We start from the raw sequence: 57,671 nt of genomic DNA on the forward strand, positions 1-57,671 counted from the left end.
TAGTAGCCAGCACCAACGACCCATGGGTTTCGTTGGAAAGGGCTGCCTATTTTGCAGAGTGCTGGGGAAGTGATTTTATTAATATTGGCGAAGCAGGCCATATAAACGCTGAGGCAGGGTTTTATAAGTGGCAGCAAGGACTGGATGTTTTAAGTCAGCTGGATTAAGTTTTTACACCAGTATTTTGCTGCAATAATAACAGAACGCACAAGAGTGCGACGCAAGTACAGCACGATGTATGCACTATTGCCGGGTTAAAAAATATTTTTAACCACTCCTAAACCAGGTGTTGGGTTAATATGCATACAGCCATTTTTAAGTATAAAACCACCTGCAAAAAGTGTTTCGGCAATGTCGAAACTTCCATCTAAATCAAGATAGCGGGTGTTGGGGCTACTAAATGCCGCATGCAAGGCTGCTGTTATACTTACCAGGCTTTCATCATTACAACCCCAGAACAAATGAATACCGGCTTGTTGCGCTGTTGCTGCAATGGCTTTTGCCGCCAATATGCCGCCACATTTCATTAATTTAATGTTATACACTCCATAAGGCTGTGGCGATTGTGCCAGCTGAATGGCAGATGCCTGATTAATCAGCGATTCATCCGCCACCAATTTGTTCCTTACTGCTAATGGTAACATCGCTAACTGGTGGTCGTTACTAACAGGCATGGGTTGCTCAATTAATTCAATGGGCAAATGGCTGGTGGCTTTTACAAATTGCTGCAACTGGCTTATTGTATAACCCTGATTTGCGTCTACACGTAAAACAACCGCCCCATGTAATGCCTCGGCTATTTTGCTTACCCTTTCAATATCTGCTTCAACTGAAATACCGGTTTTTAATTTTAGTATGGTAAAACCCGCTGCCACACAGGCTTTAGCCTCTTCCAACATTTCGGCTGTTTCTTTTATTCCAATAGTAACCGAGGTGGGTATCGACTTGTGCAATTGCCCGTAAAGTTGCACCACAGGTATATTGCTATACTGGGCAAAAGCATCGTGCAATGCTATATCAATTGCCGCCAGCGTTCCAGGCAACTGTGAAAAATAGCTGGCAGCATTTTGAATCAATTGATGATAGGCCTCAATATTTTGGCCAATCAGTGTTTGTACATAATCAGATTGCAGGTGTTGCAAGGTATCGGCAGGTGTTTCGCCAACCACATCTTCAAAAGGATTGGCCGCACCATACCCAACCATGCCATTTGCCAGTGTAATTTCTAAAAATACAATCCCCGTATCAGTAAATGTTTTATAGGCAATAGTGTATGGCTTTATTAAAGGCAATTGCAGCAAATAAGCTTGTACGGCTGTAATTTTCATACGGCTTTATATTATTGTTTGAATAAAGGGTATTAGTTTGTCAACCCCTTGTTGTAATGGCAATAAAACCGGAATACCAAGTTCTTTTTCATATTGTAGTTGAAAGGCTATTGCTTCCTCAGTAGTACAATGCTCAGTATTTAATGCCAGTGCAATTACTTCCGCACCGTATTGCCGAATAAGTGCTATTTCGCTTGCCACAGACGGAATGGCACCCCATGCCGGTATATGATCATAATGTTCGCGTTTGGGCGCATGCACCAATATCACCCGCCTGGCATTACCCGATACCAGCATTTCTGAACCACAAGGTCCGCTGGGGTTACGCAATGCCGCCTGCCCTTCAATAAAAATAACGGCGGCATTTGTTTCGCGGTAACAACTTACAATGGCGTGTTCTAACTCGCCTGAAATAAAGTCGTTTAATGTTGAATCAAAAATAAACCCATAACGGCCGCCCTGCAACCAACCTGTTTGCCCGGTATAAATCATTTGGGCGTTAATATTATGCGCGGCACAAGCTTGTTGCAATAATCGGCAGGTAGTTCGTTTACCCAATGCGCAATCGGTACCAATTACTGCAATTATCGGGGCTTTTACCGTAAATATATCGCCTGTCCAAAAATGCAAATCCTTACGTTGTTTGGGTTTGCGAACATCAATTAATTCCACCCCATTGGCCAGGGCCTGCGCTGCCAGTGCAGGTTTTTCACTCAAATAATCATGTAAACCATTTACAATATGCATTCCTGCTTTTATACAGGTTTCAATAATGGGAATAAATCTATCGGGTAAAATACCGCCTACTGTTGCAATACCAATGATGGCATAGCTTATATCATTAATTTGAGCAAGTGCTTCCTGCACACTGGCGTATATGGGAATATTACGGTGTATGCCATCCAGTACTTCTCCGGCATCTTTGCCAGCATGGCGTTCATCAATAACGGCAGCAATGGTGTAGCGGTCGGTAGCACGAATAAGCCCGTGGGCCGTTTTAGCGTCTGATTCATGCAAAATACCATCGGTTAACACAATGGCTTTAGGTAAAATATGGTTAATCATGATAAAGGTTTTTAGCCGGGCATGAAGATACGATTTGCAGCTTTACTTGCGTCGCACTCTTGTACGGCAGAATTACTATTGGCAGTTGATTAAACACTATTTGCAAACGTATAAAAGCTCATTCATTGCCATCAGCACAAGTGTGCGACGCAAGGGAAGATGCTATAAATATATTGCCGGGCTCAAAAAAAAGATAATTGAATTACCGGAAAGCATGCTTCAAATAACCTGTACTATCCACTTCATAGTCGTCTTTATCGCAACAGGGTTAAGGATCCGCTAATTAATTTGCCTATATTTTTTCTATCAATAATATAATAATAAATACCTACCGGTACCGGCTGCCCTTTATAGCGGCCATCCCAGGGTGTGCTATATCCATCAGAATGGAAAACGGGTTGCCCATAGCGGTTAAATACCGACACCGTGCAGGCAGGATATAAATCCAGATAACGAATCAACCAGGTATCGTTAATACCATCTCCATTTGGGCTAAATGCATTGGGTACAACCGGGTTGGGTAATACTTTTACCAAAATGATATCATTGCTGCTGCAATTACCTATACCCGTTGCCGTAAAAAAATACCGCGTATCTGCCACCGGGTTTACCGTGGGCTGCAATAATGTATTATCATCCATGTATTGGTAGGGTAACCATTTGTATTGCAAATTTTCTCCGCTGGCTGTAGCTGGTATGGTTACACGTCCTCCCACCAGGATAGTTATATCCGGTCCGGCATTAATTTGTGGATTGGGAGAAACAATAATGGTTTGGGTAGCCGAATCAACACAACCATCCAATGTGGTAAAACTATAAGTTATAGGAATACTTCCTACTCCGGATTGCTTTGAATTAAACAACCCACTGGCACTTACACCGGCTCCGGTATACATAAAACTTCCGGGGTTACCCGGTTGTGCAAAAGCCTGTGTAATCTGGCGCGGCAAGGTATCGTAACAAATACCGGGTATTGCGGTAAATTCCACCGCCGGACTGGCATGTATGGTAATGGTTTGTACCGCTTCATCAAAGCAGGTAATGCCCGAATAGGCAATATACCTGATGGTATATTGTTTAAATAGTGGCTGTTGAAAATTAGAATAGGCATGATTGTACAACTTGCCCGGCTGTGGACTTTCATCAATGGTACTGTCTGCAGTGTTGCCGGTATCGTCCCAAAATATTACCACTTTGGTTATATTACCAAAATCAACCGTTGCATTATTCTTTATGGCCACCAATTGATTACTACATAACAGGGATGCATTTTGCACCTGGAAAGCCGCATTAGGTACTGCCCCATTTACCGTAAATATTTTGGAGGTGCTATCCTTACACCCATAGGCCGAGGTAACGGTTAAGCCAACGGTATAATTTCCCTGTGCCGAATAGCTATGATCGGGGTTTTGAAGTACTGATGTGTTGGCATTACCTGTGCCTGCATTTGCATCGCCAAAGTTCCAGTTATAACTAAAGGGGTATTGCGTTAAATCGCCGGTATAGGAACTGTCTTTAAAATGTGCAATGGCATCGTTAAGACAAATTTCGGGATTGATAAAATTAACCTTTGGGTTGGGTTGTACTTTTATTACTACACTATCTGTTGATGCACAACCGGGTTTTGTGGCAAATGAAGTATTTACATAATATTTTTGGTATGCAGGGGTTAATCCATCATTACGCAGTGTTACTATTGGGTTGGAGATATTTGTATTATTAAGTCCATCTACAGGCAACCAATCATATGCATAATTAGGATTGGCAACAGTACCCAATTCAAATTGCTGTCCCACGCAGCCACTTAAACTATCTGTAGCTGCGGCAACAGAGGGTGGCATATCCGTATAAATAATCACATTTTTAATACTGTGGTTATCATTAGAACCGCCTGTGCTGGCTGTAAAACCCAGATACCCTTTAAAGTTAAATTGCTGAAAACCGGTTAAGTATAATTGATCGTTTACCGATACGCTTATATTTCCGGCATCATAACTAACTTTTACATGGTTATACTTATTTGAGCGAAGAAAGGACAAACTGTTATCGGCATTATCTTTTGTAGGTTGCAAAAGACATTCGCCGGGTTCGCCATTTAAACCGGCGTATCCAATACCCCAACGTATTTCAATCTTAGGTACCAGGTCGTGATTTTGCGGAAATTGCAGGCAGTTGTTCCAGGTATCAAAACAAATTTTAAGTCCATTAGCGGTGCCGGGTATGCCCAACCCGCCACCAATTACATAACCGGAAGGAGGTACATCTAAAAAGCAAAATGCAATACCGTCTGCACCGGTGCCATCAAACATACGCATGTCAAATTCTGCCGTCCATTTACTACATAGCGATAAATTAATGGGTTGATTATAAAATATAGCCCCGCTGCTGCTGTTTGTAGCAGCACATAATAATAGTTCACTAAAATCATTGCTGGTAATATTGGCTTTTTTAGCGGCGCCCTGCAGGTTCCAGCCATTGGTGTTTAGGGGGGCGCCTGTTAATTGCGCAAAAACATAGGTTTGCGCACTTACCAAAACAGGCAACAAAAAAAGAACCATCGTTCCTAAAAAAAGTTTCATCCAGCTACGCATCATAGAACCTGAAAATTATCAACTTTACACGAATAACCATTGCTTTGCCGATACTTTAATGCTGCCATAGCTATTTTTAACAATAAAAGCCAGTATTTACCCGGCACCTGAACAACCATTTTACTTTACTTGCGTCGCACTCTTGTACGTTTGGATTAATGGCCAGCAAACAGCCAATCGCATAAAAAGTGTTTCTGCTAATGAGCATTCAACCTGCATTTTCCTGCAGATGCCATGAAAGAAGAACCCTGAACCGAGCGTGGCAAGTAAAGCTGCTGTATAATCTTTAGCCGATTTAATAAAAATTCTTTTACCCATTTTCTATACTTTATACAAATGCAAAAACAGATAAGTACCTGACAACGCCTTTAATGAATAAAACACCCCTTTTCTTGCAAAATCCATGGTTGCTGGTTTGTTAAAGTTTTGTTTTAGTTCCCCTAAGCGCTCCCATATTTTACCTGAACCCTAAACCAAAAAAGTGCCTTTTTGAACATTTTTACCACTCGTACCAAGTATAATAACACTTAAAAAAATTAACAAAAAAATGGTACATATATAAACAATTTGTCATCTACGAAAATATTAGTAGATAAGTGTAACATTTGCACAATTACATCGTTAGATACCAAATATTTTATATATCATGAAACCAATTGCTGCTTTATCTACGTTCTTTTTGTTGTTTGCCATGTTAGGTAATGCGCAAACTAAAACCTATAAATCTATAGATGCAAAACGCACTGCCGCGCCTGTAAAAATTGACGGCATCCTAAATGAAGCAGCCTGGAAAGATGCTGCTCTATTAACAGACTATGTAGAGTTTAGGCCAAAAATTGGTGCCTTGGAAACACCAGCTACCAAAACTACCACCTACCTTATGTATAGCGATAATGGTATTTATTTTGGAGGTTTTTGCGGCGAAAGCACCAAAGACAGTATTGCCACAGAACTTAGTGGCCGCGATGGTTTTGGCACCAACGATTATATAGGGCTGATATTTGATACCTACAACGATAAATTAAATGGCTTTGAATATTTTGTTACACCGCTTGGTGAACAATGGGATGCAAAAATGAACCCGCCCAGCCAGGATGGCAATATGGAAGATTTTAGCTGGAATGCAGTATGGGAAAGCGGCACTGTTATTACTGACAGCGGATGGAGTTTTGAAATGTTTATCCCTTTTTCGGCTATTAGGTTTGGCAAAAAAGAAGTACAGGATTGGGGCGTAAATATAACCCGCCGCCGCCGCAAAACAGAACAACAAAACACTTGGAACCCGATAGACCCAAATGTAAATGGCTTTCTTACACAAGAAGGTGTATGGAAAGGCATTTCGAATATTAAACCACCATTAAGACTGCAATTCTCGCCCTATTTCTCCGTTTACGCCAATCATTTTCCGGTAAATAAAGCGGGTGAAAAAAACTGGACCAGCCAGGTAAATGGTGGGCTTGATGTAAAATATGGCATTAACCAGGCTTTTACCCTGGATGCTACGCTAATACCCGATTTTGGTCAGGTACAAAGTGATAACCAGGTGCTAAACCTAACACCGTTTGAAGTAAAATTTAATGAGAACAGGAATTTCTTTACAGAAGGTACCGAGCTTTTTAGCAAAGGCAATCTTTTTTACTCACGCAGAATTGGAGGCTCTCCTATTCACTTATACGATGTATACAATCAGGCAGATAGTAATGAAACTATTATAAATAACCCAACTGAATCAAAGTTGGTGAATGCCACCAAAATATCGGGGCGTATGCAAAACGGGCTGGGCATTGGCTTTTTAAATGCGGTAACCAAAGCCCAGTATGCCACTTTTGAAAATACTGCTACAAAAGGTGAAAGAAAAGTGCTTACTGATCCATTAACCAACTACAATGTGCTGGTGCTTGATAAAACCATGAAATACAACTCCAGTATATCATTAATTAACACTAACGTGTGGCGCCAGGGCCCTGATTATGATGCCAACGTAACGGCAGGTTTATTTGAACTAAATAACAAAAAAAATACCTGGAACCTTGGTGGCAAACTGGCTGCCAGCAACCGCTTTAATTATTTACCCGATAACAAAACGCAAACCGGTTTTAGCCACGAACTGCATTTTGGCAAAACCAGTGGCCGCTTTAATTTTAATGTTTCTCAGGAAAGAACTGATACAAAATACAGCAGCGATGATATGGGCTATTTTACCAATAATAATTTTTTAACCCATAGCGGCTGGGCTGGTTATAGCTGGACAGAACCCAAAAATTGGTACAATCGTATTTTCTTAAACTTTAATGGTAGTTATAGTGCCCTCTCTAAAAAAATAGCGCCTATTGAGGATAAATACCAATCTGCCCGTTTAAACACAAATATTAATATTCAAAGCAAAAAATTATGGTGGATAGGCAGCCATTTAGATTATAGTTTCAGGCAAAACGATTTCTACGAACCACGCAACGAAGGTTGGTATTTTAAACGTGGGGCAAGTGTAGGCATTGGCTCCTGGTTTCAAAGTAACGACAGTAAAAAATATTCGTATTCTACCGAAGTTTTTATGCGTTCAAGTATTAATTTTTATAACTCTTTTGCGTTGGATGTTACCGCTATGCACAGCATGCGTTTCAATAATAAATTATCATTATCGCAAAGCATTAGTTTGCAGCCAAGGTTTAACAATATGGGCTATACTTATGTAGAAGGCAGCAGCAATATAAATTTTGCCAAAAGAAAGGTAAATACCATTGAACATACCCTTAGCGCTAAGTATAATTTTACCAATAAAATGGGTATTACTTTCAGGGCAAGGCATTACCTGAGTAACGTTAACAACAAAGAGTTTTATATTTTACAACAGGATGGCCAATTGCTGGCTAACACTGGCTTTAAACCCGAAGTAAACCAGAGTGTTAACTTCTTTAATATAGATATGGTTTATACCTGGCAATTTGCGCCCGGCAGCTTTATAAATATTGTTTGGAAAGATGCCAGTCAGGTTTTTAGTAATAAAGTAGATAATCAATATTTTAAAAACCTGGGTAGTGCTATCGATCAGGATAACAACAATAATTTCTCCTTAAAAGTTATTTATTTTCTTGATTACCTAACACTAAAAAACCGTATTAACACCGCACATAAAAGTTAGTATATAAATAATACACCATCTACTTTTTATTTGCCCGGCCCCGCTGAAACAGCGGGGTTTTTCATGTCGTCCTGCTTGCGTCGCACACTTGTACTTTCTGATTAAAGGGCAGCAAAACAGCCATTAACCAATGCAGCCAAAAACAATTTCAACATACCTCAAATTACAATCGTATTTCCGCATAAGATGCCATGAAAGAAGAACCATGAACCGAGCGTGGCAAATAAAGCCGCTCGTTGAACAAACGCCGGTAACATAAAAAATTATGGTACTACAGTGAGCACTTTCTTTAGCCTTATATCACGTGATGAAGCGCCAATCATAATACTAAAATTACCCGGCTCCACTACCGTTTGCATGTCTTTGTTTAACATACTTAATAATGCAGGATTTATGGTGAACGACACGGTAGTTGTTGCACCCGGCGCTAAATGTATTCGTTGAAAACCCTTGAGTTCCATTACGGGTCTTGCAACAGAAGAAAGCATATCTTTTATGTAGAGTTGTACCACTTCGTCGCCTTCAAACTTGCCGGTGTTTGTTACGCTGCAAGTGGCTATTACCGCATCTTGTGTAGCGATAGTATCTTTTTCAAAATGTAAATTGGCATAGGTAAACTGTGTGTAACTTAGTCCATACCCAAAAGGGAACAAAGGCAATCCGGATAAGTTATAATAATCATCTCCCCTGCCGGTACTTTTATGGTTATATACCAAGGGCAATTGCGCTTCATTTACCGGGAAAGTAATGGGCAATCTGCCTGCTGGATTATACTTACCCAAAAGCACATCGGCCACCGCATAGCCCCCTTGTTCGCCGGGGTACCAAACATCAATAACACCCTGTACTTTATCTAACCAGTTTTGCATGGTAATGGCACTGCCACCAACCAATACCACCACTACAGGTTTTCCTGTAGCAGCTATGGCTTTAATCAACGCTTCCTGGTGACCGGGAAGGGAAAGCATCGCCCTATCCTGAAATTCACCTTCATGTATACCTACGGCTACAACAGCAATATCAGCCTGTTTTGCTGTATTTACCGCTTCCTGTATTTGTTGCTGCCAGTTATTATTTGCACCCACCGTCCATATAAGTTTAATATGGGCATTACCTACCGGTTCAAAAAATTCCACGCGAATAGAATAGCTTTTACCTTTTTCAAAATAATAATCGGTAAGTAAAGTATGATAGCTGTTTTTTTGCCAGTTATCAATTAGCAGTTTTTCGTTTATATACAATCTAAAACCATCACTTCCATCAAGGCCAATTTTATAGGCGCCTGATACCGGAGATTGAATTTCACCTACCCAACGGGCAGAATAAAAATCCATTTTTATCGCAGGGCTAGGCGTAGATAATGTCCACGAAAAATCTACCTGATTATCTATCCGGGTAATAGCTGGCGTGCCACTTATATCAATATTATTAAAATAGGTACCCAATAAACCCTGCTGTTGCTGGTAGTGCAAACAGTTGGCTGGTACAACCACCCAATCGTTACTTAACACGGTAGCCCCTTTTGCATACAATATTTTTTTATTGGCCGCCCTTTGTTGTAAACCCTGCAGTATACTAATACTACCATTGCCTTTGCCACTATAACCGCCAAGCCGCGCAGTACCTGCATCTTCGCCAATAACTGCAATGGTTTTTATATTGCTTTTAAACGGCAATACCTGTTTACTGTTTTTCAATAACACAATTGATTCCTGCGCAGCTTTAAGGGCCAATGCTTTATGGGGTGCATTTTGGTTCAATGCTTTTATCAGTGTATCGGGAGTAAAGGGATTTTCAAACAAACCCAGTTCAAATTTGGCTTGCAGTACTCTTGCTACGGCTTCATTAATACGAGCGGTATCTGTTTCTCCATTTAAAAATGGAGGAATAAATAGTTTATGGTGCTGATAATCTGTTTGAAAAATAACATCAAGTCCATTATTGATGGCATTTTTTCCCGCTTCTGCATAATCTTTTGCAGTATTATGTAACACCACAGCACCGCCAACAGCATTGGCATCAGAAATTACAAAACCTGTAAAGCCCCATTTCTTTTTAAGCTCATCTCTTAACAACCAGCTATTGGCAGAACAGGAAATACCATCCAGGGAATTATAGGCTGTCATTACTGAACGCGAACCGCCCCTTTCTATACAGGCTTTAAATGGTGCCAGGTATATTTCCTCCAATAAACGGTCGTTCCAGTGAATGGGATAACTATCCCGGCCCCCATCGCCAACATTGGCAATAAAATGTTTGGGTGTGGTAATAATATCCATTTTCTCAAATGCACTTACAAAAGCCACACCCATTTCACTGGTTAAAAAAGGGTCTTCGCCATAGGTTTCCTCCGTACGGCCCCACCGTACATCACTGGCAATATTTACTACCGGCGTTAAAATATCCCTTATTCCTCTGGCCCTGGTTTCTGTGGCAATGGCATTGGCTACATTGTGCATCAGCGTAGTATCCCAGGTGGCGGCGAGTGCAATTGCCTGTGGAAAGGCAGTAGCCCCATCCCTAACCAAACCATGCAATGCTTCATCAAAAGGAATAATAGGTATTCCCAGACGGCTTTTTTCTACAAAATAGTGTTGAATGGCATTTATCTTGGCCAATAAGGTTAACCCGCTTTCTGAAGTATTATAATTGAGCAACTGACCGCCGGCATCACCTTTGGAAGCTGCACTTACCTGAAAACCAAAAATGCCATGGGAGTATTGACTGTCGGGCACATTGTCTAAATCGCCAGGTATCATAAACAATTGCCAGAATTTCTCTTCTGGTGTCATGCGGGAAAGCAAATCTTTTACCCTTTCAGCAATGGGTAATGCCGGATTTTTATATGGCATTATTTGCTGTGCGGGCAGTTGCAGCAAAACAAAAGATAGAAATACGGTAAGTACAATATATTTTTTCATACAATGCTATATTTTCAATCAGCTATTTGCAATGCTAATGGGGTTATTGCAGATAAAAGCATATGCTGTTTGCATTGCAAATATTAGCCTAACAATGGGATAAATTGATGCAATTACAGATATTTTTTGTGATTACATTGCGCATGGTAAACGGCGGCAATTATTAGCCTGCATTTTTGGGATTTTACTTTTGCTGATAGTTTTACCCAAGTACAAGTGTGCGACGCAAGTAAAACTGAGTCCTTTATAATAGCCGGGCTCATAAAAAAAATACCATGAAATATTTAGCATGTATTGGCATTAGCTTCTTTTTTTCTGTTGCTGTAATGGCACAAACAAAACATGTTTTTAGTTTAAACAGTACCGACTTTTTACTGGATGGGAAGCCATTGCAAATGATTAGTGGCGAAATGCATCCGGCCCGTATACCAAGAGAATATTGGCGTAACAGAATACAAATGGCAAAAGCCATGGGCTGTAATACCATTGCGGTATATGTGTTTTGGAACTATCAGGAAACTACACCCGGCCAATGGGATTTTAGGAGCGGCAATAAGGATATTGCTGCTTTTATAAAAATGTGCAAAGAAGAAGGTATGTGGGTATTATTACGTCCCGGCCCATATGTTTGTGCCGAATGGGATTTTGGCGGCCTTCCCGCTTACCTGTTAAAAACACCCGATATAAAAATACGTTGCCTTGACCCTACTTATATGCAAGCAGTTGGCAGGTATATTAGCCGGCTGTCAAAAGAAATTGCCCCATTACAATGTACCAATGGAGGACCTATTTTAATGGTGCAAATAGAAAATGAATATGGCAGTTATGCCAATGATAAAAATTATTTACTGGCATTAAAAAAGCTGTGGCTGCAAAATGGCATTACCGTGCCATTTTATACAGCAGATGGACCCACCGATTATATGCTGGAAGCCGGTAATATTGAATATGCTGCCATTGGCCTGGACAGCGGCGGAAGCGATGCCGATTTTGAGACTGCCCACCGTAACAATAGCAAAGTGCCTTCTTTTAGCAGCGAAACCTATCCGGGCTGGCTTACCCATTTTAAAGAAGCCTGGCAAAAACCCGATACTACCGATTTACTACGCGAAGTAAAATACCTGTTGGAAAATAAAAAATCGTTTAACCTGTATGTAATACATGGCGGCACCAATTTTGGCTTCACCGCCGGCGCCAATGCATTTACACCCACACAATACCAACCCGATGTTACCAGTTACGATTACGACGCCCCAATTAATGAACAAGGCCAGCCAACCCCAAAATATTTTGCCTTACGCAGGCTAATTAGTCAATATGTTCACTATACTATACCACCGGTGCCTGCTGGCATAAATGCTATTACAATTCCAGCATTTCAAATGGAGCCCTTTACTTCTATATGGCAGCAATTGCCTGCCGGCATTGCTTCTCCGCAACCAAGGCCAATGGAATATTTTAACCAATCGAATGGATTAATTGTATACCGAACCACGTTAATTGGCCATCATTCAGGGAAACTTACTATTACAGAGCCACACGATTATGCCATTGTTTTATTAAATGGCAAATTGGTGGATACTATTTTTAGAGATGGCGGAAAATGGACCATTGAATTACCTAAAACGGACACTAAAAATCCGGTGTTAGATATATTGGTAGAAAGTATGGGCCACATTAATTTTGCCCAGTATATGATAGACCGTAAAGGCATTACTGACAGGGTAACTTTAAACGGAATGACCTTAATGAACTGGCAAATATTTCCTTTGCCCATGCAAAATAATTTTGTGCAGCAATTACAGCCAACCTCCAACGGCGACTTGCACGATGGTGTATTTTTTAAAGGAAATATTACTATTAACAATCCGGCAGACACTTATCTGGACATGAGTAAATTTAAAAAGGGAATGCTATGGGTAAATGGCCATAACTTAGGCCGGTATTGGAATACAGGCCCTCAGTTCAAATTATTTTGCCCCGGTGTTTGGTTGAAAAAAGGAAATAACCAGGTAATTGTTTTCGATTTTCACCAACAGCAGGCAACAACTATTAAAGGAGAGAAAACTTTAGAATAAAATAGGTATGTTACGGGCTGCATAGCATATGGCATCGCCGCTTGCGTCGCAGTACGTTCATCGTTCCACTTTTATGGCACCAAAAAATAAATTACACATGAAGCTAATAGCCAGTAACCTTATTGCAGTAATGATTACCATGTGTTGCTTTGCCCAGCAACACAATTTTAATAATAATTATATTACACCAACAGACACCCTGGTGCAACAAAAAATTGAGCAATGGCAAGACCTGAAGTTTGGCCTGTTTATGCATTGGGGCACCTACAGCCAATGGGGTGTTGTAGAAAGCTGGAGCATTTGCCCCGAAGATGAAGGCTGGACCCAACGCAAAGGCCCCTATGCCAGCAGTTACAATACTTATGTAAAAGCCTACGAAAACCTGCAAACCACTTTTAACCCAACCCAGTTTAACCCAGAAAAATGGGCGGCAGCCGCTAAAAATGCGGGAATGAAATATGTGGTATTTACCACAAAACACCATGACGGGTTTTGCATGTTCGATACCAAACAAACAGATTATAAAATTACCTCTTCCAATACACCATTCGCTGCCAATCCGAGAAGCAATGTGGCAAAAGAAATATTCGACGCCTTTAGGAAAGATGGATTTATGACAGGCGCCTATTTTTCAAAACCAGATTGGCATAGTCCGGATTATTGGTGGCCTTATTTTCCACCAAAGGACAGGAATGTAAATTATGACCCCAAAAAATACCCCGAACGCTGGAATGCATTTAAAGATTATACCTATAACCAAATACAGGAATTGATGACAGGCTACGGCAAAATGGATTTGCTTTGGCTGGATGGCGGCTGGGTAAGGCCTTTATCAAGTGTTGACACTACTGTAGAATGGCAACGCGGTATAAAAGATGATCAGGATATTGATATGGCCCGTATTGCAAAAATGAGCAGAACTTATCAACCCGGCTTAATGGTGGTAGACCGAACAGTAAGTGGAGAATTTGAGAACTATGTTACCCCCGAACAAACCATCCCCAATGAACCACTTCCCTATCCGTGGGAAAGTTGCATTACCATGGGTAATTCGTGGAGTTATGTACCAAACGACACCTATAAAAGCGCCAATGATTTGGTGCATATGCTGGTAAAAATTGTATCGAGAGGAGGCAACTTTTTATTAAATATTGGCCCATCGCCCAATGGCGATTTTAGCGATACCGCTTATAACCGTTTAGCAGCCTTAGGTAGCTGGATGAACGTACACGGCGAAGCTATTTATGGCACCATTCCAATGGCGCCATACGAAAAAGACAATGTAGTTTACCTGCAATCGAAAGATAAAAAAACGGTGTATGTATATGTATTAAGCAACAATAAAGAAACTGTTGAATTGCCCGCTACCATTAGCTTATCTCAGATTAATATTACCCAAAAAAGTAAAATTATTTACCTGGATGCACCCAAAGAAAAAATTGGCATGCAACAAAAAAACAATCAATTAACGCTTACAATACCGGCCGGTTTACAACAAAAAAGCGGGGCTATATATGCCGCTACTTTTAAAATAATATTGTAGCCCCCATTTGCGGTTTTGGCCGATTGCTATTCTAGCGTACAAGAGTGCGACGCAAGTAAAGCCATATTAATTTGCTGTTGCCGGGTTAATAAAATACCTAAGCATAGGCCTCCGTTTTTTTACGGTATTCTTTTGGCGAAAGACCTGTTGTTTTTTTAAATATTTTATTAAAATTAGACAAGGTTTTATAGCCGCATTGAAAGGCAATTTCGGATATATTGAAATTCATTTCCAGCAAAAATTTACAGGCTTGTGAAATGCGAACTTCATTTAAATACTCTACAAAGTGTTTGTTGGTGCGCTGTTTAAACAACCGGCAAAAGGCATTGGGCGTAAGATTGGCAATTTTGGCAATCTCATCCAACGAAATATTCTTGTTATAATGGGTGGTTATGTATTTGTATACATCAGCCAAACGGTCGTTTTTACTATGTAAGCTGGTGCATGAATAAGTTTCGCTGGTAATACATTCAATATCTTTAGAAACGGCCATAATATTCATCACTTCCATAAGGCCAATCAGGCGGTCAAGGTCTTTTTTCTTGGTGAGTTTTTCCAGTTTATCGGCAATTTTTTCTCGGGTTTTTCCATTAATTTTTAAACCGCGGCCGGCACGGTTAAACAGGTCGTTAATTTTTGTACTCTCGTTTAATGCATAAAAATTATTTGAAAAAACTTCTTTATTAAAATAAAGCACAATGGCTTTCGCATTTAAATGTGGAAAGCCCTTGTAATACAACTCATCGTTTAGCCAAACATGCGGCAGGTTGGCCCCAACAAAAACCATGTCGCCTTCTTCAAAAGAGTCTATTTTATCGCCAATAATGCGTTTACCATTTCCTTCTTTTACATATACCAGTTCCAACTCGGGATGGTAATGAAACGGGGCTTTAAAATGTGGTTCATCCCTTTCAATCACAGCAACATAACTCTGTACCAGGTGTGTAATTTCTGTTTTAAGCGCTTTCATTATTAATACATAAAATGGTTAAAAAATATATAAGTTAAACAAGGGATAGCATTTTATCTCTTACCAGTAAACAGGCACCCAATAAGCCAGCCCTTCCTGGAATATCTGATACCATAATTTGTGTATCTGAACTTACCAGACTTAAAGAATATTGAAAAACTGCCGACTGCACAGGTAACAAAAACGGGTTGCCAATAGCACTTAAAATACCACTCAGCACAATGGTATCAGGGTTAAACATATTAATGGCAAAAGCTAATCCTTTACCAAGGTTATACCCAATTTCATTAAGCCCTTCAATAGCCAGATTATCTCCATTTTTTACGGCTTCAATAATATCTTCAAGTTCCAAAAATCCTTTTGCAGCCAACTTTTCTTTTAATACACTATTGCTGCCATTTTGCATACGCTCTATTATAAACTCAATAAGATAAATGCCAGAACACTCGGTTTGTAAACAACCTTTCTTTCCGCATACACAAATACGTTCATTGGTAAACATGGGTATATGGCCAATTTCACCCGCATAACCCGATGCACCATATACCGCTTTGCCATTAATAAAAATGCCCGACCCAATACCATAATCAAGATTTATAACAATGGCATTATTGGAAATAATTTTCTTTCCAAAAAAGTATTCGCCATAGGCAATTGTGCGGCTGTCATTATCTATATAAACCGGCAACCCAATGGCTGTTTCCAGTATATTTTTTACGGGTGCATCTTTAAAATGGTAAATGGTGAGTATCTGTCCCTTTTTAACATTAATACGGCCGGCAATACTTAGGCCCATACCAATAATTCTATCCTTACCTATTTTCGAGTTGTTAATAAATGTATTTATCTCATTTATAATGGCATCTAAAGATTCCTGCGGATCAAGAAAGGGGAAAAAAATATCGGTAGCTTCTTCCACAATGGTTTTATTAAAAGCCATCAAACCAATATTAATCTTATATCTTTTTATTTCCACGCCTAAAAAATAGCATCCATCGGGGCTTAATCCATAAATAGTAGCCCTTCTTCCAACACCTTCAGTTTTTTGGCCAAAATCCCTAACCAAACCTTCCTCCACCAGGTTCATGGTAAGCTCTGTAGTTTTTGGAATACTAATATTCAGTAAATCAGCCATTTCAGGAATCGTGCATTCCATTTGTGCACTAAAATGACCAATCATTTTTCTCTTATACTCATATTCTTTATAAGCAATTCCAGTAAGTTCACCATTATCGGCCTGCGCAAAAACTGAGTATTTCATTGCTATTCTCTCGTTATTGGTAATAATTATTTTATAAACACTAATTAATTAGCAATTTATTTATTAATTATATACCTCATTGTAATTTTATTCAATTTTCAGATAAAAAATTTATTAAAATTTAAAAACTCAATCATTTGGGCGTGCCCTTCGGGCCGGGCTATCCGCTGCAAGTCCTCGCTGCTCGTACCTCGCGGCTCCGGGCTTTCCGCTACTATCCCTCACGCAAACAGCCATGCCAACATCAAATTTTTTACTAGAGAAAAAAAACGACTCTTCATACTATCCCGGCTCAAACAAATACATGTTAGTATAATTAATTAACTTGCGCCCCAATCATTCATGCTTAAACACATTCTATGAACTTTGGATATTTTAACTACCCGTTACCGGCTAATGAACCCGTATTACAGTATGCACCGGGTTCACCTGAAAAAATTGCACTAAAAAAAGCTCTTGCAGCCGCCAAAAAAAAGCCAATTGATGTACCCATGTACATAGGCAGTAAAACAGTAAAAACGGGTAAAAAAATAGCCATGCGCCCCCCACACGAAAAAGCACATATACTGGGCTATTTTAATATGGGCGACGAACAGCATGTTAAACAAGCCATAGATGCAGCATTAAAAGCAAAAGAAAGCTGGGCCAATATGCCCTGGGAAGACAGGGCTCATATATTTTTAAAGGCCGCTGATTTGTTAGCCACAAAATACCGTGGTGCCATTAATGCCTGCACCATGCTGGGGCAAAGCAAAAATGCTTACCAGGCCGAGATAGACAGTGCCTGCGAGTTGATTGATTTCTTGCGTTTTAATGTTCATTTCCTCAGCGAAATATATAGGCAACAGCCCGTTTCAGCGCCCGGTATCCATAACCGTATGGAATGGAGACCGCTGGAAGGGTTTGTATTAGCCATTACCCCGTTCAACTTTACAGCCATCGCCGGCAACTTACCAACCTCAGCAGCCATGTGTGGCAATGTGGTAGTATGGAAACCAGCAAACTCCCAGGTATACGCCGCTCAAATGATCATGCGCATATTACAGGAAGCAGGCTTACCCGATGGCGTAATCAACCTTATATATGTAGATGGTCCAAAATTGGGTAAAATATGTTTTACGCATCCTGATTTTGCAGGTGTGCACTTTACTGGTTCAACAGGTGTATTCAATAGTATGTGGGCTACCATTGGCAAAAATATGGGCACATACAAATCTTATCCCCGCATTGTTGGAGAAACAGGAGGTAAGGATTTTGTTATGATACATAAAAGCGCCGACGTTGATGTAGCAGTAACTGCACTTGCCCGTGGTGCTTTTGAATACCAGGGGCAAAAATGTTCAGCTGCTTCAAGGGCATATATTCCCAGCAACCTGGCTCCAGCCATTAAAACAAAACTAATCGCGGCATTACAAACCATGAATATGGGTTCCGTTGAAGATTTTACCAATTTTATCAATGCTGTAATAGATGAAAAAAGCTTCGATAAAATTGCAGCCTATATTGACGAAGCCAAAAAAGACCGTAAAGCTACCATCATCGCCGGTGGTAATTACGATAAAACCATTGGCTATTTTATCGAGCCAACTGTTATTGAGGCCAAAGACCCCAAATACGTTACAATGTGCGAGGAAATTTTTGGCCCCGTACTCACCATTTATGTTTACGACGCCGATGCCTTTGAGGAAACAATGGCAGTGTTAGATGCAACTTCCCCATACGCTTTAACAGGTTGCATATTGGCACAAGACAGGGATGCGGTCGTATTGGCAACCGCCAAACTACGCAATGCCGCTGGTAATTTTTATATAAACGACAAACCAACAGGTGCCGTAGTCGGTCAGCAGCCATTTGGCGGTGCCAGAGCAAGTGGCACCAACGATAAAGCCGGCAGTATGATTAATTTATACCGTTGGTTAAGTGCCCGTACTATCAAAGAAACATTTAATCCGCCTACTGATTACAGGTACGCATTTTTACAGGAAAGCTAATTCCAGACAATATATCAAACAAAAACGCCCTGCAGAAACAGGGCGTTTTCTATTTAGTGTTGAAATTATTTTTTGGTACCAGGCTTTACAGCTGCCATTAAACCCATTTGCGTCGCACTCTGCGGGGTTCTGTTCGCTAATCAGCAAACAATAACTGTATAGCATTAAGCATACACCCGTAAAGAACTACCAGTAAGTGTGGTGTTAAATTGCTTAAGGTTTTTATTGGCTGGGCCAACCATTACCGCTCCGGTATTACAAAACTCCGATCCATGTGCTCCACAATAAAAACTATTAGTGGCGCTTTCGTAGGTTACGGTAATACCTTCATGGGTACATGCCTGCGAAACAGCAATGTAATCGCTGGTTAGGGTTTTTGCAATAATTATTCCGTTACTGTAAATAAATCCGCCGGGCGTACTTAATGCGGCACTGCTGGCAGCATTCAAATCAACGGTAAAATCTGTGGAGCTAACTGGTGTACCCGACTCCTTTGAACATCCACCCAAACAGCTAAATACAATTAAACTGGCTGCACCAAAACCTACCTGAGCAAGAAATTCTTTTCTGTCCATAAATTAATGCGTTTGATAAAAATAACTATCTTTTGAATAAAAGCCTTACCTGTATAAAATCAAAATTTGTAAAATTTATTTTATGCCTTTATTGCTTTAACAGCATATTATCCAAAACAAATCTTAAAGCCCAAAAGCATTATTTGCATATTTCACAAGTGTAATCCCCTGCTGGATGCTTTTTTTAAGCATCATAAAACGAATATGTTGAAACATAAAATCTAAAGGCCAACACCAAAACTCAAAGCATTCTACAAAAGCCTTCAACATAAAAACGAATATCCGATATTTGCTGTTAACACATGATTTCTCCACAAACCATACAGCAAATTACCAGCCGCATAGATATTCTTGATGTAATTGGCGAATACATTAAACTTAAAAAGCGGGGCGCCAATTACCTCGGCTTATGCCCATTTCATGGGGAAAAAAGCCCCTCGTTTACCGTTTCACCGGCTAAAGAAATATATAAGTGCTTTGGTTGCGGCCGCAGTGGCAATACCATTACATTTTTAATGGAGCATGAGAAATTCAGCTATGTAGAAGCACTACGCTGGCTGGCCAACCGTTACAACGTAGAAATTGAAGAAACTCAGGTAAGTGACGAGGTTAGACAACAATTATTAAGTGCCGATAGCCTGTATATAGTTAACAGCTTTGCCCAAAAATTCTTTGCCACACAGCTATTCGAAACAGAAGAAGGCACCCAAATTGCTGAAAGCTATTTAACTGAACGTGGTTTTAGCAAAGAAACCCTGCAAAAATTTCAGGTAGGTTATAATCCGCAAGCCAGAAGCACTTTGGCGCAGGCTGCATTAAACCAGCAGTATAGTCAGGATGTGCTTTTAAAATCCGGTCTGGTTACATTGCGAAACGATGAGTTGGTAGATAATTATCGCGGCCGTATTATTTTCCCTATCCATAATAATAGCGGCAAAATTATTGGTTTTGGCGCCCGGGTTATTGGCAAAGCCGACAAAGCACCCAAATACATAAATACCCCCGAAAATGAAATTTATGTAAAAAGTAAAATTTTATACGGTTTATATTTTGCCAGATTGGCCATAGACAAAGCTGATGAATGTTTACTGGTGGAAGGTTATACAGATGTTGTTTCTCTGGCACAGGCCGGCGTAGAAAATGTAGTGGCTAGTGGCGGCACATCGCTTACGGTTGACCAGCTACGACTGATTAAAAAATATACAAATAACCTAACTATTATATACGATGGCGATGCCGCAGGTATTAAAGCGGCTTTGCGTGGCCTTGATATGGCCCTGGAAGAAAGCCTGAATGTAAAATTGGTGTTGATACCTGACAAAGAAGACCCCGATAGTTATGTTCGCTTGGTTGGTGCTACAGCTTTTAAGGATTTTGTTGCCGATAACAAGAAAGATTTTATCCTTTTTCAGCTGGAAGTAATGCTAAAAGAAGCTGGCAATGATATTACCAAAAAGAACGATGTGGTAAACCATATTGCCGAAACCATTAGCAAAATAAATAAAGCCGAAGACTTTAGTAAACAGCAGGAATATATACGCCAGTGCGCAGGTATGCTAAAGCTGGATGAAGGTGGCCTTACCAACCTGGTAAATAAATTTATTCGCGAAAAAATTACCAAAGAAGAAAAAAGAACACCTGGCAGGGAAGCCGGTTTTCTGGAATCGCTGAATGCCGATAAAAACGAAGCTGCCGCCGATAATGCCATCAATCTAATGATGGAAGATGAGTACCAGGAACGCGAAGTGGTAAAACGTTTAATTGAATATGGCAACCAGTTATTAAGCGAAGATAAATATATTGCCGACGCTATTTTTGAAGTACTGGAAGAGTTTCACCTGAATAATAAAGAGCTGGAAAAAATTACTGAAGCCTACCAGCAAATGTTACGCGAAAATGGATTTATAGATACCCGCACTTTCTTATACAGCACCAATCCGGATATGAATGCATTTGTAGCCGGACTGCTTAATTTTCCCTACGAATTACACGACTGGGGCCGTAAGATAGATGGCTATAAACTAAAGCTTGACAGCGATATTCAAAATGTAATTTTAAGTGCTTTAAATATTTATAAACTTCGTAAAATAAAACGCATGTATATGGAGCTGGAAGAAGACCTGCGCAAAGAAAAAGAAGCCGATAAATACAATGTGCTTATAAAAATGTATACCAATTTAAAAGAAATAGAACGTACCATTACCACCGAAATGAAAACCGTTTATCTTAAATAAAGTTATGAGCCCAGCGATATAACAAGCATCAGCTTTACTTGCGTCGCACACTTGTACATTCGCCTAAAATGCTGCTTTAATTAAATACTTAAACCTGCCTTTATTGCTGCCATACCTGAGGAACCTAGAAGTGAGGTATTTGCGTGTCTAATCAGCAAATAAAAAACAAGCGGCGATGCCCATGTTTATTTAGCTTGAATACAACAATAAATTACTTAGCAAAAAATTGAAGCTTTCATGATATAGCAGTTAATTTTTCACAAATGCATTGGCCTTATTATTCATAACCAGCCAATACATGCCGTTACGCAGGTTATTTACATTTACCTTAAATAAACTGGCATTGGGCGGCGTTATACCATTGATAAGAATATGACCAGATTGATCCACAACGGTATAGGGTTGGTTTTGTGCAGATGGCTTATCGATAGTAACCTGTAAACTATTTACTACGGGGTTTGGGTAAAGATTTACTTTGGGCATATTGTTTATGGGCAGCCTTCCTATTTCTAAGGGACTTTTTTTTGGCGTGATGGCTGTGTCTTTAAAAAGCCCTTTTACTTTTACAATTGTATTTCCGTTTACGATGGTATATAAACAGTTATTAAATTCATATGCATTGGTATAATCAATTTTTAAAAATCGGGCAACATCTGTAGGCAAAGTTGCAGTGGTATTGATAGCTATACGGCCATCGTGCAATTGCATAGAAAATTGTATTGGACTGCCAAGTGTATATTGTTTTACCAGTTGATGAGTTTTTATATTGGCTTTATAAATTTGGGTACCACTTACTCCAACCAGAGTATCACCTGTAATATAAATTTTACCATAGGCGGTTAAACCAAGATCCATACTATCTTCCATGGTATTGTTGGATGGATTATATAAATACAGTAATGGCCTGCCTCCAAAATTGTTATTGGTAGCCATGATGTATTTGGTACCATAAGCTGCAATACTGGATACTGAAAGTCTGTCAATTTTATGATAGTCGTAGCCATAAATACTGTCTTTCTTAATATCGTAAGTACCAATACTACAAGTGTTGCCAATTCTTATAACATCCCCGGCGCAAATAATTCTGTTATTAATGGTATCTATTTCCATTTTAGAAGCGTGGTGAAAACCTGCTTCGGTTTCACTTTTAAAATAACCTTCTACTTTTGGGTTTGCGGTGGTGCTTACTGCATCAATTACCTGATCGCCATTAAACTGTTGCATAGTCCATGGTTGGTTTTTATTCCATTTAAGCAAGGCGCCGCTGGGGTAATTTCCAAAATAAAAAATACTATCATTATATTGCTTGCCAGAGTATACATTAAAACCTGTATTACCCAATAAATAGCTGGTATCTTTTGTACCATTGTACCAATACCAGTTACCATAATAATCGCCCACATAACCAAAGCCAGTGGTATCGGTTTTATCAAAAAACATAAAACGGATATTATTTTGCATGCGGCCGGTATTAATAAGTGTGTTATGATAGGCACTATTATTAATGCTATAGGTTAGTTCTGAAGTAGTTGGATTAAAATAGCTGTTTACTGTGGGCTGGCTTGGACTATTGTTTACTTCGGAATAAGCAACCAATGGGCTATTATTTGTACCTTTTATAGCTTTTCCGTTTACCAATAAGTAAGACCCGGAAAGTGTATCTGTATTAAAGCTCAATACAATGGCATCTTTACGGATACCGTAATTAAAACGGGTATTATTGGGTATTGAGAACAGTTTAATTTTATAATCATCTGCTTTTCGGATGGCCCACAAATCAATTGAATTTTTCTGACCCACCTGGGCATATACCCAGGATGAATCGCCCATGATAGAAAGTACGTAATCGTTATTTTGATCGATTGGTGGATGTTGAAGAAAATTGCCGGTTTCAGGGTCATATTCACTCCAGTATGTGCTACCGCTACTTCCACCAAAATAAACATGTTTATCCCGGCCAAGGGAAAGGCTATAAGCTAAGGTTCCTGAATTCAGAAATCCATTACCAAGGTTTTCGAATTGGATGCTGTCTTTAAGATTAAACCGGTAAATTTTTCTGTTATTGCTATTCAGGCCAAGATAAAAAGCACCTGTGCTATCAAAGGAATAAGACCAATATACACTTGCATTACTAATTGTACCAGTTATAGTTTTGTAAATGGTGGTATTGGTAGTTAAATCAATTCTAACCATTTCTATTGGTAAAGCTTTGCCTGTGGCATCGTATTTATTGTTTAAGCCTGCTGCCCAAACATGGCCATTGGTGGCTGTACCCATAAATGGAAGAGAAATATAGGTATTAGAAAAGGCTTTAGCTTTAGCGATAGTATCTACCTGCTGGCCATTTGCTATCAAGGCAAATGTGAAGGTTAGGGTTAATAGGTATGTTTGAAGCCGTTTCATTTTGGGCCAGGGTTTGTACTATTTGCATCTACTTATTCGCCAGGAAAAGTGAGAAGGCAATAGTGATTTAGTTTTCCTCGGGTAATACTTTAATAATGTAAAGTTCAGTATTAAAAAATGGGTAGAACCTGATTATAATACATGTTTACAGTAGCTGCAACGCTATATTGGATGTAGAAATATTACTACATGAATTAATACAGGTAAATTGCAGTAGTACATAGCAGAAATAGCATAAATAAGAATAATTGGTTCAAGGCTAATAGGTGATAAAGTATATTAATTACAAAAGAAATTTTAGCTTTATGTGGTTTAACAGGCTATTTTTCTTATGCTATTGTTTACTTATGTAGGCCTTTTTAAGAAAAGCAGTTTTATTAATTTAGTTTTTACTTCAACCCGTTATAATTGAAAACAAGTAATAAACTAACCGATGTATGGACAAAAAAACAGAGATTGAAAACCCCAAAAGGGAGCATTTAGATGATGGAGGGTATAAATATGAGGCATTTTTTAGCTATGCAACAATTGGGATAGTGGTTGCCAACGCCAAAGGCGAGATTATTGATTTTAATAAATATGCTGAAACCCAGTTTGGCTATGAAAAGAATGAGGTTTTAGGGAAAACAGTTGAAATATTATTACCGGGCTCTATTCATGACAGGCATGTAAAGCATAGACATCAGTTTAATAAGGCCCCTCAAAACAGGTCCATGGGGGCAGGCAGGGATTTACACGCAAGAAAAAAAGATGGAACAGATTTTCCGGTGGAGGTTAGTTTAAGCCATTATAATGTTCGAAATGAATCGTATGTAATTGCATTTATTATTGACATATCGATAAGGAAGAGTAATGAAAAACTGGTTTTGGAGCAAAAGTCAGCTTTAGAAAAAATTACTACTGAAGTTCAGATATTGAACACAGAACTGGAGCAAAAAGTACAGGAAAGAACCATGATGTTAAAGGAAACTTTGGCAGAATTGGAAAAATCAAGAGAAGAGTTGAGTGAAACGCTGGAAAAAGAAAAAGAATTGGGAGATTTAAAAAGCCGTTTTGTTACCATGGCTTCACACGAATTTAGAACACCTTTGAGCACCATACTTACCTCTTTATCACTTATTGGGAAATATATTACAACTGAAGATCAGGATAAAAGAATGAAGCATATTGTTCGCAGTAAGGAGGCCGTGAGTAATATGAAAAATATTCTGGAAGACTTTTTATCACTGGGGAAACTGGAGGAGGGAAAAATTCATGCACAATTTGCATTAATGAATTTGAAAGAATTTTTTGAAACAACCATTGAAGATGTAAACAGCCTGTTGAAAATAGGCCAACACATTAGTTATCTGCATGAGGGAGATACGACAATTTACCTGGATAATAATTTGCTAAAAAATATTATCATCAATCTTATATCAAATGCTATTAAGTTCTCACCCGAGCATTCAACTATATTTGTTAGCAGTTATGTAACAGAAAATCATATAAAAATCACTGTAAAAGACCAGGGTATTGGAATATCTGAAGAAGATCTGCAGCATTTGTTTGAAAGGTTCTTTAGGGCCAAAAATGCACAGAATATACAGGGTACAGGTTTGGGATTACATATTATTTCTAAATACCTTGAATTACTGGACGGAACCATTAACCTGAACAGTGAATTGGGGAAAGGCACAGAATTTTTTATTGATTTTGAAAGAAAATATTCAATATAACCGAATATGTTGGTTTTGACCGTGAATGAATGGACTATATTGATAAATAAAACGCAAATTTCAAAACGACCTATTCCGTTTTATGGGTAATTCCTTTTGCTGAAAAGAATTGGTGAAGCACAAGAGTGCGACGCAAGTAATGCTGAGATTTGGTTTTAGCCCGGCTAAAAATGTATTTTTAAATATTGTGAATTTTGGCTTTATTTGATATTGAGACTGTAAATAAAATTATATGAAACAAATTTTGGTAATTGAGGATAATAAAGAGGTTAGGGAAAATACAGCCGAAATACTTGAATTGGCCAATTATACTGTTTGGAGTGCCCCAAATGGAAAAATTGGGGTGGAACTTGCCTTGAAGAACAAACCCGACCTGATTATTTGCGATATTATGATGCCCGAATTGGATGGTTATGGTGTGTTACATTTATTGAGCAGAAATTCTGAAACATCGTCTATACCCTTTATTTTTCTTACCGCAAAAACCGAAATGAAAGATTTTAGAAAAGGTATGGAAATGGGTGCCGATGATTATATTACGAAACCTTTTGATGATGTACAGCTACTGAGTGCTGTTGAATTGAGGTTTAAAAAAGTAGATACACTTAAAGCAAATTTTGCCTCGGGGGCGGCTGGTTTAAATACTTTTATAGGTAATGCAGCCAGTGCAGCTAATTTGCAGCTTACCTCTCAGGACAGAGAAGTTGTTAGCTTTAAAAAGAAGCAAATGGTGTATACGGAAGGCAAAAGACCTTATGTGGTATACTACGTTGTTTCCGGGAAAATTAAAACATATAAGGTAAACGAATTTGGTAAAGAGCTTATCACCAGCATACATACTACCGGCGATTTTATTGGGTATACTACGGTACTGGAGGAAGCAATATATTCTGATTCGGCCGAGGTTTTGGAGGATGCCGAACTAATGTCTATACCCAAGGCTGATTTTTTACAATTAATTAATACAGATCCTCAGGTATCAAAGATGTTTATTAAAATGCTGGCCAAAAATGTATTGGAAAACGAAGAAAAACTGATGGCTATTGCTTACCATTCGCTTCGCAAAAAAGTTGCCATGGGTATTTTACAGGTGCTTGAAAAATTCAGAATAACTGCCGATAATAAAGCTGAATTGGATATTTCCCGTCAAAACCTTTCGCAGGTAATTGGAATTGCTACAGAATCTTTAATAAGAACCCTTAGCGATTTTAAAGCTGAAAAGTTGATTGATATAAAAGAAGGTAAAATTGTAGTATTAGAAGAAGATAAACTTAAAAACCTTTTGTACTAGCAGCATTATTTTTAATGGTTTAACCTATGGTTTATTAAGGCTAAATAGCATTAAACTGCTTGCCGGCCATATTTTGTTTCACCAATGTCCAGTTATCGGTTAATGTAGTTTCTATCCAAAGATTGTTAGATTTACGTAATACCTTGGTAGGCAGATTAAAAAGGGCAGTTAGCTGCTGAACCAGTTCTGCAACTGTGGTTTCTTCATAAATTTCAATAAAAAAATCTCCTTGTACCTTTTGTAATTGGCTTAGTTTTTTATTTGTGGTAATAGATTTAATGCCACCATTACTGGAAGCAACCTGATGTACCATGTTCTCAATTTTGAGGTAAGGGAATACCTTGTTAAATTCAAGCTGAACTTCTTCAAAAGTGTTCCATGCTTCAATTCTAAGAAGTAGCCCTGATTTATTTACATAAGAATACATATTCATTTTTTTAGAATCGTCACTATCAATTTTGCCTACCACAGCTTTTAATTTAATAGTACCTAAATAATTCGAAATACCCTAACCGAAAAAAGCCTTCCTCTTCCTTTAATCCTGATTGCATTGCTGCAATTTTTAAGATGCCTGTTTAATCCACTACTGAACTATAAACAAACTTATTATACAAAAAATGTATTGAACATGACGAAAATCAATTTTTTCTTTGAGTATTATCAAGATTGCCATTTTTAACTGATTTATTTGAAAAAAAATAACATATTAATTATTTTTTAATTTCGGGTAATTCTAAAAACAAACAAACAATACGATATATGTAGTTATACCCAATTTGCCTTAATTTATTTTCGTAGCAACATTTTGCCTTTTCATCTATAATTTTTAAAACAAAACTTATTTTATTTAATTTAGAAAAAAATTACACTCATGTTTACAACCAACAAAAACAAAGTAACTGTACTGCTATGCTTAACGGCATTCGTTGCGTTTGGGCTTACTGCCTATACACCGGGCGCAACTGGTGGACCCGAGGAATATAAGAACCTTCAGGTATTACCAAAAGATATTACCCACGAACAATTAGACAAAGTAATGCACAACTTTAACGATGCATTAGGCGTTAAATGTGCGTACTGCCATGTACACACAGGCGAAGACTGGAGACAAGGCTGGGATTTTGCAAAAGACGATAAAGATCAAAAACAAATAGCACGTCATATGCTTAGAATGACAATGGGTATTAATGCCACCTATTTTAACTGGGAAAAATCTAACATGCCAGATACCATTAGGGTTGTTACCTGTAACACCTGTCACAGAGGTATTGAGCACCCCGATGCAAAAGGCATTGCAGATCAAATGGCCAATGGCGGTATGAAACAAGCACCTCCTCCACCCCCACCACCCGCAAACAAGCAATAAAAAATAATTTTAAAAAAAGAGGTTCATTAAACATGAACCTCTTTTTTTATGTAACCGACTGTATAACAATGAGCATCATCGCATGTTTTGTATTTGCTGCTTCGTCGCTCAAATACCTTATTTCCAGATTCCTCATTTACGGCAGCAATAAACAGTAAAAATATATGATATTAAAAGGAATGAAGCCACCTAATCAGTACCCACAAGTGTGCGACGCAAGTAAAGCCCCATGCTTAATCTGCAGCCCGGCACACAATGACATTTAATTTCTTTGCAGCTTACATTATTCATTGCATTTTAGTGCCTTGCTTGGCGTAATTTTATACAGCTATGCAACTATTAACACCACAACAAATACATGATTGGGATGCGTACACCATTGCCCATGAACCTATAAATTCATTTAATTTAATGGAACGTGCAGCAGGCAAATGCACCGCCTTTTTACTTGAAAAAAAACTTTTGCAACACCCCATTAGTATTTTCTGCGGTAAGGGAAATAATGGCGGAGACGGATTGGCAATTGCCCGACAATTAATTGAATCGGGTTATAATCCGGCAGTATATATTCTTGAATTGGGCGCTATGGGCACGGCGGATTTTCAACAGAATTTACATATACTGCATACGCTAACAAAAGATATTCATTTTATACAATCGGTAGATTTTTTTCCGGTACTGCCATCCAATCACATAATTATTGATGCCTTGTATGGCAGTGGGTTAAACAGGCCCCTGGAACAGCTGAGTGCAATGTTGGTTAATCATATAAACAATGCACATGCAACTGTTATAGCAATTGATGTGCCCAGCGGATTGTTTATAGATAAAAGTGCCAGCGGCTACCCTATTATTAAGGCCGCAATTACATTAACATTTCAGGTAATAAAACTGTGCTTTTTACTGGCTGAAAATGCCCCATTTTTTGGTGAAGTTCATGTGCTCGAAATTGGGCTGGATGCTAATTATCTGGCTACTATTCAAACCAAATACACCATTTTATCCAGGTCTTTTATCAACTTAATTTATAAAAAAAGAAATGCCTTTGCACATAAGGGTTCTAATGGCCATTGCCTATTGCTGGCTGGCAGTTTTGGCAAAACGGGAGCCGCTATATTGGCAGCTAAAGCTTGTTTAAGAACAGGCACAGGATTGCTAACCGTTGGTTTAACGCAGGAAAATATACCCATTATGCAAACCGTAGTTCCCGAAGCCATGTGTATTAATAGAGAACAGGCGTTTGACACGACTATCTATACAACAATTGCCATTGGTCCGGGGCTGGGCATTAACGAGGCAAACACACAATTAATGATGTCGGTTTTACAGGCATTTCGGGCACCAATTGTATTGGATGCAGACGCCATTACTATTATTGCAAACTATCCTGTACTTAAAAATTTTATACCAAAAGGCGCTATATTAACCCCGCATCCCAAAGAATTTGACCGGTTGTTTGGCAAAACAGGCAATGATGTTGAACGAATAGAAAAAGCCATTTTAAATGCTGCTAACCTGCAATGCTATATAATTCTAAAAGGCCATCACACTTTTATTGCATGCCCCGATGGAAGCGGGTATTTTAATAATACCGGTAATGCCGGACTGGCCAAAGGCGGTAGCGGCGATGTGCTTACCGGTATGCTGGCAGCATTACTGGCACAGGGTTACACCCCTTTACATGCTGCATTATTTGGGGTTTATTTACATGGATTAGCTGCCGACACTGCACTTGCTTCCCAATCTATGGAAAGCATGATAGCTACTGACCTAATTGAACATATAAGTACCGCCTATTATGAAATAAATAATGCTATCTAAAAGGGCCACTTTTTGTGTAAACGGCTTTGGCAATTGCCCTTTTTGCCAAAAAATATGGGCTTGCTACTTGCTTTTGATGTTATACATGTAGGTTTTACATTTTGTAGCCCGGCGATGGCTCAGATTATCCGCTTTACTTGCGTCGCACACTTGTACTGTAGTAAATATGGGCAACTTTCAACAGCCAGCCCTAAAACAGCGCTTCAAAAAACTTACCGTTCTCACAGCTTTAACATTTTGGTTATTATACCCTATATTTGTTACCATCATAAACTAAAACTAATAGATTGCTTATGGATTCTTTATTCTATGCTGTGCCGGCCATGGGTATTGTCGGACTATTGTACACGTTCATTAAGTCTAAGTGGGTATCACGTCAGGATGCGGGTGAGAAAAAAATGACGGATATAAGCGACCACATTGCAGAAGGTGCTATGGCTTTTTTAAAGGAAGAGTGGAAAATTCTTGGCTATTTTGTTGCCATTGCATCAGTATTATTGGCTGTAATGGCTAACAGCAATCCAGATAGTCACTGGAGTATTGCCATTGCATTTATTATTGGTGCTGTATTTAGTGCTACTGCTGGTTATATTGGTATGCATGTAGCTACAAAAGCCAATGTGCGCACAGCACAGGCTGCAAGAACCAGCCTTTCCAAAGCGCTAAATGTTTCCTTCACCGGTGGTTCTGTAATGGGCCTTGGTGTTGCAGGTTTGGCTGTTTTGGGTTTGGGTTCTTTATTCCTGGTATTAAAACAGGTATTTGCTCCAGGCGCAGGTGCCAATTCAGAAGAAATGCTTAGAACCATTGAAGTGCTTACCGGTTTTTCATTGGGTGCAGAAAGCATTGCCTTGTTTGCCCGTGTAGGTGGAGGTATTTATACCAAAGCTGCCGACGTAGGTGCTGACCTTGTTGGTAAAGTAGAAGCAGGTATTCCGGAAGATGATCCACGTAACCCAGCTACCATCGCAGATAATGTGGGCGATAACGTAGGTGACGTGGCTGGTATGGGTGCCGATTTGTTTGGTTCTTATGTTGCTACCGTTTTGGCAACGATGGTTTTAGGACAGGAAACTATTTCCAACGATAATTTTGGAGGTTTTGGCCCAATTTTATTACCAATGTTAATTGCAGGTACCGGTATCATCTTTTCAATAATAGGTACATTATTCGTAAAAATAAGTGAGAATGCCGGCATTAATACCCAGGCAGTACAAAGAGCATTAAATATGGGTAACTATAGCTCTATGGTACTTGCAGGTATAGCAAGTATTTTCCTGGTAAATTATATTTTACCTGAAACAATGAGCCTTCGCGGACTGGAGTTTACCAAGTGGGGTGTTTTAGGTGCCATTGCAGTTGGTTTGGTAGTAGGTACTTTAATGAGTATGATTACTGAATATTACACAGCTATGGGTAAACGCCCGGTATTGAGTATTATCCGTCAAAGTGCTACAGGCCATGGTACCAATGTTATTGGTGGGTTGGCGGTAGGTATGGAATCTACTTGTTTACCAATTCTGGTTTTAGCCAGTGGTATTTATGGTTCTTACCATTTCGCAGGTTTATACGGTGTGGCTATTGCCGCAGCTGGTATGATGGCTACCACTGCTATGCAATTAGCTATTGATGCCTTTGGACCAATTGCTGATAATGCGGGTGGTATTGCAGAAATGAGTGAATTACCTCCTGATGTTCGTGAAAAAACTGACGTATTGGATGCTGTTGGTAATACCACAGCTGCTACCGGTAAAGGTTTTGCCATTGCTTCTGCAGCTTTAACTGCTTTGGCTTTATTTGCAGCCTTTGTTGGTGTTGCAGGTATTACTGGTATTGACATTTATAAAGCAGATGTACTGGCTTCTTTATTTATAGGCGCCATGATTCCTTTTATATTCTCCTCTTTAGCCATTCGTGCAGTAGGTGAAGCGGCTATGGCCATGGTAGAAGAAGTTCGTCGTCAGTTTCACACCATTCCAGGTATTATGGAAGGTACAGGAAAGCCTGAATACGATAAATGCGTTGCCATCTCAACAGATGCTTCTTTGAAGAAAATGGTTGCTCCTGGTGCCATTGCAATTGTTGCACCGTTGGTAATTGGTTTCCTTTTAGGCCCTGAAGCACTGGGTGGATTTTTAGCTGGTGCTACTGTTAGTGGTGTACTTATGGGTATGTTCCAAAACAACGCCGGCGGTGCCTGGGATAATGCTAAAAAAAGCTTTGAAAAAGGTGTAGAGATAAACGGACAGATTTATAAAAAGAAAAGTGAACCACATAAAGCTGCCGTAACTGGTGATACCGTTGGTGATCCTTTTAAAGATACATCTGGCCCATCAATGAACATTCTTATCAAGTTAATGTCTATTGTTTCATTGGTTATTGCGCCAACTTTGGCCCATGTGTTTCATACCAAAGATGGTGCTGCAGCCGTTAACCAGAAAAAAATGGAAATTCATGTTACTGCAACTGCCGATAAGGCAAACAGCAACACGGTGAACATGAATATTACCAGCGATGATACCAAATTAAATGGTTTGATTGCTGCATTAAAAGCCGATGGTGTTATTGCCAATAGCGGCAACTTGTCTATCAATGTGAACGATGGCAAATTAACTATTAACGGCAAAGAGCAATCTGCCGAAGTAGTAGCCAAATACAGTAATTACCTTGAAGCAGGGAAGAACATCAACATTAATGTAAATACAAATTAGTATATACTTGCTTTATAAAAATCCCCGAGGCCTATTGCTTTGGGGATTTTTTTTTGTTACCGGCTTTAAAATTATTAATTGAGCTGCGCTTGCCACGCTCGTTTCGGGGTTCCTTTTTCATGGCATCCAATTAATGCATGGAATTATTTATGATGGTTACAGGTTTTTAATTATTTACCCAATGCCTGCTGCAATAGTATTTTGCAGTACAAGAGTGCGACGCAAGTAAAGCCAAAAACATTTTCCCAAAGCCGGGCCCATCATTTATTTTAAAGAAATTGATATTTAAAATATGGGTTGTGTGTATATTTTATGCACTTTTACCAACTTATGAAAAAGATAATTATTACAATTGATGGCTATTCATCCTGCGGAAAAAGTACAGTAGCACGTCAGCTGGCTAAGGAACTGAATTATATTTTTATTGACAGTGGTGCCATGTATCGGGCCATTACTTTATACTTTTTACAAAACAAAGTTAATCTGCATGATGAGGCAGCTGTAAATACCGCATTGGCGGCTATTAATCTTTCTTTTGTATTTAATGCAACCACTGGTAAAAGTGATATGTATTTGAATGAAGTAAATGTGGAAATCGCCATTAGGGAAATGTATATAAGCGATAATGTGAGCACTGTAGCTGCAGATGCTGCAGTACGTGAATTTGCGGTGGCACAACAAAGAAAAATAGGAGAACAAAAAGGTATTGTAATGGATGGCCGCGATATAGGCACTACTGTTTTCCCCAATGCCGAATTAAAAATATTTATGACGGCTGATATTGATGTTAGGGTAGAAAGGCGCTATAAGGAAGTAGTTGCGGCCAACGCCGGCATTACAAGAGAAGAAGTGAAACAGAACCTTGCAATGAGGGATCATTTAGATAGTACCAGGGCGATTAGTCCACTTCGTAAAGCCGATGACGCTTTGGTATTGGATAATTCCAATTTAACAATGGCGGAGCAATTAACCCTTGTTTTGCAATGGGTAAATGAAAGGATACAATAGTTTACTGCATTTTTATTCTTTAACGAAAATAAGTTATAAAAGCCCATTGCTATAATGGAAGAAGATGATATATAAAAAAAGGTTGCTTTAAGCAACCTTTTTTTATAGTTAAAGAACAATTTATTCATTCATCATTTCACGTATTGTTTCGGCAATTTCTTCTGCATTAGGCTTGCTGAAATAATCGCCATCGCTGCCATAGGCTGGCCTGTGTGCTTTTGCAGTAATGGTTCTAGGAGAAACATCCAAATACCTGTAGCCACCCTGCTCTTCCATTACTTTATTAAACATATAAGCAGCTGCCCCACCTGGTACATCTTCATCAACGAAAACGATTCGGTTTGTTTTCTTTAAACTCTCCAATATCTTATGATGAATATCAAAAGGCAGTAAGGTTTGTACATCAATAATCTCGCAACTAATATTTTCCTCTTCCAGCCTTTCTGCAGCTTCCTGAATGATACGCAAGGTAGAGCCATAAGAAACTATGGTGATATCATTACCTTCTTTTAATATTTCTGGAATTCCCAATGGAACAGTCATTTCGCCAAGATTAGCAGGTAATTTTTCTTTTAATCTATAACCATTTAAACATTCTATCACCAAAGCCGGTTCAATACTTTGTAAAAGTGTATTGTACATACCAGCAGCCTGCACCATATTGCGTGGCACACATACATGCATGCCCCTGAGTGCATTAATAATCATCCCCATGGGGGAGCCGCTATGCCAAATTCCTTCCAGCCTATGTCCACGTGAACGAACAATAATAGGACAATGTTGCAGTCCATTTGTGCGGTATTGAAGTGTGGCAACATCATCAGTTAATGGTTGCAAGCCATATACCAGATAATCAAGGTATTGAATTTCAGCAATCGGCCTTAAACCTCTTAATGCCAAACCAATCCCCTGCCCCATAATAGTAAGTTCCCTAATACCAGTATCAAAAATCCTGTTTTCACCATGCTTTTCCTGTAAACCAGCAAAGCCCTGATTAACATCACCTATAAAACCCAGATCTTCTCCAAAGGCCACTACCAATGGATTATTGGCAAACAATTGATCAAAATATTTATTCAATACTTCATATCCATTTATTTGAACGGCATCTTTAGGCACAACAGGTTTTACTTCATTAACATGTAAGGCGCTTCCTTTACCGGTTTCATATAAGCCGGTATTATATAATTCGTAATTATCCTGCTTTAATTGTTTATAATAATCAGCTAATTGGCTAGAAAATGAAGACTTCCCAGCAGCATCTATGGCAATAGAAAGACTTTTTAAAATATCCCTGCGTAGTGGTTCACGGTTTGTTTCCAGCTCCCTAGCTATTTTCTGAAGCTTATTAAATTTTTCAATATCGTGCACTACTGTTGCTTTAATAATCCCTGCTGCTTCTGCAGCTTTCTCTTTAATTGGGTTCAAATAATCTTCCCAAGCTCTTATACGGCTTTGCTTCACCGCATCTTTTACGGTTTCCTCAATAGCCACCAATTCTTCGTGTGCAGCAATACTGTTGTCTAACATCCACTGCCGCATTTTGCGAATGCAATCCCATTCTTTTTCCCATTCTAAACGCTCAGTAGTTTTATATCTTTCATGGCTGCCAGAGGTTGAATGTCCCTGTGGCTGGGTAAGCTCCTCCACATGAAAAACAGCAGGAATATGCGTATCTCTTACTTTTTGCAACCCAGCCTCAAACACTTCGCACATGCCAGCATAATCCCATCCTTTTACATTATAAATATCAATACCGTTGGTATCAGGCTTTTTTTGAAACCCCTTAAGTACAGTTGAAATAGAACCTTTGGTCGTTTGATATTTCTTTGGAACGGATATACCATACCCATCATCCCAAACAAAAACGGCTAAGGGTACCTGTAAAACACCGGCCGCATTAATTGTTTCCCAAAAATGGCCCTCAGATGTAGAAGCATCTCCAATAGTACAAAAGCAAATCTCATTGCCGTTATTGGATAGATGAGTTAAATTACTTAGTGATTGATTCTGTCTGAAAAGTTTAGATGCCAGCGATAGACCAACACTTCTTGGCATTTGAGACGCAGTTGGAGCCATATCGGTAGCCACATTTTTCTGTGCCATCATGTTTACCAATACCCCATTTTCATCAAAATTTCTGGAGGTAAAATGATTGCTCATTTGTCTGCCAGAGCTAAACGGCTCATGGTTTCTGTCCGGATCAGCATATAACTGGGCAAAAAACTGTTGAATGGTAGCTATACCTGTAGCAAAAATAAAAGTCTGATCACGGTAATATCCTGAACGCCAGTCGCCAGGTTTAAAAAACTTGGCCATAGCCACCTGGGCTAATTCTTTGCCATCTCCAAAAATGCCAAACTTTGCTTTACCTGTTAAAACTTCTCTTCTGCCAAGCAAGCTAACTTCCCGGCTTTCCAGAATTATACGGTAATCTTTCAATACTTCATTACGAAAATCTTCATAAGAAAGCATGCTTTCATGCTGGTCAATATTGATGGTACTGGTATCCATTAAACAAAAATACCGTTTACATTAATTAATAGAACAAATGGCAGTATAATAAAATTGCACAGTTTTTGCACTGAAATCATGGTATTTAAATTAAAATCTTAAAACCTTAAGAAAGTTTTAAACAAGTTCTGGCTGTATAAAGAATTTTGCAAATAAGAAATCAATATTTTTACACAGAAAAACTTATTCTAATGAAGAAGCTATTAATGATGTTTTCCCTAATACTGCTGGTAGTAGCAGTAAAAGCCCAAACTGCTCCAGCCGCCCAACCCGATGTGTCCAAAGTGATAGAAATAAAAGATTTGGACCATGATTTCGGGAAAATCCCTTTTGGCAAACCTGCCGAGTATGAACTGATTTTGAAAAATATTTCAAAAGATTCAGTGAAAATTGAAAATGTACAGGTAGGCTGTGGTTGTACCACCCCAAAATGGAGTGCCGGCCCATATGCTGCAGGTCAGGAATTTAAAGTAGGTATTGGTTTTAATGGCGCCACTGATGGTGAATTTCATAAAGTAGTAACCATTTTCTTTAATGGTGGGTTAAGTCAGGTAATAAAATTTCACGGACAAACCTATAAAACACCCGATAATCCTGCGCCAGCCAACAGCACACTGGAAAAAATGAAACCAGGTTCTAAATAAAATTCAATAAACTTTCAAACAATACAATCATGAAAAAATTATTAACCGCCATTGCTTTTATCCTTGTACTTCCGGTTTTTGCTCAAAACGAAAGCCCTGTAGAATTTAAAACAATGAAATATTCTTTTGGTAAAGTAGAACAAGGCAAACCTGTAACAACCGAATTTACTTTTACAAATAAATCAGATAAACCTGTAATTATAGAAACAGCTACAGCAGGTTGCGGTTGTACCAAGCCAGAATATCCTGAAGCACCCATTTTAAAAGGTAAAACAGGCGTTATAAAAGTTACCTATAATGCAGCCAATATGGGTTCATTCACTAAAACTGTAACGGTAAAATTTGCCAATGTTGCAGCTCCTGTTGTTTTAACAATCGATGGCGAAGTAATTAAAAGCTAAATTACACGGATATTTATTTTCAAAGGTCATGGCAACATGACCTTTTTTATTTCTATTTATGGCATAAAAAACCTGGTACCAAAAATTATTCATTTTTTTAGCCCGGCTTTATTACTATTGGCAACACCTCTTGCGTCGCACTCTTGTACTGCAGTAATAGGCCTCAGCCATCAACAGCCAATTACACTTTCAAAAGTATTTCTATCCAAAAAATCAATTAATAATAATAACTGCAACCTACCTTTGCAAAAAAATTTTATGGCAGAGCAACAACCAAATAATCAGTTGAATATAGAAATATCAGAAGAAGTGGCAGAAGGCAGTTATGCAAATCTGGCCATTATTACCCATAGTCATGCCGAGTTTGTTATCGACTTTGTAAACGTAATGCCAGGTACCCCCAAAAGCAAAGTAAAATCACGTATCATCTTTACACCCATGCATGCCAAACGTTTTATGCGTGCCCTACAGGAAAATGTAGATCGTTACGAAGCAGCCAATGGAAAAATTCAGGACCTGGAACAAATTGAGATACCTATGAATTTTGGAGGACCCACTGCACAGGCCTAAACAGCATTTGTATTAGTTAAAATATTGTATTACTATACCAATAATTGTAGCCGTTAAGTATTAACTTACGGCTACTTTTTTTGTACTTAACTGTACACAATTACCATATGAATTGCAAAACCATCAAATTTAAATACATCCTATAATGAGCAACCGCCGAAATTTTATTAAACAATTGGGAGGCAGTGCAGCCCTAATAACCGCCAGCTCTTTAACCAGCCTAGCCGCACAGGAAAAAGAAGAAAGAAGAGTACTTACTTTTAGTAAAAAATATAGTGCCAACGATAAAATACGTATCGGTGTAATTGGTATGGGCATTATGGGCTATAACGATCTAAACACCGCATTAAAAGTACCAGGCGTAGAATTGGTAGCTTGTTGCGATTTATACGATGGCCGTTTACAAAGGGCAAAAGAAGTATATGGCAACCATATTTTTACCACCCGCCGCTACGAAGAAATATTAGACCGTAAAGATATTGATGCCGTTATAATTGCCACCAGCGACAACTGGCATAGCCGCATTTCAATAGCCGCAATGGAAAAAGGCAAAGCTGTTTACAGCGAAAAACCCATGGTACACCAGCTTGGCCAGGGCTGGGATGTTATTAATGCCCATAAAAAATCAGGCAAAACCATGCAGGTTGGCAGCCAGCGCATCAGCAGCCTTGATTTTGCCAAAGCCAAAGAATTATATCAGGCAGGCGATATTGGTGTTATCAATTCGGTTGAAGCCGTTACCAACAGGCAAAGTGCCTTAGGCGCCTGGCAATATACCATTCCATTAGATGCTTCGCCTGCTACTGTAGATTGGGAGCGTTACCAGCAATTTTCAAAAAACAAAACTGCCTACAACGAAAATAAATTCTTCCGCTGGCGTAATTACCGCGAATGCGGCACAGGCGTAGCCGGCGATTTGTTTGTGCACTTACTTACCGGACTGCATTATATTACCGGCTCTAAAGGGCCTTCTAAAATTTATTCTATCGGCGGACTAACCTACTGGAAAGATGGCCGCGATGTGCCAGATGTGATGACTTCCATACTTGAATATCCGGCATGCGATGAGCATGCAGCATTTCAGGTAACACTGCGTGTAAACTTTATTAGCGGCGAAGGCGATTATGGTTATACCCGAATTACAGGCAGCGAAGGCTTTATTGATATGGGCTGGGATGGCTTTACCATTAAACGTAATAAAATGTCTAAGGCGCCAGGCATTGGAGGTTGGGATTCTTTAAGCACCTATCCAATGGAAATGCAGAATAAATTAATGGCGCAATACAATCAGAAATATTCTAAAGAAGATCAACAAACACCTGTATTGGCCGATATTAAATATGTTAGTCCACCCGATTTTGATGAACATGTTGCCCATTTTACAAATTTCTTCGATGGCGTTCGCAATGGCACCCCCGTAATTGAAGACCCTGTTTTTGCATTCAGGGCGGCCGCACCTTGTCTGGCTTGTAATGAAAGCTATTTTCAAAACAAAGTAATTGAGTGGGATGCCGGGCTAATGAAACAGCTTTAATACATTTATTGGCCGGGCAACAGTATCTGGTAGCATCACCTCTTGCGTCGCACACTTGTACCAGAGGAATGTTATGCAGCTTTCTACAGCCATAAAAAAAAATTGCATTTCTACTGCCCGGCCATATGCCGAACCTCGCAGTGTGCGACGCAAGCAAAGCCCCATAACTATTCCTCAGCCTGGCTAACACTATCATTCAATAATAGTAGCGGGTAACTATTGTTTGGGCAGATTGTTATGAAACACAATTTCGCAAAAAGCCTTTATGCCCAGGTTAAACCCCGATTCATCAATAAAAAAATCGGCAGTATGATGGGCTGGTGCATTGGCAATCGTGGTGGTTTTGGGCATGCCGCCCAAATAAAAAAAGAAAGAAGGTACCTCTGCACCAAAAAATGAAAAATCTTCGGCACCGGTTACCCAATGTGCCATGTGTACATTATCAGCTCCGGCAGCCAATTGCAGGGCCGGTAAGGTTTGCTGCACCAACGCACTATCATTAAAAGTTACCAGTGTTTTATTGGTAATGGTTACGGTTGCCGTAGCACCGGCACTTTCGGCAATCATGGTAGCGGTGCGGCGTATACGGGTATAAATATCCTGCTGCATACCCTTATCCAATGTGCGGATGGTACCGGTAAGCATACATTCCTCAGGTATAATATTGCTGCGCACACCGCTATTAATAGTGCCTACAGTAATAACGGCCGGGGCCTTGGTAAGATCCTCCTGCCGACTTATAATGGTTTGCAAGCCGTTAATAATCTGCGCCGATATGGCAATAGGATCCACGCCCAACCATGGTTGTGAGCCGTGACTGCCTTTGCCCTTCACCTTTATTGTAAACCAGTCAGAAGATGCCATAAATGGGCCAGGTTTATAATCAATTGTACTAACTGGTACTGCACTTTCCATATGTAATCCAAAAACTGCCTGCACTTTAGGGTTTTGCAATACACCTTCCTTTATCATTAAAGGTGCCCCGCCTTCTTCATCATTTGGCGGACCTTCTTCTGCTGGTTGAAAAATAAATACCACCGTTCCCGGCACGTCTTTTTTCATTTTGCTTAAAACATTGGCTGTACCCATTAACATAGCCACATGGCTATCGTGCCCGCAGGCATGCATAACCCCCACAGTTTTACCATTAAAAGTGTCTGTAACAACTGATTTAAAAGGAAGGTCTACCCGCTCTGTTACGGGTAGTGCATCCATATCGGCCCGCAAGGCAATTACAGGGCCAGGTTTACCACCTTGCAGAATGCCAACCACACCCGTTTTGGCAATGCCTGTGCGCACTTCCAAACCTAATGAACGCAAATAGGCGGCTATTATGGTACTGGTTCTAAATTCTCGGTTAGACAATTCGGGATGCTGATGAAAATCCCTGCGCCATTCAATTACTTTAGGCAGAATATCATTTATATTTTTATCAATACTGGCCTCGTTTTGCGCAATTGCCAAACAAGGAATTAAAGTCAGTATAAACAAATATTTTTTTAGCATAGCCATCTTTATTGTTTGGTAAAAATATAAGGATCGTATTCAATAAAGTCATTCACTTTTATAACTGTGCTTACCACCTTATTTCCATTTGTTTTAAACTTTAAAGGAAACACGCCAAATGCCGGATTATTATAGGTTAGCAACCACTCACCATTATCCATGTATTGCAATGTGGCAGTTAGGTTTTTATGCCCCAAAAAATCTACAGAAAGGTCATTACCATTTAATGATATGTCAATATTACCATATAGCTCATTATTATAGGTGCCGGCATAGGCCTGCAATGGCAAAGGCGGTGCCATATTTTTTACCCTTGCTGCAAAAGCCTCTACTTCCTTTACCGTGGCTTCATGTTCTTTTAAAAAGCCGGGCAGAATGGTTTCACTCCTATTTACAAATGGTACGCCCAGGTAGGCATCTAATATCTGGTATCTTAAACTTTCAAAAAAACTTTGGTTATCGTTATTGGTTAAAATGGTTATACCCAGTTTTTCCTCGGGTACAAAGCAGGTATTGGTAACAAAACCATCAGCACCACCTGTATGCCAGTATACCTGCCGGTTATAATAATCACACATAAAAACACCCAAACCATAGCCTACAAAATGGGTTGGTCTGCTTCTGCTTTTCTGGCTACTAACAATGGTATTCATTTCTCTTGTTTTGCTTATAACAGGCCATGGAATTATTTGCTTGCCATCTGCCCTGCCACTATCCAATTGCACCAGCAACCATTTACTTAAATCCTTTACACAACTTACCATACTACCTGCGGGAGCCAGATTATCAACCATATCATAAGGCAAAGGTTGAAGCGTTGATGAAAAGGTATTGGTATATGGTTTTGCCACATTTTGTTGCATGCTTACGCCATAGCTAAGGGTGTTGGTATTGGTCATGCCAACAGGGGCAACAATACTATCATACACATATACTTCCCATGGCATATCCGTTACTTTGGGAATTATTTCCCCCGCTGTTAAAAAGCAGCTATTGCAGTATCCATAGGTTTGCCTGAATTTTCCAGCAGGCACCAGCAATTTCATTTTATCCATAATCTGTTTGCGGCTAAGCGCACTATTCCAAAAAGTAAAATCTCCCTGAAAGGTACCTGTACCAAGGTGATGCGAAAGCATATCCCTGATGGTTACCAAAGAGGTGGTTGTAGGGTTATTTACAGTATAATCAGGGAAGTATTTGGTAATCTTATCATCCAGCGATAATTTTTTATCATACTCAAGTTGCGACAAAGCTGTAGCGGTAAAAAGCTTGCTGTTACTGGCTATCATAAAAAGGGTATTCTCATCTACTGGTGCATTGGTGCTCATATCGCTCACGCCATAACCTTTCATTAATACTACTTGCCCATCTTTTACTATCGCAATGGCCAGACCGGGAATTTGCCAGTCTTTCATACCCTTTTCAATATAGGCATCCAGTTGTTTGGAAATAAATTTTGGCGTTTGTGCAAAAACCTGCGCACATCCAATTATGCAAAAAATAATCAACAGCTTTTTCATTGCTTAATATTTAGCTTGTAAGATACGTTGAAAATAAAAGTTAGATAACCCGATTTTTTTTGAGCCCAACTATTCAATATTAATTAAGCTTTACTTGCGTCGCACTCTTGTACTGCAACAAAAATGGCAACAGTAATATTGGTGATAAATGGGTGACTACTTTTAAAATTAATCGCCAACATTTTTAAGTAAATACTACATTGCAATACCTAAAATTGAAATTATGGAACAGGCAGTACCCAAAACTTATTGCACCTATGTACAAACCTTATCTAAGGAAAATGTACACAAAATATACCACGATACAGAATACGGGTTCCCGCTTCTTAACGACAATGAATTATTCGCCCGGCTTGTATTGGAAATAAATCAGGCAGGCTTAAGCTGGGATACCATTTTAAAAAAGAAAACTAATTTTTTTGCTGCTTACGATCAGTTTGAAATTGCCATTGTAGCCAATTATGGCGAACTAAAGTTTAATGAGCTAATGCAAAACGCAGGCATTATACGCAATCGGTTAAAAATAAATGCAGCTATTGAAAATGCCAAAACCATATTGACCATACAAAAAGAACATGGCTCCTTTAAAAACTGGATTGAATTACACCACCCGCTTACAAAACAGGAATGGGTAAAATTGTTTAAAAAACATTTCAGGTTTACCGGTGGCGAAATTGTAAACGAATTTTTAATGAGTACCGGTTATTTGCCTGGCGCACATACGGCGGATTGCCCGGTGCATAAAAAAGTAGCCAAATTAAAACCCAAATGGATGCAATAATTTATTGCCATTCCCATATAACAACATTCCACTCATCGTTATTAAAAGGATAGGTATAAATGGTTTTAAAACCTACTTTTTCGTGTGCCCTTATTGACCGGAGGTTGGTGACAGAGATTTCAGTTTCAATAAAATCGAATTGGTGCTGAAATACTTCTTTATGTTTTTGATAAAGCATATTAAAAACACCCTTGCCGCGATAAGCTTTATCTACACATACCTGCCCCATGATATAATAATTGTAATCACCCAAAGGTTTTCCGTTATAAGGCACCTTATCTACCATACTCACCATTTCTTCCATTTCTGCATGAAATTGCCTTGCGGCTTTTAAAGCTACCAAGGCATAACCAACCACTTTATCACCATCTTTAACTATTACACTAGGGTGCAACTGGTGCATTTTTTCAATTAAATCAATAGTGTAATGCCAGGAAATAAACCCCTGCTCGTTTTTTTCCTGCTCAGTAATATTTGCTTTGCTGTTTACCTGAGATAATTGCACAATTTGCAATAGTTCATCTTTGGTACTGGCTAATGTTGCGATCATTTTTTTATAATTTTCTACCTGATTTTATTATTTGCACTGCGTTAGGGATTGCAGCGGAAAGCCCACAGCGCAGCGAGGACTTGCAGCGAAAAGCCCGGCCTGAAAGGCAACGCCCAATTACCTGTATTCGCCAAACTGCCTGCGCAAACAATCTGAGATTTCGCCCAGCGTGCAATAGTTTTCTACTGCTTCAATTACCAACGGCATCAGGTTTGCGCTACCAGCCGCTGCATGGGCAATTGCATCAAGACTTTTTTGCACCTGTTGGGCATCCCGCATTTGTTTCAGTGATTGCAGTTTGGCGGTTTGCAAGTCGCGAATACTATCATCAATTTTAAAGCCCGGCACCTGATTCGTTTCGTTAACTACAAACTTATTTACACCTACTATAATTTTTTCAGCGCTTTCTATATTACGTTGATATTCGTAGGCACTTCGGGCAATTTCATTTTGCATAAACCCTTGTTCAATAGCACTAATGCTACCGCCCATAGCATCTATTTTTGCCATTAAATCAAGTGCTTTTTGTTCTACCTGGCTGGTAAGTGTTTCTACAAAATAACTACCGGCAAGAGGGTCTGCCGTATCAGTAACGCCACTTTCAAATGCCACCACTTGCTGGGTACGTAATGCTATACGGGCTGCTTCCTCGGTTGGCAGACTAAGTGCTTCATCGTAACCATTTGTATGCAAACTTTGGGTACCACCTAATACAGCAGCCAATGTTTGCAGCGTTACCCTACTAATATTATTTAATGGCTGTTGCGCTGTTAAAGTACTACCGCCCGTTTGGGTATGAAAGCGCAACATCATGGCTTTTTCATCAGTAGCTCCCAACTGTTTCATAATATTGGCCCATATTCGCCGGGCAGCCCTGAATTTAGCAACCTCCTCAAATAGGTTATTGTGAGCATTAAAGAAGAAAGATAGTCTTTTACCAAAAACATCAATATCTAATCCTTTGGCCAAAGCAGCTTGCACATAGGCTTTACCATTGCTTAGGGTAAATGCAATTTCCTGCACCGCAGTACTGCCAGCTTCGCGTATATGATAACCTGAAATAGAAATGGTATTCCACTTGGGTAATTCTTTGGCACACCATTCAAAAATATCGGTAATAATACGCATTGAAGGTTGGGGTGGGTAGATATAAGTTCCCCTGGCTGCGTATTCTTTTAAAATATCGTTTTGTATAGTGCCGGTAATTTTGGAAAGGTCGGCACCTTGCTTTTTAGCCAAAGCCACATAAAATGCCAGCAGAATAAAACCGGTGGCGTTTATCGTCATTGAAGTAGATACATTTTCTAATTGTATACCTTTAAAAAGCAATTCCATATCGGCCAAACTATCTATGGCAACCCCTACTTTACCCACTTCACCTTCTGCCAATGGGTGGTCACTGTCGTAACCAATTTGGGTGGGTAAATCAAATGCCACGCTTAATCCATTTACCCCCTGCGAAAGCAGGTAATGGTAACGGTTGTTGCTTTCTTCGGCAGTTGAAAATCCGGCATACTGGCGCATGGTCCATAATCTACCGCGGTACATATCTTTTTGAACGCCCCTTGTATAGGGAAATTCGCCTGGCAATTCAGTCATTGGCGCAAAGCCAGGCGTGTTATTGGTATAGAAAGCTTGTATGTTAATGCCGCTATCTGTAGTTTTATCACCCATTATTTACGCTTTAAGGTATTAATAATATTTTATGATTAGCCCGGCTGTAAATATTATATGCAGCATTGGTTGCGTCGCACTCTTGTACTTAGAAAAAACTGCGCAGCTGGAAATTTAGAGTATTTTTTTGGCTTCAAAACTCAGCACTTCACAAACGGTATCATGCATCAATCCCATTTTATCGTTCATTACATATTCCAAAAGAATTTTATTTAAATCCATGCCACTGGCTTCTGCAGGCAAAGCATTTGCTGTTTGGTTAATAATAAGCATATTCTGCTCCTTTAGGTTTTTAACTGCCTGCCAGGCGGCATCACTTACATATATCTGTTGTGTTATATTGTGGCTAAATTCCTCTTTTATATGTTGTGTTAAAATAAACTGCATTTCCCGGGCAGTAGTGCCTGTAACATTCTCCCTGCTTATCAGGTTAGGTAAGGCTATACGATTGGCTAGCAATAATAAACGTTCATATGCCTGTAACTGGTATTGACCTGAATTTGCATGTAAGACAGCCTGTTTTTGTGGTGTCTCAGGTGTATTTTTTTTTACCATAAAAAAGTAAATAACAGCGCAGCCTGCGCCAAAAGAAACAATTAAAAGAATAAGACTATTGGTATCCAAAATATAAGTTTTATGCAAATTTAAGTTTCTATTCAACGTAAGACCATAGTATATTTCCGTAATACGAAAATTAGCATCTATCTAAAGTTTTTAGGTACTTGTTATCTTTGCGTTTTAATAAATTGAATATGGAAACAACATTATCTGTTCCGGTTACATTTACCAATGGCGCTGTTGAAGAGTTAAAACGTTTAATGCAGGAAGAAGGCTTTGACACCACGCAAAAATTAAGAGTAGGTGTAAAAGGTGGCGGATGTAGCGGCATGACCTATGTGCTGGGTTTTGATACCCCACAAGATGCAGATGAAACTTTTGAGATTGAGGGTATAAGTTGCGTAATGAATAAGGGACACGAAATGTATTTATATGGCATGCAAATAGATTTTCAGGATGGCTTAAACAGCAGGGGCTTTACCTTTAAAAACCCTAATGCATCATCTACCTGTGGCTGCGGAACCTCATTTGCCGTATAACTTTTTAGCAACCTGCTCATTTTGGTTTGTTTGATGAATAAAAACAATAAGCCGGCTTTTGCCGGCTTATTGCATTAAAAGGGTTGTTATTATACTAATTACCACCACCTCTTTTTCTACCATTATTTTGCCTGTTTACCTCTGGTACAGTAGTATTTACCTGTGGCTGTTGGCTGGTACGCTGTTGCACTTCATTGGATGGTCTTCCTCCGGAATTATTATTGGTTCTGTTTCGCTGATCAGGAATAATGGCACCTGGAATATTATCCCTTCGTTGGTCATTACGATTAATATTCCTGTCTGTTTGAGGATAATTTCTTTGAATTCCATTATTCATTAATCGATCATTATTGTTTGATGATGGTCTTCTATTGTCGGCATTATCCTTTTTGTTTTTATCAACAGGTGGCAGCAGATCAATCTGGTTCCTGGTACCGTTTTCGTTATGGTTTTCTGGCATATTCCATCTTTGTATGTTGTCTCTATCACGGGAAGATTGATTATTATTAAGGTTGTTGTTGCGTTGATCGTTGTCGCGTTGATTGCTATTACGTTCAACGCCTCTTTGTACATCATTCCTGTTTAAATCAGCTCCCCTGTTGTTATTACGGTTATTATTATCGTCTCTGTACCTGTCATTATTGTCAATTCTTCTATCATCATTTTTTATTTGTGGACGGTACATGCTAATATTATCCCTACCTATATACCTATTATTACCAGGGGTTCTATCATTTACAATTCTTAGCTCATTAATCCTGCGACCGGTAAACCTTTCCACTTCATTTCTGTTTGGTCCGGTTACATACCTGTTACGGTTATAAATATTGGTGTTGTTAATAATAGTAGTGTTATTTATGATTGTAATATTTCTACCACGATCTACTGCGTACCGGTTCCAATATGGATTTGCCACATATCTGCGGGGTACAAAACACCATCTGCTGGCAGGTATATTGCTACCCCAACCAAAACCTATATTGATATTAATACCTGGCGATAAAGGCGCCCATCCATAATAATCACCACCAGTTCTCCAACTAACCCAAGCTGGTCCCCATTCGTAGCCAGGCACCCACATCCATCCATAACCGGCTTCAAAAGCCCAGCGGCCATAATGGAAAGGTGCCCAACCCCAACGATAGTCTGAAACCCAGGTCCAGCCATAGGTGCTATACACCCAGTGCCCGGCAGTTGAGTATGGCGTAAAGTTGGGCTCGTTGCAAATCCAAACCCGGCCGTAAGAGGGATAATAAGTCCACCGGCCATAAGGACTTAATTCACTTTCAAATACATTCATGTCTACATCGCCCCGGTTGTCATCATCGTACTGGTTGTTACCGTAATCGTTGTTGGAGCGGGGGCTGTAATAATCATCGTCTGCAGATTGTGCAGAAGCATGCCTGCCGGCAGTGCATGACATTAACACGGTAATACTGATAAGTGTAAAAATTGTGCTATTGAATTTAGTTTTCATGGTTAAAAAATTTATTTGATGAATAATACCATGAGTAGTACAATCTTGAGACCGCATTTTGCAAAAACAAATGCTTTTTCTATGCTTTCACATTATGTAAACAAAAACATTTGTTAACTAAGAAATAATGAAAAATATGATATGGCTGACTGTTTGAGCCCAACTACAAATTAAAATGGCATCGCCGCTTGCGTCGCACACTTCAGGGTTTGGGATGCATGGCAGCTATGGCATTGTTAATATATTTGCCCAGCATAATTCTGCTGAAATTAGTTTACAGCGCAAATACGGTTTGGTTAGAATAAACAGTATTTACTTATGCACTGCATTTGATAGCTGAAATATTTGTTGCAGCACAAGAGTGCGACGCAAGTAAAGCCATATAGCCATTGAATTGCCGGGCTAATAATAAATTGCGGAAAAAATCAGAACCATTTTTTCTTCATAAAATACCATGCAATAATAACAGAAACTACCATGGAAAGAATGATGGGTATATAAAATGCATGCTGGGAATGTGCAAATGGTATTTCTACATTCATACCATAAATACTGGCTACCATTACAGGTAAAGAAAGTATAATGGTGATGGACGTTAGGCGTTTCATCACATTGTTCAGGTTATTGCTGATGATGCTGGCAAATGCATCCATGGTGCTGCTAAGGATATTGGTGTAAATATTGGCCATCTCCAGCGCCTGACTGGTGTCTACAATTAAATCGCTCAGAAACTCTCTTTCTTCCTCGTTTAAACCAAGGAAATTGGTGCGTTCCATTTTAAGCATCATCAATTCGTTACTACGCAAAGCAGTAACAAAATACACCAGGCTTTTTTGAATACGCATTAGGTTTAGCAGCTCCTCGTTACGGTTGCTATCGTACAGTTTTTGTTCGAAAAGATTGCGGTTATGGTTAATTTCTTTGAGGTATTCCATAAAATTCTGTACCACTTTTTCAAACACTTTCATCACCATCATGCTTCTTTTATCGGGATGGCGTTTTTGAAAAGAGTTAAGAAATTTTTTGATGGCTCCGTTATCAAAGGAGTTTACCGTTACAATATGATTATGCGTTAAAATAATGCAAATGGGAATAGTGATATAAAAAGCGTCACTATCATTAAACGAATTGTTTTCGGTAGGCGTTTTAATAACAATAAACCTAACGTTGTCTTCTATTTCGTAACGGGGACGTTCGTCAATATCGAGAGAGTCTCGCAAGAACTCTATAGGTATTTCCAGCAAGTCGCTTAATTCAAGAAATTCTTCTTCCTTAAATGGAGGAACCAGATTAACCCAAATACCATTTTCGGGTTTGTCTATTTCTATGGTTTGGCCATTTATATTTTTGAAATATTGTATCAACTTGTAATGGAATTATAAGGGTAAAACTAAAATATATTTTTTGCAAAAACCTATTCAATATCAATGGTGCCTTTAAACACAAAATCTGCAGGGCCGCAAAGCCAGATATTCTCAAAGCTATCCTCTCCTTTTTTATCAAATTCTACTGCCAGATGTCCGCCTGGTGTTTGAATTTCTATTCGGTTAAAGCCAACTTCATTATGGGCATATACCAGCGCGGCGGCAGTAACACCTGTGCCGCAACTAAGTGTTTCATCTTCAACACCACGCTCGTAGGTACGTACATAAATTTCTGTATCATTTAGCTCTTCTACAAAATTTACGTTAATACCTTCTTTTTCAAAATCTTTACTATAACGTATTTCATTGCCCGTTTTAAATACATTATAATGATGTATATCTCTAACACCCTTTACATAATGCGGCGATCCTGTATTTAAAACTGCATCGGAGTGAATTATTTGAATACCCTTTACATCAATCATTTTAAGATACACCCATCCATTATCTTTAATTATCGCCTCATGTGGGCCATCGATAGCCAAAAAGTGATAAGTATCTTTATGTATCCCACTATGTGATGCGAATTTTACAAGGCACCTGCCACCATTGCCACACATGGTGCTTTCTCCGCCATCAGCATTGTAGTATACCATATGAAAATCGTATCCATTGGTTTGGTTTAGCAACATCAGCCCATCAGCGCCAATACCAAAACGCCTGTCGCACATACTTTTGATCTGCTCTTTGGTAAGGGATAAGTTGGCTGTTCTGTTATCAATTATAATAAAATCGTTTCCGGTACCCTGGTACTTATTAAAAGTTAGATTCATTTTACAAATTTTCAATTATTCCCAAAGCTTTTTGAATAAGGATATCTACAGCTGCATTACCATCTTTAGAAAAGGTTTTGCTAACCCTGTTTGCCACAATGGTATTTAAACTTAAACATTGATGACCAAGCAATTTACCTAGTCCATAGATAGCGCTTGTTTCCATTTCAAAATTAGTAATACGATAGTTACCAAAACTAAACTGCGTTAACCTGTCTACTAAATGTGGATGGGTAAGTCCTAACCGTAATACCCTGCCTTGTGGGCCATAAAAGCCGGGGCAGGTTACAGTAATGCCATGGCTAAAACCATCCACAAAATGTTTAAGTATGCCTGTAGCAGCACTGCAAATATAGGGATGCGAAAATCCTCCATTTAATTGCGTGTGTGTTACAAACTGTTGTAATATGGCTCTTTCTTCATCATTATTATTATGCTGGTAATAGTTTAGTAAATTATCAATACCTAAGCCATGGGTGCTGCATACAAAACTATCTACAGGTATATCGCTTTGTAAAGCCCCACTGGTGCCTATGCGAATAATTGTCAGGTTGCGTAAGTCACTTTTTATAGTACGGGTATCAAAGTCAATATTGGCGAGGGCATCCAACTCATTTAGTACAATATCAATATTATCAGGGCCAATGCCTGTGGATACTACCGATATTCTTTTTTTACCCACAAAGCCGGTATGGGTAATAAATTCACGGTGTTGTAGACTATGTTCTATATGGTCGAAATACTTGCTTATGGCAGCTACCCTATCAGGATCACCAACGGTTATAATGGTATCGGCCATTTCTTCGGGGCGCAGGTTTAAATGATAAATTGCCCCCCGGTTATTAATAATTAGTTCTGATGCTTCAATTGATTTCATTACAATTCCTGTTTAAATAATTTATCCGGGTTTACCGGTAGCTTTTTTATTGTTTACCAATTTTATGCTTCGCCCAATTAATTTCAACCAGTTATATTTTTGCCCGGTAATGTTATGCAGCCCAAGTGAGTGACACAACAAAAGCTTAATAGTTTAACCCATGCTGGTAACCCAATTTGCCATACCAAACACTTTTGGTGGTAAAGTACATTATTTGACGTTAATATTTTCAAGGGCTTTGCCAGTACAACAAAATACAGCATCTAAACACAACAAAAAACAGAATTTTGTTAAAACTATCCGCTCTTTGGGCGGGTATTGTTGTGCAAAAAAATATCGCCCAGTAAATATGCAAGGTATTCTTAAAAATATCCTATTTTCGCAGCTCTAAAAAAACAAACGCTGTTTAATTTGCAATATAGCAGTTGGTTTTATCCGGTTTGTTTTTAAAGTATTGGTTCCGTGGCCGAGTGGCTAGGCAGAGGTCTGCAAAACCTTCTACAGCAGTTCGAATCTGCTCGGGACCTCACTAAAGGATTACAACATGTAATCCTTTTTTATATTATGAAACATGCACAAACAATTGGCATTCTGGCTGCATTGGCTGTAATTGGTATTTGTTATATGCCATGGGTAGTTATTGATAGTAAACAAATTATTGTAACGGGCCTGTCATCGGGCAAAACCAGTTTTGGCAAGCCAGGTTTAATGAATATTTACTTATCGGTTACGGCTTTAATTCTATTCATTATTCCCCGGTTATGGAGCAAAAGAATCAATGTATTTATTGGTGCCATCAATTTTGCATGGGCAATTCGTAATATAATCTTGTTGTCCACTTGCCAGGCCGGAGAATGTCCCCAACGACAGGCAGGCATTTATCTTTTATTGGCTGCTACCCTATTGGTGCAACTAATGACATTTTTTCCAAAAATAAAATTACCCGAAGACAATTAAATCAAGGAGACAATTTATGCAGCTATTTTGGGCCAGGCCAATTGCAGCTATTAAGCCCGGTTGCGTCGCACACTTCAGCGTTCAGCTATATTTCTACTATTGAAGGCAGCTTATTGCTTTGTAAATAATTTAGGTATCTATTATCTTTAAAGTTCAAAATATTTTAAAAACGATGGCTATGAAAAAAATAATATTGTATTTAAGTATTGCTTTTATGGCTGCCTGTAATGTTAATGAAAAGCAAGATCCTCAAACCATAAAAGATAACCTGAATGCTTCTATGCTGGAGTATTTATACAAAGACAAAAACTATGATACCGCCCATGTGCGCTACAACATTGAAAAAGTGTATTATTTCGAGGATAAAACCCGTTTTAAATGTGAATTTAAAGTACATATGAAACTTAGCAATGGTTTCGACTCAACTGGTAGTATGGGTGCTTATATTACCAAAGATTATAAAAACGTAGAAAGAATTTATTAATTAAATCAATAAAAAAAGCCCTTCTTGCGGAGGGCTTTTTTACGTATATCTATTGCTATTAAATAACCAACATCGCATCCCCATAACTAAAGAAACGATATTTATCTTTAATGGCTTTTTTGTATGATTCTATTGCCAAATCGTATCCGGCAAAAGCACAAACCATAATTAACAAACTGGTTTTTGGCAGGTGCAAATTGGTTACAAGGCTATCTGCCACATTAAATTGGTATGGCGGGTGAATAAAAATATTTGTCCAACCTTCGTTAGGTTTTAACAGCTTTTGAGCTGTAAAACTGGTCTCCATTGCACGCATAGTGGTAGTACCAATAGAACAAATACGATGTCCGGTTTCTTTTGCCTTATTTACAATACGGCAAGCCTCTTCATCAATTTTAAAATACTCGGCATCCATTTTATGTTTGCTCAAATCTTCAACCTCAATCGGGCGAAAAGTGCCTAAGCCAGTATGCAGGGTAAGCTCGGCAAAACGAATGCCTTTAATTTCGCAACGTTTAATCAGTTCCTGGCTAAAATGCAAGCCTGCAGTTGGTGCAGCTACAGCACCTTCATGTTTTGCATATACCGTTTGATAACGCTCTTTATCTTCCTCGTCTGGTTTGCGCTTTATATATTTAGGTAAAGGCGTTTCACCTAAAAACTCAAGCATTTTCTTAAAGCTTTCTTCATCTTCATCCCATAAAAACCTAATGGTTCGTCCACGGCTGGTAGTATTATCAATTACCTCAGCAACCAATTCATCATTCTCACCAAAATAAAGTTTGTTTCCTACACGTATCTTTCTTGCGGGATCAACAATTACATCCCATAAACGGTTGGCTTTATTTAACTCACGCAATAAAAAAACTTCAATACGTGCTCCGGTTTTTTCTTTACGGCCGTACATACGGGCAGGAAAAACTTTGGTATTATTCACCACAAAAACATCTTTATCATCAAAGTATTCAATAATATCTTTGAAATGTTTGTTCTCCATATTGCCGGTCTTACGGTCAACCACCAGCATACGGCTATCTTCACGGCGTTTGGTAGGGTTTTGTGCAATAAGATTTAAAGGAAGATCGAAACGGAACTGAGATAATTTCATGTGTCTATTTTATTTAAAACAGGCCACACTCAACTCGCCACCGCCTTACGGGGCGGCTCGTGTCATGTAACGCAAAATTTGCTGAAAGTTGGCGAAGGTACATCGAAAATGATTAAAATTCCTATTTTTTATTATCGGCTAACTACAAAGTATTTATATATGCACCAGGCTTTAGGCAAATAAATTAAGCATTACTTGCGTCGCACTCTTGTACAATACAATGTATGGCAGCAGGTTAAAACCCAGAAATAGTGCTTGTAAAATAAAATGATAGCCAATATTCCTTCTCTTTAGCATCTTTGCAGTTTAATACAATCAAGCAAATGAGTCCGGAAAGAAAGGATAAATTATTAACAGTTTTACACAAAAGACAAAACAACCTTACCGTTGTGCTGGAAAATGTAGAAGACCCCCACAATATTTCTGCTGTAATGCGCACCTGCGATGCAGTAGGTATTCAGGATATTTATGTACTTAACACAAAAATTCCCAAACATAAAAAATGGGGCTACCGTAGTGGCAGCAGCGCCGCCAAATGGTTAACCTCTCATCAGTTTGATAACCTGGAAGCCTGCGTTACTGAATTAAGAAAAAACTACCAGTATATTTTTACCACCCATCTGTCTACAGATGCAGTAAGCCTTTATGACATTGATTTTACCGGCAGCGTTGCGCTGGTTTTTGGTAATGAACATGGTGGTGTAAGCAATGAACTAAGGGCTTTAGCCGATGGTAATTTTATTATCCCTCAACTGGGTATTGTACAAAGCCTCAATATTTCAGTAGCTTGTGCGGTTAGTGTATACGAAGCATTCAGACAAAAACAATTGGCCGGGCAATACCAAAGCCCCAGTTTACCAGCAGAAAGAATTGAACAAATAATGGAACAATGGAGCATAAGCAGGCATGTAATATTGGCCCAAAACAAGCTTGCAAAATCAGACAATCAAATGTAATATTAGCTATCCCCTTGCATGGCAGCTATATCCCTGTTATCAATTTCGCTTTTTAAATGGTTAATACTTACATTCAGCTCGTAACCAATTAACAATACCAGAGAATTAATAAAAATAAGCAGCATAATCATTAAAACAGTACCTATTGACCCGTAAAACTTATCATAGGTAGAAAAATTTTGGGCCCATATAGAGAATAAATAGGTGGCCAGAATCATTAAGAATGTAGCAATAATTGCACCGGGAGATAATAATTCCCAACGCTTATGCACCGTAGGCGCAAATTTGTAGATAAATGCAATTGAATATAAAAAAAGTAAAATAATTACCACCCAACGTATAGAAAGTATCCAGAATTTTACAGTGCTATTACTGATATTTAGCGAGTCCATAATACTGTTAAACAATACACCCTGCCCCGCAGAAATAAGCGCCGTACCTATAATTAGTAACACCATAATAATGGTTAACATGATGGCCCTGAGTCGTTTTTTTATAAAATTGGTTTTGGCCCGCTCCATTAACGATCTGTCGAAACTGCGGATAATACCCATCATTGCATTAGAAGCATAAAACATAGCCAGTACAAAACCTATGGATAGCATCCCGTTCTTGGGCTTATTAAAAAAGTCATCCAGAAAATTCTTTATTACTTTTTGGGAGTCGTTATTAGGAGTAATTTCCATAAACACCTTCAGCACCTCATTATGAATATTTTTTGCAACTGGTAAATAAGGCACCAACGTAAATAAAAACAAACTGGCAGCCGGTATAGCCATAACAATATTAAAAGAAATAGCTGCGGCCCTCACGTTTAATCCCTCCCTTTGTATTTGCATTACAAAGAATTTCACTACATCATACAAGGGCACCCCATGAAAACCGGGCAGAATAATTTTCTTGCTGCGTTCCCTAACGGCTGTAATTGGGCGTGAAGTAAATATCAGGCGTTCCAGTTTCGTCAAAATAATTATTGTTTTTGTTTACGGGCCATCCATTCATCTAATGCATGCTGGTATGCCTTGGCATATTGCTCATGTTCTGCATAATTGGTGCTAAAATGATGATACCCGCTAAAATCACTTTTGGCAACAAAGAAAAGATAATCCGTTCTTGGCGCATCTAACACTGCATCAATAGTAATTTTTGAAGGGGTACATACCGGGCCGGGCGGCAAGCCCTTGTTTCTATACGTATTGTAAGGCGATTCAACTTTTAAATGGCCATACAAAATACGCTTTATAGAAAAGTCGCGTAATGCATATTTTATGGTGGGGTCGGCACCTAAAGCCATGCCTTTATGCCAACGGTTTATATATACACTCGCCACATTACCCTTTTCATCATTTTTATTGGTTTCTTCTTCTATAATGGAGGCAATGGTATATACTTGTTGTGGAGTTAAGCCGGCATCAGCAGCCCTTTGCAGACGGTTATCATTTTGCCAGAATTTATCATTTTCCGACTGAAGTTTTCCAATGATATCCGGCAATGTACTATTCCATTTAATAAAATAGGTATCTGGAATTATCAGGGTAAACAGGGTGTTGGTATCTACATTAAATGTTTTAAGTGAATCGTTACTAAGAAAATATTGCATAGCAGTAGCCGAGTCAATATCAAAGTTGCGGGCAATTTGCCTGGCAAAATCTTCCTTTACCCTCCATTTATTTATAATTAGTCTAACAGGCGACTGCGTATTGTTACGTAACATTCTAACTATATTAAACAGGTTTTCGTCTTTTTTAATTTCAAAACGGCCGGGTTTCACTTTTTCCCAAACACTGGCATTTGCAGCCAACCAATCAAAAACAACACTGTGGTTAATTAAACCATTGTCCATTTGATCTAACACCTGTGTTTTTACATCCTTATCTGGCCTTATAAACAGGAATTTAGATTTTGATTCAAAACTGGTTGCCGGCCCAAAAACAAGCCATGCAGCCCAGGAGCCTGCAAAAACAAGCACAACAAATATGTACAGGAATATTTTTTTCATTGCACCCCAAAATAACAAAAAAACGCGTTGCATTGGCAAACACATTTATAAAGGGATTGGTTAATTTTTTTTGAGCCAACCGATACATCATCTGGCATCGGCACTTGCGTCGCACAGTTCAGGGTTCCTCATTTATTGCAGCTAAAAATGCAGGTTTAAAAGACCTTAGTTTATATCGGAGATTTATATGTTTTAGCTGAATAGCGCATCGGAACGTACAAGTGTGCGACGCAAATGGGATTAATATGTTTACATCAGCCTGGCCCATAAATAAAAACAATAAAAGGCAGGCAAAAAAAATCCTGCCTATAAATACAGGCAGGACTAAAATATGTTTGTGTACAATTACTTGCCAGTATCGGTTGCAGCAGGTAAAGTAGTTGTATTTGAAGGCAATGTTGCATTTGGTGCAGGGGCAGTAGTAGCAGCACCTGTATTCAATTTTTGAATAACATCGCTACCTGGTGTTGCTGTTGTATTACTAAAGAACAAACTTGACACAATGCAAAGAATACCCACTAAACCTGAAAATATCCAGGTGCCTTTTTCTAACACATCATTGGTTTGCTTTACACCCATAACCTGGTTACCAAAACCACCTAAATTACCTGATAAACCACCGCCTTTTGGGTTTTGAATTAAAACAATAATACCCAGTAATGCGCAAGCTAAAACGATTAAAATAAAAAATAGAATTGTCATTTTATTTGTCTTTAAGTTCCTGTATTTTGGCGGCAAAGTAAATGTTTTTGGACGGATCCAAAAAACTTAATTTTTGGTATAACTGAATTGCCTTGGCGGTTTTACCTTG

46 protein-coding genes and 1 tRNA gene (2 of these 47 running past the window's edge) are annotated in these 57,671 nt (G+C 38.9%); 22 read left to right on the top strand and 25 right to left on the bottom strand.

Annotated elements, in window-relative coordinates; translation table 11 throughout:
* Nucleotides 1–167: the 3' portion of an RBBP9/YdeN family alpha/beta hydrolase gene (locus tag GD597_RS09455; protein WP_171607604.1), read on the top strand. 361 nt of this gene lie to the left of the window's left edge; the window shows 167 of its 528 coding nt (coding positions 362–528); its start codon lies beyond the left edge, outside the window; the stop codon is at nt 165–167.
* An 87-nt stretch (nt 168–254) separates the two neighbouring features.
* On the opposite strand, the gene GD597_RS09460 is transcribed toward GD597_RS09455, so the two are convergent.
* The 4 genes from GD597_RS09460 to GD597_RS09475 form a co-directional block, all read right to left on the bottom strand.
* Entirely contained in the window at nt 255–1,328 is a 1,074-nt protein-coding gene (locus GD597_RS09460; protein WP_171607605.1) for a mandelate racemase/muconate lactonizing enzyme family protein, read from the bottom strand.
* 6 nt (nt 1,329–1,334) lie between these two features.
* Nucleotides 1,335–2,393 carry a DUF1611 domain-containing protein gene (locus GD597_RS09465; protein ID WP_171607606.1) on the bottom strand — a complete coding sequence of 353 codons (1,059 nt, stop codon included), beginning with the start codon at nt 2,391–2,393 and terminating at the stop codon, nt 1,335–1,337.
* A gap of 254 nt (nt 2,394–2,647) precedes the next feature.
* Nucleotides 2,648–4,987 (bottom strand): T9SS type B sorting domain-containing protein, encoded by a 2,340-nt coding sequence (locus GD597_RS09470; protein ID WP_171607607.1) that lies wholly within the window; start codon nt 4,985–4,987, stop codon nt 2,648–2,650.
* A 117-nt stretch (nt 4,988–5,104) separates the two neighbouring features.
* A complete protein-coding gene (locus tag GD597_RS09475; protein WP_171607608.1) occupies nt 5,105–5,302 on the bottom strand; it encodes a hypothetical protein in 198 nt (65 codons plus the stop codon).
* Nucleotides 5,303–5,630: 328 nt separating this feature from the next.
* Here GD597_RS09475 and GD597_RS09480 point away from each other — a divergent pair, with 328 nt between their 5' ends.
* Nucleotides 5,631–8,123 (top strand): DUF5916 domain-containing protein, encoded by a 2,493-nt coding sequence (locus GD597_RS09480; RefSeq protein WP_171607609.1) that lies wholly within the window; start codon nt 5,631–5,633, stop codon nt 8,121–8,123.
* Between the two features lie 263 nt (nt 8,124–8,386).
* Here GD597_RS09480 and GD597_RS09485 read toward each other — a convergent pair whose 3' ends face one another.
* Nucleotides 8,387–11,044, bottom strand: a complete 2,658-nt coding sequence (locus GD597_RS09485) for a glycoside hydrolase family 3 protein (protein ID WP_171607610.1) — start codon at nt 11,042–11,044, stop codon at nt 8,387–8,389.
* Nucleotides 11,045–11,319: 275 nt separating this feature from the next.
* Between GD597_RS09485 and GD597_RS09490 the strand changes: the two genes are divergently transcribed.
* The gene (locus GD597_RS09490; RefSeq protein WP_171607611.1) at nt 11,320–13,122 is read left to right on the top strand and encodes a glycoside hydrolase family 35 protein; all 1,803 of its coding nucleotides are present in this window, start codon (nt 11,320–11,322) and stop codon (nt 13,120–13,122) included.
* Nucleotides 13,123–13,219: 97 nt separating this feature from the next.
* Nucleotides 13,220–14,665 carry an alpha-L-fucosidase gene (locus GD597_RS09495; RefSeq protein WP_171607612.1) on the top strand — a complete coding sequence of 482 codons (1,446 nt, stop codon included), beginning with the start codon at nt 13,220–13,222 and terminating at the stop codon, nt 14,663–14,665.
* Nucleotides 14,666–14,762: 97 nt separating this feature from the next.
* Here GD597_RS09495 and GD597_RS09500 read toward each other — a convergent pair whose 3' ends face one another.
* On the bottom strand, nt 14,763–15,635 hold the full coding sequence (locus GD597_RS09500; protein ID WP_171607613.1) for an AraC family transcriptional regulator: 873 nt from the start codon (nt 15,633–15,635) through the stop codon (nt 14,763–14,765).
* Between the two features lie 34 nt (nt 15,636–15,669).
* Nucleotides 15,670–16,896, bottom strand: coding sequence for an ROK family protein (locus tag GD597_RS09505; protein WP_171607614.1), 1,227 nt, complete (start codon nt 16,894–16,896; stop codon nt 15,670–15,672).
* A gap of 359 nt (nt 16,897–17,255) precedes the next feature.
* Between GD597_RS09505 and pruA the strand changes: the two genes are divergently transcribed.
* Complete coding sequence (pruA, locus tag GD597_RS09510; protein WP_171607615.1) at nt 17,256–18,887, top strand: L-glutamate gamma-semialdehyde dehydrogenase; 1,632 nt, start codon at nt 17,256–17,258, stop codon at nt 18,885–18,887.
* A gap of 164 nt (nt 18,888–19,051) precedes the next feature.
* On the opposite strand, the gene GD597_RS09515 is transcribed toward pruA, so the two are convergent.
* Nucleotides 19,052–19,462, bottom strand: coding sequence for a QcrA and Rieske domain-containing protein (locus GD597_RS09515; RefSeq protein ID WP_171607616.1), 411 nt, complete (start codon nt 19,460–19,462; stop codon nt 19,052–19,054).
* Between the two features lie 302 nt (nt 19,463–19,764).
* Here GD597_RS09515 and dnaG point away from each other — a divergent pair, with 302 nt between their 5' ends.
* Nucleotides 19,765–21,696, top strand: coding sequence for a DNA primase (gene dnaG / locus GD597_RS09520; RefSeq protein WP_171607617.1), 1,932 nt, complete (start codon nt 19,765–19,767; stop codon nt 21,694–21,696).
* Nucleotides 21,697–21,945: 249 nt separating this feature from the next.
* Here the strand turns inward: dnaG and GD597_RS09525 are convergent, their stop codons facing one another.
* Complete coding sequence (locus tag GD597_RS09525) at nt 21,946–24,099, bottom strand: T9SS type A sorting domain-containing protein (RefSeq protein WP_171607618.1); 2,154 nt, start codon at nt 24,097–24,099, stop codon at nt 21,946–21,948.
* Between the two features lie 437 nt (nt 24,100–24,536).
* Here GD597_RS09525 and GD597_RS09530 point away from each other — a divergent pair, with 437 nt between their 5' ends.
* Nucleotides 24,537–25,817, top strand: a complete 1,281-nt coding sequence (locus GD597_RS09530) for a PAS domain-containing sensor histidine kinase (protein WP_171607619.1) — start codon at nt 24,537–24,539, stop codon at nt 25,815–25,817.
* A gap of 232 nt (nt 25,818–26,049) precedes the next feature.
* Complete coding sequence (locus GD597_RS09535) at nt 26,050–27,108, top strand: response regulator (RefSeq protein ID WP_171607620.1); 1,059 nt, start codon at nt 26,050–26,052, stop codon at nt 27,106–27,108.
* Between the two features lie 40 nt (nt 27,109–27,148).
* Here the strand turns inward: GD597_RS09535 and GD597_RS09540 are convergent, their stop codons facing one another.
* Nucleotides 27,149–27,577, bottom strand: coding sequence for a hypothetical protein (locus tag GD597_RS09540; RefSeq protein WP_171607621.1), 429 nt, complete (start codon nt 27,575–27,577; stop codon nt 27,149–27,151).
* 402 nt (nt 27,578–27,979) lie between these two features.
* Here GD597_RS09540 and GD597_RS09545 point away from each other — a divergent pair, with 402 nt between their 5' ends.
* From GD597_RS09545 to cmk, 4 genes are all read left to right on the top strand, one after another.
* Nucleotides 27,980–28,474, top strand: coding sequence for a c-type cytochrome (locus GD597_RS09545; RefSeq protein ID WP_171607622.1), 495 nt, complete (start codon nt 27,980–27,982; stop codon nt 28,472–28,474).
* A gap of 330 nt (nt 28,475–28,804) precedes the next feature.
* The gene (locus tag GD597_RS09550; protein ID WP_171607623.1) at nt 28,805–30,295 is read left to right on the top strand and encodes an NAD(P)H-hydrate dehydratase; all 1,491 of its coding nucleotides are present in this window, start codon (nt 28,805–28,807) and stop codon (nt 30,293–30,295) included.
* 293 nt (nt 30,296–30,588) lie between these two features.
* Complete coding sequence (locus tag GD597_RS09555; protein WP_171607624.1) at nt 30,589–33,006, top strand: sodium-translocating pyrophosphatase; 2,418 nt, start codon at nt 30,589–30,591, stop codon at nt 33,004–33,006.
* A gap of 330 nt (nt 33,007–33,336) precedes the next feature.
* Nucleotides 33,337–34,014 (top strand): (d)CMP kinase, encoded by a 678-nt coding sequence (gene cmk, locus GD597_RS09560; protein WP_171607625.1) that lies wholly within the window; start codon nt 33,337–33,339, stop codon nt 34,012–34,014.
* 120 nt (nt 34,015–34,134) lie between these two features.
* Here cmk and GD597_RS09565 read toward each other — a convergent pair whose 3' ends face one another.
* Nucleotides 34,135–36,528, bottom strand: coding sequence for an alpha-ketoacid dehydrogenase subunit alpha/beta (locus GD597_RS09565; RefSeq protein ID WP_171607626.1), 2,394 nt, complete (start codon nt 36,526–36,528; stop codon nt 34,135–34,137).
* Nucleotides 36,529–36,719: 191 nt separating this feature from the next.
* Here GD597_RS09565 and GD597_RS09570 point away from each other — a divergent pair, with 191 nt between their 5' ends.
* The 4 genes from GD597_RS09570 to GD597_RS09585 all read left to right on the top strand — a co-directional run bounded on the left by GD597_RS09570 (nt 36,720) and on the right by GD597_RS09585 (nt 39,677).
* Nucleotides 36,720–37,172, top strand: coding sequence for a DUF1573 domain-containing protein (locus GD597_RS09570; RefSeq protein WP_171607627.1), 453 nt, complete (start codon nt 36,720–36,722; stop codon nt 37,170–37,172).
* A gap of 29 nt (nt 37,173–37,201) precedes the next feature.
* Nucleotides 37,202–37,573, top strand: coding sequence for a DUF1573 domain-containing protein (locus GD597_RS09575; protein WP_171607628.1), 372 nt, complete (start codon nt 37,202–37,204; stop codon nt 37,571–37,573).
* A 258-nt stretch (nt 37,574–37,831) separates the two neighbouring features.
* Nucleotides 37,832–38,143, top strand: a complete 312-nt coding sequence (locus GD597_RS09580) for a DUF3467 domain-containing protein (RefSeq protein WP_171607629.1) — start codon at nt 37,832–37,834, stop codon at nt 38,141–38,143.
* A gap of 145 nt (nt 38,144–38,288) precedes the next feature.
* On the top strand, nt 38,289–39,677 hold the full coding sequence (locus tag GD597_RS09585) for a Gfo/Idh/MocA family protein (protein WP_171607630.1): 1,389 nt from the start codon (nt 38,289–38,291) through the stop codon (nt 39,675–39,677).
* 216 nt (nt 39,678–39,893) lie between these two features.
* Here GD597_RS09585 and GD597_RS09590 read toward each other — a convergent pair whose 3' ends face one another.
* A complete protein-coding gene (locus GD597_RS09590) occupies nt 39,894–41,183 on the bottom strand; it encodes an amidohydrolase (RefSeq protein ID WP_171607631.1) in 1,290 nt (429 codons plus the stop codon).
* 8 nt (nt 41,184–41,191) lie between these two features.
* Complete coding sequence (locus GD597_RS09595; protein WP_171607632.1) at nt 41,192–42,703, bottom strand: serine hydrolase; 1,512 nt, start codon at nt 42,701–42,703, stop codon at nt 41,192–41,194.
* Between the two features lie 223 nt (nt 42,704–42,926).
* Between GD597_RS09595 and GD597_RS09600 the strand changes: the two genes are divergently transcribed.
* Entirely contained in the window at nt 42,927–43,484 is a 558-nt protein-coding gene (locus GD597_RS09600; protein WP_171607633.1) for a DNA-3-methyladenine glycosylase I, read from the top strand.
* Nucleotide 43,485: 1 nt separating this feature from the next.
* Here GD597_RS09600 and GD597_RS09605 read toward each other — a convergent pair whose 3' ends face one another.
* The 3 genes from GD597_RS09605 to GD597_RS09615 all read right to left on the bottom strand — a co-directional run bounded on the left by GD597_RS09605 (nt 43,486) and on the right by GD597_RS09615 (nt 46,332).
* The gene (locus GD597_RS09605; RefSeq protein WP_171607634.1) at nt 43,486–44,034 is read right to left on the bottom strand and encodes a GNAT family N-acetyltransferase; all 549 of its coding nucleotides are present in this window, start codon (nt 44,032–44,034) and stop codon (nt 43,486–43,488) included.
* A 117-nt stretch (nt 44,035–44,151) separates the two neighbouring features.
* Nucleotides 44,152–45,708, bottom strand: a complete 1,557-nt coding sequence (locus GD597_RS09610; RefSeq protein ID WP_171607635.1) for an acyl-CoA mutase large subunit family protein — start codon at nt 45,706–45,708, stop codon at nt 44,152–44,154.
* 114 nt (nt 45,709–45,822) lie between these two features.
* Nucleotides 45,823–46,332 (bottom strand): DUF7935 family protein, encoded by a 510-nt coding sequence (locus tag GD597_RS09615; protein WP_171607636.1) that lies wholly within the window; start codon nt 46,330–46,332, stop codon nt 45,823–45,825.
* Between the two features lie 128 nt (nt 46,333–46,460).
* Here GD597_RS09615 and GD597_RS09620 point away from each other — a divergent pair, with 128 nt between their 5' ends.
* Nucleotides 46,461–46,805, top strand: a complete 345-nt coding sequence (locus tag GD597_RS09620) for a HesB/IscA family protein (protein ID WP_171607637.1) — start codon at nt 46,461–46,463, stop codon at nt 46,803–46,805.
* Nucleotides 46,806–46,899: 94 nt separating this feature from the next.
* On the opposite strand, the gene GD597_RS09625 is transcribed toward GD597_RS09620, so the two are convergent.
* The 4 genes from GD597_RS09625 to GD597_RS09640 all read right to left on the bottom strand — a co-directional run bounded on the left by GD597_RS09625 (nt 46,900) and on the right by GD597_RS09640 (nt 51,356).
* On the bottom strand, nt 46,900–48,282 hold the full coding sequence (locus tag GD597_RS09625) for a DUF6600 domain-containing protein (protein WP_171607638.1): 1,383 nt from the start codon (nt 48,280–48,282) through the stop codon (nt 46,900–46,902).
* Nucleotides 48,283–48,707: 425 nt separating this feature from the next.
* Nucleotides 48,708–49,646: a magnesium transporter CorA family protein gene (locus GD597_RS09630; RefSeq protein ID WP_171607639.1), complete on the bottom strand. Its 939-nt coding sequence runs from the start codon at nt 49,644–49,646 to the stop codon at nt 48,708–48,710.
* Between the two features lie 50 nt (nt 49,647–49,696).
* On the bottom strand, nt 49,697–50,479 hold the full coding sequence (gene dapF, locus GD597_RS09635; protein WP_171607640.1) for a diaminopimelate epimerase: 783 nt from the start codon (nt 50,477–50,479) through the stop codon (nt 49,697–49,699).
* A gap of 1 nt (nt 50,480) precedes the next feature.
* On the bottom strand, nt 50,481–51,356 hold the full coding sequence (locus tag GD597_RS09640) for a nucleoside phosphorylase (RefSeq protein ID WP_171607641.1): 876 nt from the start codon (nt 51,354–51,356) through the stop codon (nt 50,481–50,483).
* Between the two features lie 456 nt (nt 51,357–51,812).
* Between GD597_RS09640 and GD597_RS09645 the strand changes: the two genes are divergently transcribed.
* The 3 genes from GD597_RS09645 (at nt 51,813) to GD597_RS09655 (ending at nt 52,797) form a co-directional block, all read left to right on the top strand.
* Nucleotides 51,813–51,883: transfer RNA gene (locus tag GD597_RS09645), tRNA-Cys, on the top strand.
* A 37-nt stretch (nt 51,884–51,920) separates the two neighbouring features.
* Nucleotides 51,921–52,313 carry a hypothetical protein gene (locus GD597_RS09650; protein WP_171607642.1) on the top strand — a complete coding sequence of 131 codons (393 nt, stop codon included), beginning with the start codon at nt 51,921–51,923 and terminating at the stop codon, nt 52,311–52,313.
* 178 nt (nt 52,314–52,491) lie between these two features.
* A complete protein-coding gene (locus GD597_RS09655) occupies nt 52,492–52,797 on the top strand; it encodes a hypothetical protein (RefSeq protein ID WP_171607643.1) in 306 nt (101 codons plus the stop codon).
* A 58-nt stretch (nt 52,798–52,855) separates the two neighbouring features.
* Here the strand turns inward: GD597_RS09655 and queA are convergent, their stop codons facing one another.
* Nucleotides 52,856–53,905 carry a tRNA preQ1(34) S-adenosylmethionine ribosyltransferase-isomerase QueA gene (queA, locus tag GD597_RS09660; protein ID WP_171607644.1) on the bottom strand — a complete coding sequence of 350 codons (1,050 nt, stop codon included), beginning with the start codon at nt 53,903–53,905 and terminating at the stop codon, nt 52,856–52,858.
* A 323-nt stretch (nt 53,906–54,228) separates the two neighbouring features.
* Between queA and GD597_RS09665 the strand changes: the two genes are divergently transcribed.
* The gene (locus GD597_RS09665) at nt 54,229–54,861 is read left to right on the top strand and encodes a TrmH family RNA methyltransferase (protein WP_171607645.1); all 633 of its coding nucleotides are present in this window, start codon (nt 54,229–54,231) and stop codon (nt 54,859–54,861) included.
* A gap of 2 nt (nt 54,862–54,863) precedes the next feature.
* Here the strand turns inward: GD597_RS09665 and GD597_RS09670 are convergent, their stop codons facing one another.
* The 4 genes from GD597_RS09670 to GD597_RS09685 all read right to left on the bottom strand — a co-directional run.
* Entirely contained in the window at nt 54,864–55,826 is a 963-nt protein-coding gene (locus tag GD597_RS09670; protein WP_171607646.1) for a YihY/virulence factor BrkB family protein, read from the bottom strand.
* Nucleotides 55,827–55,831: 5 nt separating this feature from the next.
* A complete protein-coding gene (mltG, locus tag GD597_RS09675; protein WP_171607647.1) occupies nt 55,832–56,860 on the bottom strand; it encodes an endolytic transglycosylase MltG in 1,029 nt (342 codons plus the stop codon).
* Nucleotides 56,861–57,205: 345 nt separating this feature from the next.
* Nucleotides 57,206–57,562 (bottom strand): preprotein translocase subunit SecG, encoded by a 357-nt coding sequence (gene secG, locus GD597_RS09680; RefSeq protein WP_171607648.1) that lies wholly within the window; start codon nt 57,560–57,562, stop codon nt 57,206–57,208.
* 1 nt (nt 57,563) lies between these two features.
* On the bottom strand, nt 57,564–57,671 hold the final stretch of the coding sequence (locus GD597_RS09685; protein WP_171607649.1) for a hypothetical protein. 1,068 nt of this gene lie beyond the right edge of the window; the window shows 108 of its 1,176 coding nt (coding positions 1,069–1,176); its start codon lies off the right edge, out of view — the gene reads right to left on this strand; its stop codon occupies nt 57,564–57,566.

It is taken from the genome of Limnovirga soli, assembly GCF_013106755.1.
Taxonomy (GTDB): domain Bacteria; phylum Bacteroidota; class Bacteroidia; order Chitinophagales; family Chitinophagaceae; genus Limnovirga; species Limnovirga soli.

Excerpts from the sequence above, each read along its gene's own strand:
- GD597_RS09460 (WP_171607605.1), bottom strand. The coding sequence starts at position 1,328 with ATGAAAATTACAGCCGTACAAGCTTATTTGCTGCAATTGCCTTTAATA.
- GD597_RS09465 (WP_171607606.1), bottom strand. The coding sequence starts at position 2,393 with ATGATTAACCATATTTTACCTAAAGCCATTGTGTTAACCGATGGTATT.
- GD597_RS09470 (WP_171607607.1), bottom strand. The coding sequence starts at position 4,987 with ATGATGCGTAGCTGGATGAAACTTTTTTTAGGAACGATGGTTCTTTTT.
- GD597_RS09475 (WP_171607608.1), bottom strand. The coding sequence starts at position 5,302 with ATGGGTAAAAGAATTTTTATTAAATCGGCTAAAGATTATACAGCAGCT.
- GD597_RS09480 (WP_171607609.1), top strand. The coding sequence starts at position 5,631 with ATGAAACCAATTGCTGCTTTATCTACGTTCTTTTTGTTGTTTGCCATG.
- GD597_RS09485 (WP_171607610.1), bottom strand. The coding sequence starts at position 11,044 with ATGAAAAAATATATTGTACTTACCGTATTTCTATCTTTTGTTTTGCTG.
- GD597_RS09490 (WP_171607611.1), top strand. The coding sequence starts at position 11,320 with ATGAAATATTTAGCATGTATTGGCATTAGCTTCTTTTTTTCTGTTGCT.
- GD597_RS09495 (WP_171607612.1), top strand. The coding sequence starts at position 13,220 with ATGAAGCTAATAGCCAGTAACCTTATTGCAGTAATGATTACCATGTGT.
- GD597_RS09500 (WP_171607613.1), bottom strand. The coding sequence starts at position 15,635 with ATGAAAGCGCTTAAAACAGAAATTACACACCTGGTACAGAGTTATGTT.
- GD597_RS09505 (WP_171607614.1), bottom strand. The coding sequence starts at position 16,896 with ATGAAATACTCAGTTTTTGCGCAGGCCGATAATGGTGAACTTACTGGA.
- pruA (WP_171607615.1), top strand. The coding sequence starts at position 17,256 with ATGAACTTTGGATATTTTAACTACCCGTTACCGGCTAATGAACCCGTA.
- GD597_RS09515 (WP_171607616.1), bottom strand. The coding sequence starts at position 19,462 with ATGGACAGAAAAGAATTTCTTGCTCAGGTAGGTTTTGGTGCAGCCAGT.
- dnaG (WP_171607617.1), top strand. The coding sequence starts at position 19,765 with ATGATTTCTCCACAAACCATACAGCAAATTACCAGCCGCATAGATATT.
- GD597_RS09525 (WP_171607618.1), bottom strand. The coding sequence starts at position 24,099 with ATGAAACGGCTTCAAACATACCTATTAACCCTAACCTTCACATTTGCC.
- GD597_RS09530 (WP_171607619.1), top strand. The coding sequence starts at position 24,537 with ATGGACAAAAAAACAGAGATTGAAAACCCCAAAAGGGAGCATTTAGAT.
- GD597_RS09535 (WP_171607620.1), top strand. The coding sequence starts at position 26,050 with ATGAAACAAATTTTGGTAATTGAGGATAATAAAGAGGTTAGGGAAAAT.
- GD597_RS09545 (WP_171607622.1), top strand. The coding sequence starts at position 27,980 with ATGTTTACAACCAACAAAAACAAAGTAACTGTACTGCTATGCTTAACG.
- GD597_RS09550 (WP_171607623.1), top strand. The coding sequence starts at position 28,805 with ATGCAACTATTAACACCACAACAAATACATGATTGGGATGCGTACACC.
- GD597_RS09555 (WP_171607624.1), top strand. The coding sequence starts at position 30,589 with ATGGATTCTTTATTCTATGCTGTGCCGGCCATGGGTATTGTCGGACTA.
- cmk (WP_171607625.1), top strand. The coding sequence starts at position 33,337 with ATGAAAAAGATAATTATTACAATTGATGGCTATTCATCCTGCGGAAAA.
- GD597_RS09565 (WP_171607626.1), bottom strand. The coding sequence starts at position 36,528 with ATGGATACCAGTACCATCAATATTGACCAGCATGAAAGCATGCTTTCT.
- GD597_RS09570 (WP_171607627.1), top strand. The coding sequence starts at position 36,720 with ATGAAGAAGCTATTAATGATGTTTTCCCTAATACTGCTGGTAGTAGCA.
- GD597_RS09575 (WP_171607628.1), top strand. The coding sequence starts at position 37,202 with ATGAAAAAATTATTAACCGCCATTGCTTTTATCCTTGTACTTCCGGTT.
- GD597_RS09580 (WP_171607629.1), top strand. The coding sequence starts at position 37,832 with ATGGCAGAGCAACAACCAAATAATCAGTTGAATATAGAAATATCAGAA.
- GD597_RS09585 (WP_171607630.1), top strand. The coding sequence starts at position 38,289 with ATGAGCAACCGCCGAAATTTTATTAAACAATTGGGAGGCAGTGCAGCC.
- GD597_RS09590 (WP_171607631.1), bottom strand. The coding sequence starts at position 41,183 with ATGCTAAAAAAATATTTGTTTATACTGACTTTAATTCCTTGTTTGGCA.
- GD597_RS09595 (WP_171607632.1), bottom strand. The coding sequence starts at position 42,703 with ATGAAAAAGCTGTTGATTATTTTTTGCATAATTGGATGTGCGCAGGTT.
- GD597_RS09600 (WP_171607633.1), top strand. The coding sequence starts at position 42,927 with ATGGAACAGGCAGTACCCAAAACTTATTGCACCTATGTACAAACCTTA.
- GD597_RS09605 (WP_171607634.1), bottom strand. The coding sequence starts at position 44,034 with ATGATCGCAACATTAGCCAGTACCAAAGATGAACTATTGCAAATTGTG.
- GD597_RS09610 (WP_171607635.1), bottom strand. The coding sequence starts at position 45,708 with ATGGGTGATAAAACTACAGATAGCGGCATTAACATACAAGCTTTCTAT.
- GD597_RS09620 (WP_171607637.1), top strand. The coding sequence starts at position 46,461 with ATGGAAACAACATTATCTGTTCCGGTTACATTTACCAATGGCGCTGTT.
- GD597_RS09625 (WP_171607638.1), bottom strand. The coding sequence starts at position 48,282 with ATGAAAACTAAATTCAATAGCACAATTTTTACACTTATCAGTATTACC.
- dapF (WP_171607640.1), bottom strand. The coding sequence starts at position 50,479 with ATGAATCTAACTTTTAATAAGTACCAGGGTACCGGAAACGATTTTATT.
- GD597_RS09640 (WP_171607641.1), bottom strand. The coding sequence starts at position 51,356 with ATGAAATCAATTGAAGCATCAGAACTAATTATTAATAACCGGGGGGCA.
- GD597_RS09650 (WP_171607642.1), top strand. The coding sequence starts at position 51,921 with ATGAAACATGCACAAACAATTGGCATTCTGGCTGCATTGGCTGTAATT.
- GD597_RS09655 (WP_171607643.1), top strand. The coding sequence starts at position 52,492 with ATGAAAAAAATAATATTGTATTTAAGTATTGCTTTTATGGCTGCCTGT.
- queA (WP_171607644.1), bottom strand. The coding sequence starts at position 53,905 with ATGAAATTATCTCAGTTCCGTTTCGATCTTCCTTTAAATCTTATTGCA.
- GD597_RS09665 (WP_171607645.1), top strand. The coding sequence starts at position 54,229 with ATGAGTCCGGAAAGAAAGGATAAATTATTAACAGTTTTACACAAAAGA.
- mltG (WP_171607647.1), bottom strand. The coding sequence starts at position 56,860 with ATGAAAAAAATATTCCTGTACATATTTGTTGTGCTTGTTTTTGCAGGC.
- secG (WP_171607648.1), bottom strand. The coding sequence starts at position 57,562 with ATGACAATTCTATTTTTTATTTTAATCGTTTTAGCTTGCGCATTACTG.